Genomic DNA, 56,552 nt, shown 5'->3' with positions numbered 1-56,552 from the left:
CTACGCCGACGACGTCGACGAGATCGGCGGTGCGGCGCTCGTGACGATCATCGGTGCCTCGACGCTGCTGCTCGGGCTGCTGACCATCGCCATCGCTTCGGGCCTGTCGCGGGGCGACCCCGTGTTCAGGGTGGCGGCGACGGTGATCTTCGGCATCACGCTGGCGCTGGGGCTGCTGGCGATCGCAACCGGCTCGGGGGTCTCGGTGTCGACGATCGTCGAGGTGGTGCTGGTGGCCGGGGCGATCGCGGCCCTGTACGTGGGGCCGGCCGCGCGCTACTTCAGGGCGCTGCGCACTGACCTGAGTGCCGACGCACGTAGCGCACGTGCACGAAGCGCACGATCTCGATGGCGCCCACGGTCAGCGCCGAGATCAGGATGACCAGCAGCGCGGTCGTGAGCGACGGGTCGACCAGCTCGAGAAAGTTCGTCACGAGCGGTATCGAGTACACCAGCACGAGGCCGATCATCATCGCGCCGATGATCACCGTCTTGATGCCGTCGATGGGCCGCGAGAGCACGATCAGAATCCACAGGCCCACGATGGCCAGGATGAGCGTCGACCCGGTGCGCAGTTCGGCCTCGCCGATGCCGGCGTCGAGCGAGAGCCGCGTGTAGAGCGCCAGGGCCAGCGCGATCACGATGCCGGCCGGGATGGCGAAGCTCAGGCTGCGGCGCAGGAAGCCGGGAATGTACCGCCGGGTGTTGGGCATGAGCGCCAGGAAGAACGACGGAATTCCGATGGTCAGCCCGTCGACCACCGAGAGCTGGCGCGGCAGGAAGGGAAACTGCAGTAGCAGCGCGCCGAAGATGACCGCGAGGCCGGTGGCGTAGGCCGTCTTGGTGAGAAAGAGCATCGACACGCGCTCGACGTTCGCGATCACCTGTCGCCCCTCGGCGACCACGCCGGGCAGACGCGAGAACCTGCCGTCGAGCAGGATGATGCGGGCCACCGCCTTGGTCGCGGCCGACCCCGAGTCCATGGCGATGCCGATGTCGGCCTCTTTGATGGCGAGCGCATCGTTCACGCCGTCACCGGTCATCGCGACCGTGCGGCCCGCCTGCTGCAGGGCGACGACGATGTTCTTCTTCTGCGCCGGGGTCACGCGGCCGAAGACCACATGCTCGGCCAGAACCGCGGCCAGGGCATCCGGGTCGTCAGGCAGCTCGCGGGCGTCGAAGCCGTCGACGACCTCGAGGCCCACCTCGCGGGCGATCGCCGCGACGGTGTGCGGGTTGTCTCCCGAGATGATGCGCACGTCGACGCCCTGGCTGGCGAAGTACTCGAGGGTCTCGCGCGCGTCGGGCCGAACGCTCTCGCGAAAGGTCAGCAGGGCGACCGGCTCCACCGCGCCGGGCAGCCGTTCGTCGTCGATGTCGCCGGCGGTGAGCTCGGCTGGAGTGTGCGCCAGCACGAGCGTGCGCCGGCCCGAGCCGGCCAGCTCGGCCGAGCGCCGGCGCAGCTCCTCGTGGGCATCGCCGTGATCGCCGCCGGAACTGTCTGCGCCACCTCGACCGGGGCCGGCTGCATCGCCCGCAGCGCCCGCCGGGAACACCATCTCCGGCCCGCCCAGCACCCACGTGCCCGCGGCCGCGCCCCGGCTCGCGTCGCCGAAGCTGACCGCGCTCCACTTGCGCGCCGACGAGAACGGGATGCGCCCGTCGGGCTCGATCGGCTGCTGCACCGGGTAGGGCACCATGAGGCAGCGCGCGGTGGCGTTCGCGTCGGGTTCGGCCCCGTACCAGGCCAGCACCTGCTGCCACCCCGGTGCGGCATCCGCGGTCAGTGACTCGGGCTGCATCGCATGAACGCCGTCGGCTGTGCGAAGTGGTTCGACCGCGTGCATGCGGTCGGCTGTGCGAAGTGGTTCGACCGCATGCATGCGGTCGAACACGATGTCGCCCTCGGTCAGCGTGCCCGTCTTGTCGAGGCAGATGATGTCGATGCGGGCAAGACCTTCGACCGCGGCCAGCTCCTGCACCAGCACCTTCTGTGTCGACAGCTTCACGGCTCCGACCGCGAAGGCGATGCTCGTCATCAGCACCAGCCCCAGCGGAATCATCGCCACGACCGAGGCGATCGTCGACACCGCGCCATTTCGCCAGCTGCCCGACTCGATGGCCTCGGGCCAGCCGCCGAGCGCGACCATCTGCGCGTTCAGCACCAGCAGGGCCACCGGCCCGATGATCCACGCGATCCACTTCAGCACGCGGTTGATGGATGATCGCAGCTCACTGGCCACGAGCGAGAACTTCTTGGCGTCGCTCGAGAGCCGGTTCGCGTACGAGTTCGCGCCCACGTGCGAGACCACCGCGGTGCCCTCGCCGCCCACGACGATCGAGCCAGAGAGCACCTGGTCGCCCTCGGCCTTGTCGACGGCATCCGACTCGCCCGTCAGCATCGACTCGTCGAGCTGCAGGCGCGATGACGTCGACACCACGGCATCGGCAGACATCTGGTCGCCGGCGCGCAGCACCACGAGGTCGTCGAGCACGAGATTCGCGACCGGGATGTTCGCCTCGTCGCCGTCACGCACCACCCGGGCGAGCGGGGCGTGCATCAGCGCGAGGCGGTCGAGCGACCGCTTGGCCCTGAACTCCTGCACCGACCCGATGACGGTGTTGGCGATCGCGCTGAAGCCGAACAGGGCGTCCTGCCAGCGGCCCAGAAACAGCAGCACCAGAAAGCAGACCAGAATGATGCCGTTGAACAGGGTGAAGAGGTTGGCGCGGATGATGCTCCACGCGCTGCGGCTCGATGCCGCGACGAACGCGTTGTCGTCGCCCCGGGCGACACGGTCGGCGACCTCGGCGGCGGTCAGGCCCGGGCTCTGCTGCGTCTGGGTCGGCGTCGACGTCATCTCATCCCCTCACGCTCGCGCTCAGGTCACGGGCGCTCAGGTCAAAGGTAGCGCTTCGGCCACTCCGGCTGCCTCATTCGTGGTGCGGAGTCCTACCTGGCGCAGCTCGAGTTGTGCGACCACCAGGGCGGCGAGGTCTTGCAGGTTCTCGACCTCGGCCGCGGTCACCTCGCCGGGCTCGAAATCCATCACGCAGAGCGTGCCGATCAGGTCGCCGTTGCCGCGCTTCAGCGGCACACCGGCGTAGAAGCGGATGCCCAGCTGCCCGGTGATCAGAATGTTGTCGGATGTTCGGGAATCGAGCATGCCGTCTTCGATGATCACGGGGTCGGGGCCGCTCAGTTCGGCCAGCGCGGCGTCGAACTCGCGGGCCACCCGCCGCGAGTCTTCACCGTAGTGCGACTTGAACCACATGCGGTCGTGGTCGACGATGCTCACGATCGAGATGGGCGCTGTGAACAGTCGCGCGGCCATGGCGGTGACACGGTCGAGCGCCTCGTCGGGCAGGGTGTCGAGCATGGCGCTGTGCTGCGAGAAGGTGGCGCGTTCCTCGCCGGGCGCGAACAGCGGCTCCATGGCCTCGTCTTTGTGCCGGCCGCTCTCGGCGATGACCACCTGTTTGAGCGCGGCCACGAGTTCGTGCCTGACCGGCCGGGCATCCGGATCGCGCGCGGTCATCGCGGCGAGCAGTTGCTGCCAGTACTCGGGCAGGTCGTCGGGAATCACCGGATCGCGCGACAGGCGGGCGAGCGCCGACTCGACGACGCGGCCCGGAAACTCGAGGTGCCGGGTGAAGCATTCGAGCAGCACCAGCCCGAGCGAGTAGACGTCGCTGGGGGGCCCGATCGGCTGGCCCGAGGCCTGCTCGGGGCTGAGGTAGCCCGCCGTGCCCGAGGTGGTGCCGTCGACGGTGAGGCGTTCCATGTCGTCGGCGATGGCGATGCCGAAGTCGGTCAGCTTCGCTCGAGCACGGGGCGACCCGTCGCCGTAGTCGACCAGCAGGATGTTCGAGGGCTTGATGTCGCGGTGGATCACGCCGTGGGCGTGGATGTAGTCGAGCGCCTCGGCGAGGTCGTAGCCGATCTCGGCGATGTGCCGCGGGGTGAGCGTAGTGTGCACGAGCCGCTCGTGCAGGTCGCTGCCATTGACGAGCGTCATGACGATGTAGCGGTTCGAGCGGCCGTACTCGTCGACGTCGATGCCGGCGTCGTGGATCTGCACCAGAGCGTGGTGGTCGAGGCCGGCGAGCACCATCAGCTCGCTCTCCTGGCGCCCCGACGATTCGCCGCTGGCGTGAAAGAGTTTCACGGCGACGTCGCGCCCGAGCGTCTCGTCGCGGGCGAGGAAGACGGTGGCGAGTCCGCCCGCGCCGATGGGCGACTGCAACCGGTACCGAGCACCGAGCAGTCGTTCTGACGACCCGGCGGGGGGTGATGCGGCCACGCAGTGCCTTTCGGTTCATTCCATGGCGAGCCCAGTGAAGAGACTTCTTTCAAGAAGTGACTCCAGAATACGGGATGCACGCGCTGTGGCCCGTGCGCCACACGACCCGATTGACGAACCGGCTCGGGGTGTGCAACGGCCGGGTCGAGGGTCTGGGAGTCGGCGATGCGACGCCGGATGCGCCGCAGGATGCGCCGCAGGATGCGCCGCAGGATGCGCCGCAGGATGCACCGGCACGCTGCACGCCGGCCGTCGTCGCGCGCCGCCCCGGCGAGAAACCTCGATGCCGTATCCTGCGCTCGTGAGTGTTCCCGCTTCGTCTGTTCCGCCCCCTGGTCTGCAGCGTCGGCTCGGCCTCGGCGACGCCGTCTTCATCGGCCTCGGTTCGATGATCGGCGCCGGCATCTTCGCCGCCTTCAGCCCGGCCGCGCGCGCCGCCGGCAATGGACTGCTCATCGGCCTGGTCGTCGCCGCGATCGTCGCCTTCTGCAACGCGACCTCGTCGGCCCAGCTGGCCGCGACCTACCCCGACTCGGGCGGAACCTACGTGTACGGCCGACGCCAGCTCGGCGAGTGGTGGGGATTCTTCGCCGGCTGGAGTTTCGTCATCGGCAAGACGGCGAGCTGTGCGGCCATGGCCCTGACCTTCGCCGCCTATGCCGCACCCGCCGGCTGGGAGAAACCGGTCGGCGTGCTCGCCGTGCTCGCGCTGGCGGCGGTCAACTATCGCGGCGTGACCCGCACGGCGACGCTCACCCGTGTCATCGTGGTCGTCGTTCTGCTGGCACTCGCCGTGGCCGTGGCCGCAGGGTTCAGCACGGGGCTGCCCGCCCTCGGCGACGGTGCTGCGGGCAGCCCGGGAGCGGCGGATGTATCGGGCGGGCTCGCTGGGGCGCTCGTCGCACACGGTTGGTACGGCATCCTGCAGTCGGGCGGCCTGCTGTTCTTCGCGTTCGCCGGCTACGCCCGCATCGCGACCATGGGAGAGGAGGTGCGCGACCCCGGCCGCACGATTCCGCGCGCCATCACGCTCGCCCTCGCGATCGTCGTCGTCGTGTACGCCGTGGTGGCCGTCGTCGTTCTGGGCACGCTCGGGCCCGAGGGCGTCGCCGACTCGGTCGCTCCGCTGTCGAGCACCGCGACGGCGAGCGGCTGGCTGTGGGCTGTTCCCGTGGTGCGGGTGGGTGCGGCCGCCGCGTCGCTGGGAGCGCTGCTCGCCCTGATCGCGGGTATCGGGCGAACCACGCTGGCGATGGCGCGCGAGGGTGATCTGCCGCGCTGGCTCGCCGCCGTGCATCCGCGGTTCGGCGTACCGCACCGCGCCGAGGTCGTGCTCGCCGTCGTCGTGGCCGTGCTGGTGCTCACCGTCGACCTGCGGGGCGCGATCGCCTTCTCGTCGTTCGGGGTGCTGCTCTACTACGTGGTGGCCAATCTGTCTGCGTTCAGCCAGGGCCCGGGCCAGCGGCGCTACCCCCGCGTGCTCGCGGTGGTCGGGGTCGTCGGATGCCTCGTGCTGGTGGTCACCCTGCCCGTCACCGGCATCGTGGTCGGCGTCGGCGTAGCACTCATCGGATGGTTTCTGCGACTCGCGCTGAAGCGGCGCCGGGTCAGGCAATAGAGTGCAGCTATGAGTTCGCGCCAGACCCCTTCGAAGAACAGCCAGCACCACAAGAACGCCCAGGGCGGCGGTTCGACCCAGCACACCGCCATCGAAGACGCACACCGCGGCGGCTGGGGCGCGTTCGCCGGTCTCATCACCTTCGTGCTCATCGCGTTTCCGCTCTCGGCGACGATCGCGTTCGCGACCAACCCGCAGACGCAGAAACTGTTCGGGTCGCACCTGGCCGATGCCAGCCAGTTTGGCTACCGGGCGTTCTGGTGGATCCTCTCGCTGATGCTGCTCGCCCTGCCGTTCCTGGTGGGCTACGGGTTCACACACCTCACCAGCCGGGGCATCAAAATCGTGGGCGGCATCATCGTGCTCTTCGTGATCGTCGTCGTCATTCTGGGCCAGCTCTTCGTCTACTGAGCCCGTCGGGCGGAGCGTACGCCTGACGCCTCCGTTTGTCACCCTCCTCGCCGAGCATCGACCTCAGGTCTAGCCTCAAACAGCCAACAAGGTTTCGGCTCGAGGAGGAGTGCAACGTGTCGACTGTCAGTGGAGCACCGGCCAGCAGCAGCGGAGCGGTGAAGAGCCTGGTTCCGGCCAGGATGGATCGGCTGCCGTGGACGAGGTTCCACTGGTCTATCGTCGTGGGTCTCGGGTTCTCCTGGATCCTCGACGGCCTCGAGATCCAGATCGTGGCCTCGGCCGGTTACCAGTCGTCGCTCGGCATGTCGGCGGCCGAGGTCGGCGCGGCCGGCACGGTCTATCTGGTCGGCCAGATCGTCGGCGCGCTGTTCTTCGGCCGGCTCTCCGACAAGCTGGGCCGCAAGAAGCTCTTCATCCTGACGCTCGCGATCTACCTCATCGCGAGCGCCATCGCCGGTCTCTCGCCGGCCATCTGGTTCTTCTACATCTTCCGGTTCTTCGCCGGCATGGGCATCGGCGGCGAGTACGCGGCCATCAACTCGGCCATCGACGAACTGATTCCGTCGAAGTACCGCGGCCGCGTCGACATCGCCATCAACGGCACCTACTGGGCGGGTGCCGCGCTCGGCTCGTTCGCCAACCTCTTTCTGCTGAACCCCGACATCTTCGCCGAGAACATCGGCTGGCGCATCGGCTTCTTCATCGGCCCGGTGCTGGGCCTCGGCGTCATCTTCCTGCGCCGGCACATCCCCGAAAGCCCGCGCTGGCTGATGACGCACGGTCGCGAGAAGGAGGCCGAGGAGACGGTCGACGACATCGAGGCGCGGGTGCAGCGCGAGGGCGGCGAGCTGACGCCGGTCGACGACGACAAGGCGATCACGGTCACGGCGACCGAGAGCATCCCGTTCCGCCAGATCGCGCACGTGCTGCTCAGGCAGTACCCGAAGCGCACACTGGTCGGCGCGACCATGATGATCACGCAGTCGTTCCTCTACAACGCGATCTTCTTCACCTACGCCCTGGTGCTGCAGAACTTCTACGGCACCAGCCCCAGTTCGACGCAGTACTTCTTCTTTCCGTTCGCCATCGGCAACCTGCTCGGCCCGCTGGTGCTCGGGCACCTGTTCGACGTCTGGGGTCGTCGCAAGATGATCTTCCTGACCTACGGCATCGCGGGGGCGGTACTCGCGGTCTCGGCCGTGCTCTTCCACGCCGGCACGCTAAACGCGGCCACCCAGACCCTCTTCTGGTGCGTCTCGTTCTTCTTCGCCTCGGCCGGTGCCTCCAGTGCCTACCTCACCGTCAGCGAGATCTTCCCGCTCGAGCTGCGCAGCCAGGCCATCTCGTACTTCTTCGCCCTCGGCCAGCTCGCCGGTGCCGGCGCGCCGCTGCTCTACGGCGTGCTGATCGGCGACGGCTCCGATCGTGGCCCGCTCACCGTCGGCTACTTCATCGGTGCCGGCGTGATGATTCTCGGTGGGGTGATCGCGTTCATCTTCGGGGTGGATGCCGAACGCAAGTCGCTCGAGACCGTGACCCAGCCCCTCTCCCTCGTCACCGCAGACAAACGCTGATCGTGCTCTCGCCAGAGCCGACGCCTGCGCACTCTGTCGGTGGTCGCGCCTCGGCCTCTAAGCTGTGACGCGAGCGACTGCGCGTCGCTCAGGGTGCGACAGGGGAGGGCACGTGCTGGAGGGAAGAACCGCGGTCGTAACGGGCGCGAGCAAGGGTATCGGGCTCGCGATCGTGCAGGCCCTGGTCGAAGCGGGAGCGCATGTCGTCGCGGGAGCACGATCGAGTTCGGCAGCGATCGACGAGCTGGTGGCGGCCGGCTCGGTCACGTTCGTTCCTGTCGACCTCTCGCAGGTGGATGCGCCTGCGGCCCTGGTGGCCGCAGCCGGCGGGCGCGTCGACATCCTCGTCAACAACGTCGGCGCCGCCACGACGAGGCTCGAGGGGTTTCTGAGCGTCACAGACGACCAATGGCTCCAGTCGATCAACCTGAACCTGATGGCGACGGTTCGCACCACCCGCGCCGTGCTGCCGTTGATGATCGGGGCCCGTTCCGGCGCGATCGTGAACATCGCGTCGGTCAACTCCACGCTGCCCGACCCCGCCGTCATCGACTACAGCGCAGCCAAGGGGGCACAGCTCAATTTCGCCAAGTCGCTGTCGAAGGAGGTGGGGCAGTACGGCATCCGGGTCAACAGCGTCAGCCCCGGCCCGGTGGAGACCGACCTGTGGCTGGGAGTCGGCGGCGTCGCCGCGACCATCTCGGCCGCCAGCGGCCAGGATGCTGCCGCTGTCGTCAGCTCGGCGGTTGCCGACTCGGCGACCCGCCGGTTCACGCATCCGGCGGAGGTGGCCGACGTCGTTCTGTTCCTGGCCGACGGCCGCGCGGCCAACATCACGGGAGCGAACATCACCATTGACGGCGGCCTGATCTCCACCCTCTGACCGAGACGGGGGCGCCCCCGGAACCGGCCGCCCCCCCCCGCCGCTGAAATCGATATGAGGGTTCGGAACAGTCTGTGACCCCGACACTGTTCCGAATCCGTACGTCGATCGGGTAGCTCAGTCGGAGGTCGCGCCCGCGTCGAGCAGCGTCTGCAGGGCATCCAGAGCCGGCACCAGGCCGGCGACGAGCTTGCGGGCCGCCTCGGCGAGGGGCAGCCAGCGGGCATCGGCGATCTCGGGAAACTCCTGCTGGCGCCCCGACCGCGGGGGCCATTCGGTGCTGAACGTGTTGCTCGACGCGAAGGCGAGTGTGGCGGCCCCCGCCGGAGCGCCGGGGGAGTCGGCGCGCGCGACGAACACCCGCACCACCTTGCCCGAGCGCTGCCGAAAGTCGCCGAGCAGCGCGTAGTCGAGGGGTGGGGCATCCACGCCGATCTCCTCACGGAACTCGCGGCGGGCCGCGACCAGCGCGTCTTCGTCGCCCTCGAGCAGCCCCTTCGGCACCGACCAGGCCCGGTCATCCTTCTTCGCCCAGAACGGCCCGCCCATACGCGCGATGAACACCTCGAGCTCGGCCGGCTCGCCCCGGTAGAGCAGGATGCCCGCGCTGACGATGGGCATCAGACCACGCCCGGCGAACTCATGCCCACGGCACTAGAGGTTGATCATGTGGCCGGTGAGACCGTGGAAGGCGTCTTGCATCGACTCGCTGAGGCTCGGGTGCGTGTGCACGTTGCGGGCGAGTTCGAAGGCCGTCAGATCCCACTTCTGCGCCAGGGTCAGCTCGGGCAGCAGCTCGGAGACGTCGTGGCCGATGAGGTGGCCGCCGAGCAGCTCGCCGTGGGTGGCGTCGGCGACGAGCTTCACGAAGCCGCTGGTCTCGCCGAGCGCGTGCGCCTTGGCGTTCGCCATCATCGGGAACGTCGCGACCTTCACGTCGTACCCCTCGTCGCGCGCCTGCTGCTCGGTGAGGCCGAAGCTGGCGACCTGGGGCTGGCAGAACGTGGCGCGCGGCATCATGCGGTAGTCGCCCAGCGCGAGGGTCTCCGCGCCGCCGATCGTCTCGGCCGCGACGATGCCCTGCGCTTCGGCCACGTGGGCGAGCTGCAGCTTAGCGGTGACGTCGCCGATGGCGTAGAGGCCCTCGACGTTGGTGCGCATGTAGTCGTCGACGGCGATCGCGCCGCGCTCGGTCAGGGCGACGCCGGTGTTCTCGAGCCCGAAGCCCTCGACATTGGCGCCGAACCCGATCGACATCAGCACCTTGTCGGCCTCGAGCTGGCCGGCTGCACCCGACTTGTCGGTGTAGCTGACGGTGACCGAGGTGCCGTTGTCGACGACGCTCTCGACCTTGGTCGAGGTGAGAATCGGCACGCCGAGCTTCTTGAACTGCTTCTCGACCTCTTTCGAGACGTCAGCGTCTTCGTTGGGCAGGGCGCGCGGCAGGAATTCGATGATGGTGACCTCGACGCCGTAGTTGGCCATGACGTAGGCGAACTCGATACCGATGGCGCCGGCGCCGACGATGGCGAGCGACGAGGGCAGCTCGCGTTCGAGAATGAGGCTCTCGTAGGTCACCACGTTCTCGCTGAGAGTGGTGCCGGGCAGCAGCCGAACGGTCGAGCCGGTGGCGATGATGGCGTTGTCGAAGGTGAGCCGTTCGGTCTCGCCCGTGTTCAGCGCGACGTCGAGGGTGTGGGCGTCGGCGAACGTGCCGCGGCCGTCGTACTCGGTCACCTTGTTCTTCTTCATCAGGAAGTGCACGCCCTTGGCGCGCCCGTCGGCCACCTTGCGGCTGCGGTCGTAGGCGATGCCGTAGTCGAAGCTCACATCGCCCGAGATGCCGAAGGTGTCGGCCTCGGAGTAGAAGATGTGGGCGATCTCGGCGTTGCGCAGCAGGGTCTTCGCCGGCACGCATCCCACGTTCAGGCACACACCGCCCCAGTACTTCTGTTCGACGACGGCGACGCTCAGCCCGAGCTGGGCGGCGCGCACGGCCGCGACGTAGCCGCCCGGCCCCGCTCCCAGAATGACGACGTTGTAGTGTGCTGCCACGGCTGATCCTCCCGGTCGGTAGACGAACCTCTCCATTCTTCTCCTGTTTCGGGGGGCGAAGCGCCTGCTGGGCAGACGGGCGGTGGTTCGTTAGGCTGGGTCGAAACCCACGGTGACAGGAGCGTATTGGTCGTCGTACTCGCGTTCATCGCCAACATTCTCGTGGCGATCGCCAAATCGGTCGCCGCCGCCATCACGGGCTCCGCCTCGCTGGTCGCCGAGGCGGCACACTCGTGGGCAGACGCCGGCAACGAGGTCTTTCTGCTGGTCGCCGACAAGCGTTCGGTGCGCGCGAGCGATGACGAGCATCCGCTCGGGTACGGCCGCGAGGCCTACGTGTGGTCGTTGCTGGCGGCGGTCGGCGTGTTCACGGTGGGCGCGGTCGTCTCGGTGATGCACGGTGTGCAGGAGCTGTTCGACCCCGAGCCGGCGTCAGATTTCGGCATCGCCTACGCGGTGCTCGGTGTGTCGGCGCTGCTCGAGGGGGCGTCGCTGCTGCAGTCGGTCATCCAGGCTCGGCGCACCGCCGCGAAGTACGAACGCGACGCGGTCGACTACGTGGTGAACGGCTCTGACGCGACGCTGCGCGGTGTCGTCGCCGAAGACTCGGCGGCGCTCGCCGGCCTCGCCATCGCCTTTCTCGGCATTCTGCTGCACCAGGTCACCGGCAACCCGGCGTACGACTCGATCGGCTCGATTCTGATCGGGCTGCTGCTGGCGGGCGTGGCCATCATTCTCATCAACCAGAACCGCCGCTATCTCGTCGGGCTGAATCCGCCCGAGAAGTTCAGGGTGAGCGCCGGCCGGCGGCTGCTCGCGTCGCCGGGCATCGTGCGGGTGACGTACCTGCACCTCGAGTTCGTCGGCCCGGGCCGGCTCTTTCTGGTCGCGGCCGTCGACCTGGCGGGCAACGACGCCGAAGAGCTGGTCGCCGAGCGCATCAGGAACATCGAGCGCGAGATCGAGAAAGACGAACTCATCCAGCAGGCGGTGCTGACCCTCTCGGTCGCCGACGAGCCGTCGCTGGCGTTCTGACTACTGCGGAATGACGACCCCGTCGCCCCCACGAGCGTTGTAGATCAGCGCGTTCGACGCTCCGTACGCGGCGAACACCGCCAGGGCATCCTCGCGGCCCACGCCCTGCGTCACCGAGATGCCGCGGCTCTCGAACTGTTCGGCCCAGTCAGCGCGCATCGGGCCCTCATCGAACCCCGTGAGCTGCTCGAGCTCGGGCCCCGACCCCGCCACGACCAGGTGACGGATGCCCGACCACAGGGTCGACCCGTAACACATCACGCACGGCCGCCAGTTCACCACCAGCTCGAGCTGCCGATCGCGGTCGGCGCCCAGATCCCACCCGCCGAGCTCGGCCTGGGCGAGGCTCAGCGCCATGAACTCGGCGTGCGCGGCGGCGAGCCCTGTGGAGAGCACGACATTGACGCCCACCGAGACCAGCTCGCCGGTCTGCCGGTCGGCGACCAGCGCGGCGAACGGGCCGCCGTTGCCCTCGACGTGATTGCGTGCAGCCAGCGTGTTGACCAGCGCCATGCGCTGCTCGACCGTGTCGAGCCGGGTCGGCAGGCCGGGCAGCTCGTCGACGAGCCAGGCGGGAAGGGTCAGCGAAACGGCGGTCTTCATAGGGCACCCGGCTTTCTGGTTCGTGCCAGCCTAGGCGGCCGTCGTGGCGAGAATGTCGATGACGAACACGATGTCGTCGGTGCCGCTGATTCCGGCGGTCGAGTTGCCGGCTGAACCGTAACCCTGGTCGGGCGGAATCACGACGATGACCTGCGACCCGACGGCGTACCCGACGAGCGCGGCAGAGAAGCCCTTGATGACCTGGCTGGTGCTGAACGTGGCCGGCCCGCTGCCCCAGCTCTGGTCGAAGACCTTGCCCGTCGACCAGATGACGCCCTGGTACTGCACGGTCACGGTGTCGCCGTCGGCGACGGTCGCCCCGTCGCCCTGTTTCAGAACCGCGATCTGCAGCGTCGCCGGTGCCGGCGTGCTGGGAATGGTGACGGTGGGCGTGCCGTCGTCGGCGAGCGTCACGGTGGGGAACCCGGCCGGCGCCGGCTGATCGGCGCCGGTGGCCTTCAGCGGCATGTTCGGGTCGAGCGTCGCCGACGGGGTCGGGGTCGGCGTCGGCGTCGCGGCGGCGACGGCCTTCACGTCGATGACGAACACCACGGTGTCGGTGGCGGCGACACCGAGGGTCGAGTTGCCGTCGGTGCCCCACGCGTCGGCCGGCGGCACGACAGCCACGATGCGCGACCCCACGGTCGCGCAGTCGACGGCCTTCACGATGCCGGGCAGAAACTGCGAGTCGTCGACCGTGATCGACTGGGCGCCGACCTCCGCGTCGGTGGTGGTGAACAGCTGCTGGCCCGAGGTGCCGTTGTAGAGGGTGAAGTCGACCGTCGCGACAGATCCGTCGGTGACCTGGTCGCCGGTTCCGTCGATGAGCACCGTGCGCTCGGTGGTGGTCGCCGTCATCGGGGCCGTGAAGGTGGTCACGGGCAGGGTGTCGAGATCACCGGTGACCGAGACCGCGGCCGAATTCGTTCCGGGGGCAGTCAGCGTGCATCCCGAGGCCGCGGGCGACGCAGCGGGGCTCGCTGACGAACTGCAGCCGACGAGCGTGAGCGCGACGGCGGCTGCCGCGGCGAGAAGGGCGATCTTGCGCATGAAACCTCGATATGTCAGAACGGGTCGACGGTGCATCAGCCCCCGCCAGTCTGGCCGGTGAGGCTATGAGCAACCTGTTGAGGGGCTGGGAGCGGGCTGCCCGAGCGAGTCGACGGCAGCCATCGAGCAGGCGACATGCCTCGGGCGCGGTGGCCGAGTCGGCCGGCCGGCGGCGGCCGCAGTCGTCGGTTCGGCGCGTCAGGGGCTGATCTGCGCCGTTGCGATGATCAGGATGCTCACCAGCGCCACCGCCGCGATGGTCAGCATCAGCGCGGCGAGCACGCCCAGCCTCGCCCGTCCCCGGCGCGTCAGCAGCTGGGTGACCACCATCGCCACGTAGAGCAGCAGCACCACGGCCAGCGCCACCGCCGCCAGGCCGTGAGGCGCGAGCGGCAGCAGGAAGAACAGCACGATCGCCGAGATCAGGGCGAACAGGCCGCCCATCACGAGCCAGATGCGCCCGGTCGAGGTGGTCAGCGCGGGCTGGTTGGTGACCTTGGTCGGGTCGGGTTCTTCGTCAGGCACGGCGGCTCCTCGTCGCCCCCACCCTACGCGGATGGAGGGCAGGGTGAAAGGCGGGTGAAGGCGGGATCAAGGCGCGGCTGGGTCTCACCGCACCGGGCCGCCGACACGGCGCGCGAGACCTCACCCCGGGCGTAGAGCCCAGGCTCAGACCGAGGTCTGCCCCGCGGCCGCCCCGGCGCCCGGCTTCAGCTGTGCCAGGTTCGACGCCGCCACGTCGACCACCGAGGTGAACAGTGCCGCATCGAGCGCGCCCTCGTCGCCGACGGCCGCCTCACCCGTCAGCCTGGTCACGACGTTGCCCCGCTGCACGTCGGCGGCGAAGTACGATGCGCCGGCGGCGTCGCCGGTGCCGGTCTCTGCCCAGCCGGCGCTGTTGAGCGAGACCGAGTCGAGGGGGAGGGGCGCCACCGTGGCACTCCACGACGCGGTGGCGTACGACGAGCATCCGTCGATCAGGGTGCGCATCGACGAGATGTAGGCCGACGCCTCGGCGCTGCTGGCGAACACCCGCGTTGACTGGCTGATCGAGGAGTTGTCGCCGATGCTCACGAACTGGTCGTTCAGTTCGACCGGCTGCGACTGCTGCGACCCGGTTTCGAGGTTCGTCACGGGGTAGAGCGAGTAGGCGAACTCGCAGGGCAGCGACGACGGCTGCGGCGAGTCGTTCTGCCACGAATCCTGCAGCTGACTCTGGGCGTCGCCGACTACGGTGCTCTCGGTCTGCGGTGCGGCCCAGGTGCCGAACCGGTCGCCCTGCGAAGGCGTGAGCAGAACGGCGGAGGCGTCGGCCGCCGAGAACTGCGGCGTGGCCGCACGCCCGAGCGCCTGACCGAACGTATTGGCGCCGGCGATCGTGACGATGACTCCGATCGCGGTCAACGCGAGGAAGCCGATGCTGCCGAGGGCGATCCACAGCGCGGTGAGCGGGCGCCGCGGCGGGGGAGTCGGCTGGTCGTAGGTCATCTCGAAAGGCTCTCGTTCGTTCGTGCAGTGCAGTGCAATCCTAAGCACCGGCACCGACAAGACCGCCGGCCGCCCCGGTGGTGCTGGGGCGGCCGGCGGCCGGATGGAGCGGGTGCGACCGATCGGCCGCGGGCTGTTACGCCTGGCCGTGGCTGGCGCGCGAGCGGCGCGACAGCGAGTCGATGATGACCGCGAGCAGCAGAACCGCGCCGGTGATCATGTAGCGGATCGACGAGTCGAGGTTCAGCAGGGTGAGGCCCGACGAGATCGACTGGATGACCAGAATACCGAGCAGTGCCGAGTAGGCGCTGCCGCGACCGCCGAAGAGGCTCGTACCACCGATGACGGCGGCGGCGATGGCGTTCAGGTTGGTGTCGCCACCACCCGACGACAGGCTGGCACTGGTGAGGCGGGCCGACGCGAGCAGACCACCGAGGGCGGCGAAGCTCGAGCACAGGATGAACACGGTGATGTAGATGCGGTTGACCTTGATACCGGCACGACGTGCCGCCTCGACCGATCCACCGACCGCGAAGACCGAGCGGCCCCAGCGGGTACGGGTGAGAAAGAAGTTCATGATGATGACGAGCAGCACGAACAACAGGAACGAGGCACCGAGGCCGCGGTCGGTCGCCAGATAGGCGACGGCGAGCAGCAGCACGACGAGCAAGGCGATGGCCTTGATCAGCGTGACCGACAACGCGCCGGTCGAGAGCCCTGCCTTGCGGCGGCGGCGTGCGCGCATGACGTCGGAGAAGAACAGCGCACCGGCCGCGATCACGGCGAGGGCGTAGGCGGCCCACGGCGGAAGGAACGACGAGGTCGCGAACTGCACGATCCACGAGTCGTACGGCAGGTTGATCGAGCCGTTCGGGCCGAGGATCTTCAGCTGCAGGCCGAGGAAGGCGAGCAGACCAGCCAGGGTGATCACGAAGCTCGGCACGCCGAACCGGGTGAACAGCAGGCCGTAGAGGTAGCCGATGGCGGCACCGACCAGCAGGGCGACAATGATCGCGAGGGCGACCGGCCACTTGAGCTGGGTGAGGCCGACGCCGAGGATGGCCGCGGCCAGACCGCTCACCGAACCGACTGACAGGTCGATCTGGCCGAGCAGCAGCACCAGCACGATGCCGATCGAGATGGTGCCGACGGCGGCGCACTGCAGGGTGAGGTTCACCAGGTTGTTGGCCGAGAGGAAGTTCGGGTTCAGCACCTGGAAGATGATGCAGATGACGATCAGGCCGATGACCACGGGCAGCGAGCCCAGGTCGCCGCCGCGCACGCGCTGGCGGAAGGCGAGAACGGCGCCGCGCACACCCTCGGTGCGAACGAGGCGCTCGTCTTGCAGGTCGGCGGCGCGCTCTGCAGGTGTTTCGACTGAAGTGTTGGTCATGATCAGCGGTTCTCCTCTGTAGCGTCGTCGATACCAGTGGCGTTGTTCGGCAGGGGCTCGGCGACGGCGCCGGCGCTCGGGGCGGCGACGGCCTCGGCTGCGCTGCTCGATGCACCGGTTGCCTCTGCGTTGGCGGCGGCCGACTCGACGGCGTGCGCGCTGGCGCGGCGGGTCACCACGTTGTCGGTGGCGCCGGTGATGGCAGAGATGATCTCCTCGTAGCTGACGTCAGCCACGTGGAAGTCACCGTTGTTGCGCCCGAGGCGCAGCACGGCGACGCGGTCGGCGACGGCCTGCACATCGGCCATGTTGTGGCTGATGAGCAGCACGCCGAGGCCGCGCTCGCGCAGGCGCTCGACGAGGTTCAGCACCTCGGCCGTCTGGGCGACGCCCAGGGCGGCGGTGGGCTCGTCGAGAATGACGACGCTCGGCTCGCCGATCAGTGAACGAGCAATGGCCACGGTCTGGCGCTGGCCGCCCGAGAGCGAGGCGACGGCGATGCGTACCGAGGGGATCTTGGCAGAGAGCTGGCGCAGCAGGCTCCACGAGCGCTGCTCCATCTCTTCTTCGTCGAGTGAGACGCCGTGCACGATCTCGCGGCCGAGGAAGAGGTTCGACACCACATCGAGGTTGTCGCACAGGGCGAGGTCTTGGAAGACGGTGGCGATACCGAGGGCACGTGAGGCGGTCGGAGTCGGGATGTTCACGATCTGGCCGTCGAACTTGATGGTGCCGGAGTCTTGGGGGTGAACGCCGGCCAGGATCTTGACGAGGGTCGACTTGCCCGCGCCGTTGTCGCCGACGATGGCGACGACCTCACCGGGGTAGATGTCTAGGTCGATGTCGGTCAGTGCGCGTACAGCACCGAAGCCCTTCGAGACGCCCCTGAGCGAGAGAACAGGCTCGCGAGTGGCGCTGCTGGGTTCGGCGACGGCGGATTCCATCGTCACGGTTACTCCTTTGTGTAGCGTTCGGTTGTTCGTTCGCCCGCCAGCAGCGGGTGAAGCCATGAAAATTGTGCGCTGGGCTCAAAGTAAACCCGGCCGGGGCGTGTGTACACACCCCGGCCGGGTTTCACTCGGTTACTTACTTGATGCCGGCGGTAGCGCAGGCGGCTGCGTAGTCCGGCGTGCAGATCTGCGCGGCGGTGTAGAAGCCATCGGCCACGACGGTGCTCTCGATGTTGTCGACCGTGACGGCGACCGGAACGAGCAGGAACGACGGGATGGCCGCTCCACCAGCAGTGTTGGTGGTGCTGGTGCCGTTGACCGACTCACCCTTGGCGAGCGAGACGGCGAGGGTCGCAGCCTGCTCGGCTTCGGGCTTGAGGGCCTTGTAGACGGTCATGTACTGGTCACCCGAGAGGATGCGCTGGATGCCGGCAAGCTCGGCGTCCTGGCCCGTGACGGGAGGCAGGGGGCTGACGTTCGCACCCTTGAGGGCTGCGATGGCGCCACCGGCAGTGCCGTCGTTGGCGGCGTACAGACCGGTGATCTGGTTGCCGAACTGGGTGATCTGGCCGGCGACCCAGGTCTGGGCCTGAGCCGGGTCCCACCCGGGTGTGTCGTACTCGGCGAGGACCTTGTAGCCCGACGTGTCGATGACCGAGTGCGCGCCCTTCTTGAACAGGGTGGCATTGTTGTCAGTCGGCGAACCGTTGACCATCAGGATGCCCGCACCGGCGGCGACGCCGTCTTTCTTGAGCTTGTCGACCAGGGCCTGGCCCTGCAGTTCGCCGACCTTCTCGTTGTCGAACGAGATGTAGGCCGAGGAGTCGGGGCTGTCGATGAGGCGGTCGTACGAGATGACCGGGATGTTCTTCGCCTTCGCCTCGCCGACGATGGCTGCTGCGGCCTCGCCGTCGAAGGGGTCGAGAACCAGAACGTTGACGCCCTGCGTCAGCATCGACTCAGCCTGCTGCTGCTGCTTCGCTGCGTCGCCGTCGGCGTTCGCGTAGAGAACCGTGCAGTCGGGGCAGAGCGCCGTGACCTTGGCCTCGAAGTAGGGCTTGTCAGCGCTCTCGTAGCGAGCGGTGACGGAGTCGGGAAGCAGCAAGCCGATCTTGGCACTTGATGCGGTTGCCGTCGCGTTCGACGAACCGTTCGATGATCCGTTCGAACATGCTGTGAGCGAGCCGGCTGCGAGCAGGAGCGCGGCCGTGGCAATGACCGCTCTCGTGGTGGCGATCTTCATTGAGAAACCTCCGTAATCGTGCCGCCCTCTTTGGCGGCTGGAGTGAGCTTGGCACCTTTCGATGTTGTCGTCAAGTCTTGAAGTCAAGGAATAGATAACAACTCAATCACTTCTGTCTTCGGGCAGGATGTTGACGCTATCGACCGCGTAGACGGCCGCCCCGAGCGTTGCCGCGCGGGCCCCCAGCTGGCCCTGCACGATTTCGGGCATCAGATCGGGGCCGACGATGATCGAGCGCTCGACCGCGTGACGCAGCGGACCGAGCAGCAGCTCGCCTGCCCGCGACAGCTCGCCGCCGACCACGATGCGTTCCGGGTCGAGCAGGTTGCACAGGTTCGCGGCGGCCACCCCGATGTGCCGGCCCGCGTCGGCGAGGGCGCGCATCGACGTCGGTTCGCCCGACATGGCGCGCAGCACCACGTCGTTGAGCTTGATGGTGCCGAGCTGCTCGCGCAGGTCATCCAGCAGCGCCGGGCCGCCCGCGATGGCCTCGAGGCAGCCGCGGTTGCCGCAGCGGCACAGGGGCCCGTTCTCGAGGATGGTCGTGTGCCCGAACTCGCCGGCGACGCCGTTGTGGCCGCGGAAGATGGCGCCGTTGAGAATCAGCCCGGCCCCGATGCCGTCGCCGATGTCGAGGGTCACCGAGTTGCTCTTGCCGCGGGCGGCACCGAGTCGGAACTCGGCGAGGGCCGACAGGTTCGCGGCGTTGTCGACGAAGACGGGCCGCTTCAGCCGGCGCTGCATCACCTCGGCGACGGCCACCCCGTCCCATCCGCGCATGATGCCGTTGCGCGCGGTGGTGCCGGTCTCGCGGTCGAGCGGCGCAGGCACCGCGATGCCCACCGCGAGAACGTCGGGCATGCTGGCGTCGACTGAGTCGAGCATGTCGGCCAGCAGCAGGGTGGTCTTGTCAAGCTCATTGTCGGCGCGGTGGTCTTTGGCCAAGGGCATGTGGTGCTCGGCCACCACCGTGTGGGCCGCGTCGGCCAGCGCGATGCGCATGTGCCGGGTCGAGAAGTGCACTCCCACGAACAGGCCGAGGGTGTGCGCGAGCGTGACGTGCTGCGCCCGCCGGCCGCTGCGGGTGATGGTCGCGGTGTGCAGCAGCCCGGTGCCGACACCCTCTTTGACGATGTTCGAGACAGTGGCGGGAGACAGGCCCGTGGCCCCGGCGAGTTCGACCTGCGTGAGGCCGCCGTGCTTCTTGATCGCATCGACGATTCGTGCCCGGTTGGCTTCACGAAGTGAAGTCTGAGAGCCGGGAGTGCGTCGTTGGTCTTCCACCAGAACAACATACAGCCCGTGTCAATGGGTCAGATTCGAGCAAAAGTTACCAGATTGTCACTCAGGCGCCGCAGACGATAATGAAGCCATGATCTCTCCCCAGCTCGCCCGCGCCCTCCGGCTCGCCGGATTGCGGTGGCACCCGACGGCGGGCGACATGTTCCTGATCGACCGCTCCGGCTTCGAAGGCGACGTCTTCTCGCTCAGCGACATGACCATCGAGGCGCACGAATTCGAGACCGGAACCGTGCTCGGTTTCAACGGCACGACCGAGTGGGCACTCGACTCTGTCGCCCTCGATGACGCGCTCTGGCTGCCGGCCGAACACCAGCTGCGGGCCCTGCTCGGGCAGACCTTCGTGTCGCTGCGGCGCACCGGCGACGAGTACGAGGTCGAGACCGTTCTGGCTGGTGAGAGCTCGGTCTTCAGGGCGGTCGACCCGGCCGACGCCTACGCCGGTGCGCTGCTGGTGCTCATCGGCGCATCGAGCGACGACCTCGACGTGCCCAGCGGGCTGTAACCCCCGTGAACCGCGCCCAGAAGGCCTGGTTCTGGATGCTCGACTACGCCTACACCGTCTCTGACGAGCTGCTCGCGCTGGTGTCGCGCCCCGACCCCGGTCGGTACCTCGAGGTGTCGGACGGGCATCCGGCGGACGGGCATACGGCTGCCGGGCATCCGTCGACCGGGCGTCCGGTGCTGCTGCTGCCGGGCGTGTTCGAGACGTGGCGGGTGCTGCGGCACGTCGGCGACGAGCTGCACCGGCTCGGGCATCCGGTGCATGTCGTACCAGACCTCGGCCGCACCACGGGCAGCATCGACTCGGTCGCGCGGGAGGTCGACGCCTACCTCGACCGTCACGACCTGCGTCAGGTGATCGTGGTGGCGCACAGCAAGGGCGGGCTGGTCGCGAAGTACCTCATGCTGCGCCTCGACCGCTCGAACCGCGTCGACGGGCTCGTCGCGATCAACGCTCCGTTCTCGGGGTCGCAGTGGGGCCGGTACCTGCCGGTGCAGAGCGTGCGCGCCCTCGGGCCCGACGACCTCACGGTTCGCTTCGTCGGTTCGCCGGCCGAGGTCGACGCCCGCATCGTCTCGGTGTACTCGAGCTTCGACCAGAACGTGCGGGCGGGTTCGCGGCTGGCCGGTGCGCGCAACGTGCGGGTCTCGGTGGCGGGGCACTCGCGCATCCTCGGATCGGCGAAGCTGCTGGCGGTGCTGCCCGAGGCGATCAGCTGGGTGCCGGCCCGGGGGTGGGAGGTGCCCTGGTGGCCGGAGCTGCCTGGTGATTCGCCGGCACCTGGGCAGAGTTCCGCGCCTCGAAGCGAGCCCGCGTCTAGAAGCGAGCCCGCGCCTCGAATCGAGCCCGCGCCTCGAACCGAGCCCGCGCCTCGAACCGAGCCCGCGCCTCGAGGGCCAGCACCGCGCTGAGCTCGGTCGAGAGGGCCGTCGGCCCCGACGCGAACGTGCGCCAGTCATCGGCGGCGAGCCCGCTCGGCGCGAAGGTCGACCACAGGTCGTCGGTGCTGCTGACGAAGAACCCCTCGAGGTGGGCCCGCTGGCCCAGCAGGCTCGGCGTCGCTCGCGCGGCCGCCGACCCGAGCAGCGCCTGCAGGTGCTGGTAGAAGATGCCTTTGAACAGCCCGACGTCGCCGCCGCCACGCTGGGAGTGGTCGACATTCTCGCTGGCGAACACACCTGTCGGCGCCAGCCTGTCGATCGTGGCCGTCGCCGTGCGCACGGCGTCGTCGAGGTGCCGGGCGTCGCCGGTGCGGTCGAACGCGCCGAGTTTCGCGCCCACGTAAAGGCCCTGGTTGTAGCTGAACAGCCAGTCGTCGTCGCGGCCGCCGTCGCCGGTGCGGTTGATGCCGTCGACGATCAGCCCCGTGGCCGGGTCGAGCAGGCGCTCGTCGAGAAAGGCCAGCGACGAGCGGGCGAAGGCGAGGTGCGCGGGCGAACCGGTGCGCTCGAACAAGCGGGCGCTGACGAGCGCGAAACAGCCGTTCGTGGGAGCATTCTTGTAGCTCGGCTGGCTCGTGCGCCAGGCGATCGACGCCCCGAGTTCGGTGCTGAAGCCGTGTTCGACAATGTGGCTGAACAGCGCCTCGGCGTCGCGGAGATATCGTCGTTCGCCACTGGCGTCGAACAGGCGCAGGGCGGCCAGCGCCAGCCAGCCCATGTCGTCGAAGTAGTCATTGAACAGCGAGCCGCGGTTGCGCCGACGGATGCCCGCGTAGGTCTGTTCGGCGAGTGAGCGCCACTGCGGCCATCCGCTGCGCTCGAACGCGTCGACCCGCGCTTCGACCGCGTGCGCCAGCCACCAGTAGTCGAAGGCGGCGAGGGTGCGCAGGCGCAGCGGCGAGCTCGACCGCAGGCTGCCGGGGCGTAGGCCGCCGAAGTGCCGGGTGAGGCTGCGCTGCGCGAAGTCGGCGCGGTCGCCCGCGGTCGCCGCGTTCACTCGGTGAGCGCCGGGGCGATGAATTTCGTCCAGGCCCAGACCGAGACGCTCACCGCTGCGAAGGCGACAGCCACGAGCAGCGCCTCCGCGAGCTCGATGCCTCGACCGGCGTGCTCGAACGACGGCGCCACGACCGCCGCAAGAACGGTGAACGAGACGAGTGCCAGAGCGAACCACACCAGCCTGGAGCGTTCGAAAACTGCCCTACCCGCTAGCCCGCCGAACGGCAGCACGATGACCGCTGCCGCGCCGAACGAGCCCAGCACGAACGTGGTGAGCGTCTCGTTCGCGAACGTGGCGAAGCCGTTCGACGAGACGGTGGTGGCCGCATCGAGCGGGGTGGCTCCGAACAGCCCCGCCAGGGCCAGCCACGCGATGGCCCCCGCGGCGAGCAGCGCGAGCGGCTGAGCGAGGGCGAGCCGGCTCCGCTCGGCGCGCGATACGGTGCCGACGCCGGTGAGGCCGAGCACAAGACCGAACAGCAGGGCGGGTTGCAGGTCGAACAGGCGCGAGACGAGGGCAAGGGCGGCGGCGATGAGCAGGTAGCGGGGTGCGAAGACGAGAGCGGTGGTCAGACCCAGCCAGCGCCGGGCGATGAGGCTCGGCACCAGCACCCCGACCACATTCACCGCCGCGAAGGCGAGGCTGAGGGCGCCGAACAGTCGCAGGTAGGCGGGTTGGCTGGCGATGGGGCCCGAGAGCATGCCGATCCCGGCCGCCACGAGCACCGCGGCCGCGGCGACCAAGAGCGGATGCACACGCAGCTCCGGCGCCGACTCGAACTCATTGCGCGCGCGGTTGCGCCCGAGCAGCGAAGCCCGGGCGCCGCCCGTGGCCGCCGCGTTCCCCTGCGTGGTGTGCCGGGTGCCGCCTGACCTGGCGGGCGAGGTGGCGCCCGCGGTGGCGGCGAGGATCGGCCCGGCGGTGGCGGCGAGGGTCGGCCCCGCGGTGGCGGCGAGGATCGGCCCCGCGGTGGCGGCCGACATGGCCGAGGTGGCGGCCGAACCGGTGACCGGGTCGTCACGGCGTGCCGGTTCGGTGGGGGCGCGGCGGGTCGAGGCGGCTGGGTGTGCCCGCCCGCGTACCGAGGCGCGGCGGGCGTAGACCGCCGCGAGCAGGCGGCCCGGAGCCGCGATCAGGAGCATCGCTGCCAGCGCGACCGCCAGGGCCAGCAGCCAGGTCGCGGCGGGCGATCCGCCCCACACGGGCTGCAGAGCCGAGGTGAAACGGGTGGCCTCGGCCCACGTGTTCGCGGCCGCGGGCGCCCCGGCCTGGGCGCCGCCGTCTCCCGGCGCGCTGCCCGATCCGTTCGGGGAGCCCGCGTCGCCGGGCACGCCCGAACCTGCACCACCGCCCGAACCTGCGCCGCCCGAACCGCTGCCAGCCGAGCCACCACCGGCCGAGCCACCGCCGCCGCCGGCCGATCCGCCCGCGCCGCCGGCCGCCCCCGTGCCGCCTGCACCCGAACCGGCCCCCGACGAGCCGCCTGCAGCCCCACCGGTCGACGGTGTCGCCGCGCCCGTCTCGCCGCCCGCACCGGCCGGCGGTGCTGGCGTGCCGGTGGCCGCCGAGAAGACCACAGGGAACGACGCGCTCTCGTCGCTCACATTGCCGGCGGCATCCTGCTGGATTGCTGAGAGCTGCGCGCGGCCCGCCGCCACGGTGCCGGCGGCGCACGTCCACCGGCTGTTCTGCACGGTCGCCGTGCAGGCCGCGTACGAGCCGGCGAACACCGTCACCAGGGCGCCGCTCTCGCCGGTTCCGGTGATGGCGGCACCGGCGACGGCCACGGTCGACCCTGCGGCGGGCGAGCGGATGACCGGCGGCACGGGCGGGTCGGAGTCGATCACCAGCGAGAGCGTTGGGCTCTGCGGGCTGACACCGTTGCTCCAGCCGGTGGCCTGTGTCGCCGTCACCGCGATGGTGCCGCTCGGAATGTCTGCCCCGAGGTTGCACCCCCAGCCACCCTGGCCGTCGGCGACCGCCAGGCATGAGTAACTGCCGCCCGAGGCGGTGACGGTGGCGCCGGGGTAGGCCGTGCCACGAACCGTTCCGTAGCCGGTGGCGAGTCCGTTCGCCGAACCCGACGACAGGGTGGGTGCGGTGAGCACGTCGACCGTCACCGATGCGCTCTGGCTGGGCTGACCGCCGACCAGCTGCACGACGGTGAGCACGACGTTCGGGCCGCTGACGACAGCCGAGCTCGAGCAGCTGAACGAGCCGTCGCTGCCGGCGGTGACGGTGCAGAGCGGGTCAGACAGGGTGCTTGACGAGACCTGGATGCCGCTGCCCGGCTCGGCAGAGCCGCTCACCGTCACCGTGTCGCCGAGCAGCTCGCCCGCCGATGGTTCGGAGATCGACGGCGCCGCGGCGGGCGTGGTGGTCGGCGGGGTGGTCGACACCGGGGGAGCAGGAGCGGGGTCGGCCGGAAGCGACGGAGTCGCGGTCGGGCTGGGCGTGGCGGTGGGGTCTGCGTGGGCGGACTGCGCCGGAGAGACGAGCAGCACCACCGCGAGCGGCAGTGCCAGGGCGAGCGCGGCGACCGCGAGCATCCGGAATCGCGAAACTCTGACCGCCGAACTCGCCGGCGTGTCGCGGGTGGCGCTCGGCTTCACAACAAACACGTTCTTCCATTTAGCAAGCAAAAGTGAGTGATGTCAAAGCACCATGCGGTTGTATGCACACAGGCGTAACACACATTTTCGTAGACAAATGTCGGCGCCCGGGTCATAATCGCTCAACTGGGTCAATTGACCCACTTCGACTCACCGCCCGCCTGAACTCTCGACGAAGGAGAGACCCGTGACCCGACTGCCCGTCGCCGAGCGTCGCGAGCTGCTGCTCGACGCCGCGCTGCGGGTCGTGGCCGAGCAGGGCATCTCGGGGGCGACCACGCGCGCCATCGTGGCCGAGGCGGGGGTGTCGCTCGCGAGCTTCCACTACGCATTCAGCAGCCGCGACGAGCTCATCGCCGAACTCGTCAACTCTGTCGTCGCGAGCGAACAGACCGCGCTCGAACGACTGCAGCTGCGCGGCGCCTCGATGCGCGACACCGTGCGCGAGGGTCTGCTGCACTACTTCGACGTTCTGCAGAAGAACCCTCTCAGAGAGAAGGCCATGTTCGAACTCACCCAATACGCGATGCGGTCGCCCGAACTGCAACCGCTGGCCCGTGTTCAGTACGAGCGCTACTACGCCCTCGCCGAGCAGGCGCTCGAGGTGGCCGCCGAGTCGACCGGACTGCGCTGGAGCCGCCCGGTCGACGAGATCGCCACCATTCTGGTGGTGCTGACCGACGGGCTGACGATCGGCTGGCTGGTGAACCGCGACGACGACGCCGCGCTGGCGATCATCGACTTCGCGGCCGACTCGCTCGGTGCCCTGGCGGTGGCGGCGTGAGCGGCCCCGGCGCCGGCCGCGGCCTCGGCGCCGTCGGCCTGGTCGGCGTGTTCACCGAACCCACCCGCCGCGTCGGCGGGGGATGGGTCGCCCTGTTCGCAGCGGCCTGGTTCGGCATCTGGATGGCGCAGCTCACCCCGGTACAGCTGCTTCTGCCCCTGCAGGTCGAGAACCGCGTCGACACGGGCAACTGGATCGACAGCGTGGTGGCGTTCGGCGTCATCTCGGGCGTCGCCGGTGTGGCCGCCCTCGTCACGTTTCCGCTGACGGGCGCCATGTCAGACCGCACTACGTCGCGGTTCGGCCGCCGCCGGCCGTGGATCGCCGCGGGCACCCTGGTCTTCGCCGCGTCGCTCGTGCTGCTGGGGCTGCAGACGTCGCTGGTGGGCGTGGGCATCTTCTGGACCCTGGCCATCATCGGCTTCTGCATCCTCACCGCGTCGCTGACCGCCACCATCTCCGACCAGGTGCCGGTCGGTCAGCGCGGGTACGTCTCGGGCTGGCTCTCGGCGCCGCAGGCGGTGGGCATCATCGTCGGCCTGGTGCTGGTCACCACGCTCTTCACCGGCCTGTTCGTCGGCTACCTCGCGGTGGCGATTCTGCTCGTGGTTCTGGTCGCCCCGTTCTGCATCTGGATGCCCGACGCCGTTCTGCCGCGCGCCGACCGTGCCCGCGTCACGGCAAGGGCCTTCGTCGACGGCTTCTGGATCAGCCCCCGCCAGTACCCCGACTTCGGCTTCACGCTGCTCAGCAGAGTGCTTGTCAACATCGGCAACGCGCTCGGCACCGCTCTGCTGCTCTATTTTCTGATGTTCGGTCTCAACGACCCCGACGCGCAAGACGACCTGATCGTGCTGGTGCTCATCTACATGGTGTTCGTCATCATCGCCTCCCTCGGCGCGGGCGCCCTGTCTGACCGGCTCGGCCGCCGCCGCATCTTCGTGTTCGTCTCGTCGGCGCTGCAGGCGGTGGCCGCCCTGCTGCTGGCCTTCGTGCCGGCCCTGCCTGTGGCCATGGTGGCGGGCGCACTGCTCGGCCTGGGGTACGGCTGCTTCCTCTCGGTCGACCAGGCCCTCGCGACCCAGGTGCTGCCCGACCCGGCGACCCGTGGCAAAGACCTCGGCATCATGAACATCGCCACCGCCGTGCCGCAGGCCATCGCTCCGCTCCTGGGCGCCGGCGTCGTGGCCCTGTTCAGCGGCTTCGAGGCGCTGTTCATTCTGTCGGCCCTGTTCGCCGCCGCGGGTGCGCTCGCGGTGGCCCGAGTGAGATCGGTGCGTTGATGCCCACCCCGAAACCGAAGACCGCGCCCGCTCCGTTCGTGCTCGAACGCAGCTCGGCCGAGCCGTGGCTGAACCCGGCACAGTACTGGGGCGATCTCACCCGGGCCACCGCCGCGGTCGACACGCCGCTGGCCGCGCTCAGCCTGCAGGCCCTCGCCCACAACGCCTTCTCGATGCTCGACCGCGCCAACGGCAAGCCCATCCGCGTGGCCAGCAAGTCGGTGCGGGTGCGTGCGGTTCTGGATGCCGTGCTCGCCCTGCCCGGATACGCCGGGGTGCTCGGCTACACGCTTCCCGAGGCGCTTTGGCTCGCCGAGACGATCGACGACGTGGTGGTGGGGTATCCGTCTGCCGATCGCGCGGCGATCGCCCGCCTGGCGGCCGACGAGAAGCTCGCGTCGCGCGTGACGCTGATGATCGATTCGGTCGAGCAGCTCGACCTGATCGACTCGGTCGTGGCGCCCGGCGCCCGGGCGGTCATCCGAGTCTGCCTCGAACTCGACACGTCGTACGTCACCCGTGCGCTCGGGCACATCGGCGTGTGGCGTTCGCCCGTCTTCACCGTCGACCAGGCGCGAGTGCTGGCGCAGGTCGTCGCGTCGCGGCCCGGCTTCACCCTGGTGGGCCTGATGGGCTACGAGGCTCAGATCGCCGGCGTCGGCAACCGGCCGAGGGGCAACCCGGCGCGCGCCCGGGTGCTCGACTGGATGCAGCACCAGTCGATCGCCGAACTCGCCGACCGACGGGGTGCCGTCGTGCAGGCGGTTCGCGACGTGGCCGACCTCGAGTTCGTCAACGGCGGCGGAACGGGTTCGCTCGAGAGCACCTCGGCCGACTCGTCGGTCACCGAGATCGCGGCCGGCAGCGGCCTGTTCGGCGGGCACCTGTTCGACACCTACTCGCGCTTCCGGCCCGCGCCCGCCGCCGCGTTCGCCCTCTCGGTGGTGCGCAAGCCCACCCCGGCGATGGCGACGCTGCTCGGCGGCGGCTGGGTCGCGTCGGGGCCCGCGCAGGCCGATCGACTGCCCGAGATCGTGTGGCCGCAGGGCCTCACGATGCAGGCGCGCGAGATGGCGGGCGAGGTGCAGACTCCGCTCTCCGGGGCGGCGGCGGCCGCGCTGCACCCCGGCGACCGGGTGTGGCTGCGGCACACGAAGTCGGGCGAGCTCTCTGAACACGTGAACGAGCTGCACCTCGTCGACAATGACGCGGTCGCGGCGGTGCTGCCGACCTACCGCGGCGAGGGAAAGGCGTTTCTGTGACGGTCACCGGCGGCGTCTGGCGCAACTGGGGGCGCACCGAGGCCGTCAAGCCGGTGCGTGTCGAGCAGCCGGCGAGCATCGCTGCTGTTCAGCGCGCCGTCGTCGGGGCCGAGAAGGCCGGACTGCGCATCAAGGCAGTCGGCGCGGGGCACAGTTTCAGCGGCATCGCGGTGGCGGAGGGAGTGCACCTCGACCTGTATGCCCTGAGAGGCATACGATCTGTCGACACGGCGCGCCTGCGGGTGACGCTCGGTGGCGGCACGTTCCTGCACGAGCTTCCGGGGCTGCTGAAGCCGTTCGGGCTGGCGATGCAGAACCTCGGCGACATCGACCGGCAGACGATCAGCGGAGCGATCTCCACCGGAACGCACGGCACCGGCCGACGCTTCGGCGGCATCTCCACCCAGGTGGTGGGCGCGCTGCTCGTGGTCGGCGACGGCTCACTGCTGACCGTGAGCGAGACCGAGAACGCCGAGCTGCTGCCCGCCGTCGCTCTCGGCCTCGGGGCGCTGGGCATCCTGGTCGAGGTCACCCTGCAGTGCGTGCCCGCGTTCGTGCTGCACGCGGTCGAGGCCGCCGAGCCGCTCGACGCGGTGCTCGGGGCGGTCGAGGCCCGAGCCGACGCCGTCGACCACTTCGAGTTCTACTGGTTTCCGCACACGAGAACGGCGCTCACGAAGACGAACAGCCGGATGCCCGGGCACACCCCGCGCCGCCCGCTCACGCCGTGGCGCCGGTTCGTCGACGACGACCTCGTGTCGAACCAGCTCTTCAGGGTGACCTGCGCGGCCGGAACGATGGTGCCGTCGATCATTCCGCACATCAACAAGGCGGCCGAGAAGCTCACCGGCACCCGCGAGTTCAGCGACCATTCGGCCCGTGTGTTCGCCACGCGCCGCACGGTGCGGTTCGTCGAGATGGAGTACGCGGTGCCGGCCCGAGACGTGCCCACGGTGCTGCGCGAGATCGACGAGCTGATCGAGAGCCGCGGCTGGCGCATCTCGTTTCCGATCGAGGTGCGCTTCGCCGCGGCCGACGGTCTCTGGCTGTCGACCGCGTCGGGGCGCCAGACGGGATACATTGCAGTGCACCGTTACTACCGAGACGACCCGGCAGAATACTTTCGGGCGGTCGAGGAGATCATGATGGCACACGGCGGCAGGCCGCACTGGGGCAAGATGAACACGCGCGACGCCGAGTCGCTGCGGCCGGTGTACGAGCACTTCGACGAGTTCGTGGCGGTTCGCGACCGGCTCGACCCCGACCGGCGGTTCGCGAACGCCTACCTCGATCGGGTGCTCGGCCGGTGAGCGGCCGCACTGCACCGTTCGGGTGCCACCGATGAGCGCCCGAGACCAGGCCATGACCGAGGCGGAGGCGTTCGCCTCCGTCATCCCGCGCGGCTTCGTGGTGGGCGCCGCCACCGCGGCCTTCCAGGTCGAGGGCGGCGTGCACGACGGCGGCCGCGAGCTCTCGGTGTGGGACGAGTTCAGCCACCAGCCCGGCCGCGTGCTCGGCGGCGCGAACGCCGACGTCGCCGCCGACCACTTCCACCGCGTGCGCGAAGACGTCGCCCTGATGGCCGACCTCGGCATCGACTCCTACCGCTTCTCGTTCGGCTGGCCGCGGCTGCAGCCGGGCGGCACGGGCGGTCTCAACCGAGAGGGCATCGCGTTCTACGACCGCCTGCTCGACGAGCTGCTGGCGGCAGGCATCAGCCCGATGGCCACCCTGTTCCACTGGGACACGCCCGTCGAACTGCGCGGCAGCTGGCTGAACCGCGACACCGCCGGCCGCTTCGGCGACTACGCGTATGCCGTCGGAGAGGTGTTCGGCGACCGCGTCGACCGCTGGGTCACCATCAACGAACCAGCGACAGTGATGCTCAACGGCTATGCCCTGGGCATCCACGCCCCCGGCACGACCCTGCTCTTCGACGCCGTTCCGGCCGGTCATCACCAGTTGCTCGGTCACGGGCTCGCGGTACAGGCGTTGCGCGCGGCGTCGGTGCGCGGCGAGATCGGCGTGACCAATGTGCACTCGCCGGTGTCGGCGGCGACCAGCACCGATGACGACGAGCTCTTCGCCGACGTCTTCGACATCGTGCACAACCGCATGTTCGAAGACGCCGTTCTCCTGGGCAGCTACCCGGTCGTGCCCGAACCCTTCGCCCGGGCTCTGCGCCCGCTGGTCGAGGCCGACCCGAACGATCTGGCGATCATGCACCAGCCGCTCGACTTCTACGGTCTGAACTACTACTTTCCGACGCGCATCGCCGCGGGTGCCGGGTCGACGGCCTCGCCCGATGGCGAGGCGGCCGCCCTCAGTTCGCTGCCGTTCCATCTCGCCGAGTGGCCCGAGTTTCCGCGCACCGGATTCGGCTGGCCGAACGCCCCCGAATTCCTCGGGGTGGCGCTGGCCGAACTCGCCGATCGCTACGGCGACGCGCTGCCGCCGGTGTACATCACCGAGGGCGGGGTGAGCCTGCCCGACGAGCTGGTTCGGGATGTCGACACCGGCGTCACCCGCATCGCCGACTCTGCACGCATCGACTTCCTCGCCCAGCACCTCGCCGCCGCCCTCGACGCCACCGCACCCGGCGCCCCGGCGGCGGCCGTCGATCTTCGCGGCTACTACGTGTGGTCGCTGCTCGACAACTTCGAGTGGGCGGCGGGCTACAGCCAGCGGTTCGGCCTCGTGCACGTGAACTTCGCGACCCTCGACCGCACGCCGAAGGAGTCGTTCGGCTGGCTGCGACGGGTGCTGGAAGCCCGTTCGTAGGCAGTGGCTGGGAGCTTGCCCCAACACTCCTGTGTGAGGGTGTCTCACTCGTTATAGTGGTCGCATGGGCTGGCTAATCGCACTGATCATCGTTGTCGTTCTCGTCGTCATCATCGGCATCTACCTGTGGGCGACGTACAACTCGCTCGTCACTCTGAACGTACGCGTCGACGAGGCGTGGAGCGACATCACGGTGCAGCTGAAGCGACGGGCCGACCTGCTGCCCAACCTCATCGAGACGGTGAAGGGCTATGCGGCGCACGAGAAGGGTGTGTTCGAGGCGGTCACGAAGGCCAGGGCAGAGACTCTCAGCGCCCAGGGCCCCGCCGAGGCATCCGTCGCCGAGAACCACATGCAGACCGCCCTGAAGAGCATCTTCGCCGTGGCCGAGGCCTACCCCCAGCTGCAGGCGTCGCAGAACTTCCTGCAGCTGCAGGCCGAGCTGGTCGACACCGAAGACAAGATCCAGGCCTCGCGCCGGTTCTACAACGGCGGTGTGCGTGAGCTCAACACCAAGATCAAGGTGTTCCCCAACAACATCTTCGCCAAGCGCCTCGGCTTCACCGCGCGCGACTTCTTCGAGGTGGCCGACCTGGCCGCCATCGCAGAACCGCCGCGCGTGCAGTTCTAGTGCCGCCGCTTTCGCGCAGGTTCCAAATTCTCGCTGACCCGAAGCCGGCATGTACAAAGCTATAGCTGCAAACAAGCGCAACACCGTCATCATCCTGGTGCTGTTCGTCATCATCATCGGCGCCCTCGGCTGGTTGGCCGGGTACCTCTACAGGAGCACCAGTCTGACGGTGGTCATCCTGGTGTTCGCCATCGGGTTCGCGATCTTCCAGTACTTCTTCTCTGCTTCGCAGGCCGTGATGCAGAGCGGCGCGATCGAGATTCAGAAGTCAGACAACCCGAGGCTCTGGCGCGTCGTCGAGAACCTCGCCATCACCACGGGGCAGCCGATGCCCAAGGTGTACATCATCAACGATCCGGCGCCGAACGCGTTCGCCACCGGCCGTGACCCGAAGCACTCGGTGGTGGCGGTGACAACGGGGCTGCTCGACATCATGACCGACTCCGAGCTCGAAGGGGTGATGGCCCACGAGATGGGCCACGTGCAGAACTACGACATCCGCGTCTCGCTGATCGTCTACGGGCTGGTGGTCGCGGTCGGCCTCATCGCCGACATGTTCTTTCGCATGGCGTTCTTCGGCCGCAACAACAACGGCAACAACCCCGTGGTGCTCGTGCTGGGACTGGTCGCCGCCGTCATCGCACCGATCATCGCCACCGTCGTGCAGCTCGCCGTGTCGCGGCAGCGCGAATACCTCGCCGATGCGACCAGCGCCATGACCACGCGGCATCCGGATGCCCTGGCCTCCGCCCTGGCCAAACTCGAGGCCTACGGCAAGCCCATGCAGAAGCAGACCACGAGCATGGCGCACATGTGGATCGCCGACCCGCTGCGACCCGGACTCGTGAACCGCCTCTTCGCGACGCACCCCCCGATTCCCGACCGCATCGCGCGGCTGGAGAAGATGGGCGGCAGCTTTTGAGCCTAGGGCTCGCCCTTCGGGCGACGCCGTACGAAGCTCGGCGGCGGTACGTCGCAGGGCCGCGTCAGGAGGCGGCGAGGGCGGCCGCGAGAGGCTCGGCGAAGGTGCCGCGGGGGGCCACGACGACGTCGGTGAGGTTCTGCCAGGCGGCGGTCTGGCGCAGCACGACGGCGAGGCGCTCGGCCGCATCGGTCGGCGGGTCGGGCTCGGCCCACGCGGCCTTAACGCGCAGCACGCCGGCCTGCCGGTCGTTCTTGAGATCGACCCGGCCCACGATGCGGTCGTCGATCAGCACCGGCAGCACGTAGTAGCCGTACACCCGTTTCGGCTGCGGCGTGTAGATCTCGATGCGGTAGTGGAAGTCGAAGAGACGCTCGGCGCGATCCCGCTGCCACACCATCGGATCGAAGGGCGAGAGCACCGCCGTAGCCTCGATGCGACGGGGCTGGCGAGCGTCTCGGTGCAGCCACGCGGGCCGGTTCCAGCCCGCGACCGTCACCGGCAGCAGCTCGCCCGACGATTCGAGGTCGCGGATGGCCGGCAGGGCATCCACCCCCTTCAGCCTGAAGTAGTCGGCGATGTCGGCGGCGGTGCCGATGCCGTGCGCCCGGGCCGAGATCGACACGAGCTCGCGCACCGCATCGGCGCGTTCGACCACCCGGTCGCGAACCTCGGGTGCCAGAACCTGCTCGGGCAGAGCGTAGATGCGCTCGAAGCGTGTGCGGCCCGCGGCCACCACGTCGCCCCAGCGGAACAGGGTCTCGAGGCCGATCTTCACGTCTGACCAGCCCCACCACGACCCGGTGCCCCTGTTCGACTCATGCTCGACGGCGCTGGCGGCGAGCGGGCCCTTCTCGGCCAGTTCGGCGAGCAGCCAGGTGATCATCTGCGGGTTTGCGTTCGCCCAGGAGTCGTCGCTCGCCAGGCTGCGAGCGCGAAAGTCGTTCATGCGCCAGCGCAGCAGAGGCAGCGTATCGACCGGGATGAAGGAGGCCTCGTGAGCCCAGTATTCGATCATGCGCTTGCCGTAGGTGAGCCGGTCGAGGTCGGCCTTCGGGTACGGCCCGAGGCGTGAGAAGGCGGGCATGTAGTGGCTGCGCTCGAACACGTTCACCGAGTCGATCTGCAGCAGGCCGAGGCGGCCCACGAGGCCGGTCAGCTGGCGCAGGCCCGGTGCCGGCCGTACCCCGCCCGAGCCGAACCCCTGTGCACCGAGCGCGATGCGCCGCGCGAGGGCGGGCGAAACCGAAGAGACCACCATCGAAGCGTAGCGGCCGCGACCGACACCAGGCCGACGCGGCGACCCCGGGCCTGTGCAGCCGTCTGTCTAGACTGTTGCCATGCCAGATTCAGCCACGCCGCCGGCCGCAGCAGCCGAGCCGCGCGACCGCTCGAGTTTCTTCGCACGCCGGCGCGCTGCCGTGCTGCGCGCCCAGGCCGCGCAGGCGCAGGCGCAGGCCGAGGCGCTCGAGCGGGTGGCCGACCGCGCCGAGGCCGCGCCCGAGTCGGGCCAGCTCGTTCCGCCGGCGATGCAGGTCGCGGGCGCCTGGGCCTGGCGCATCGTTGTCATCCTCGCGGCTCTGGCCGCCCTGCTGTGGGTGGTCTCGCAGTTCAGCCTCGTGGTCATCCCGCTGCTCGTCGCGGTCGTGCTCTCGGCGCTGCTGGTGCCCTACAAGAACTTCCTGCTGCGCCACCACTGGCCGCGCTGGATGGCCATCGTCGTGCCGCTGCTCACCGTGTTCGTCATCATCGGTGCCCTCGGACTGCTCGTGACGACCCAGATCTCGTCGGGCTACGACGACCTCAAGGCGCAGAGCACCGCCTCGTACAACGCGTTCATCGAGTTTCTGAAGACCGGGCCACTGCACCTCACCGACGACCAGATCAACAGCTACATCGGTCAGGCGTGGACGGCCATTCAGAACGACAGCGCGGCACTGTTCAAGGGCGCCCTCAGCCTCGGCACCACCGTGGGTCACGTGCTTACCGGCGTGCTGCTCGTGCTGTTCTCGACCCTGTTCATCCTGATCGACGGCAAGGGCATCTGGGGGTGGATCGTGCGCGTCTTTCCGAAGCGTGCCCGTGCGGCCGTCGACGGCGCCGGCCTCTCGGGGTGGAACACGCTGCAGAGCTTCATCAAGGTGCAGATCCTGGTGGCCTTCGTCGACGCGGTGGGCATCGGGCTCGGTGCGTTCATTCTGCAGGTGCCGCTGGCCATCCCGATCGCCGTGCTGGTCTTTCTCGGCTCGTTCATCCCCGTCGTCGGTGCGGTGCTGACCGGTGCCCTGGCCGTGTTTGTCGCACTCGTCTACAACGGCTGGGTGGTCGCGCTCATCATGCTCGGGGTGGTGCTGCTCGTGCAGCAGATCGAGGGTCACGTGCTGCAGCCACTCGTCATGGGAACGGCCGTGCGCGTGCATCCGCTCGCCGTGGTTCTCGCCGTGGCTGGGGGCAGTATTATCGCAGGTATCCCGGGCGCGTTCTTCGCTGTGCCGATCGTCGCGGTTCTGAACGTCATGATCACGTACGTCGCAAGTGGCGCCTGGCACAACAGACCTGACCCGAAAGAACCCGTGCCCAATGCCTGAAACGCCCGTACAGACCGTCTCTGCCGTTCCTGCACTGGCCGACATCGAGTCTGCACGGCAGGTCGTGGCTGCGGCCGCGCAGGTCACCCCCATGGAGTCGTCTCGGTTTCTCGCCGAGGTGCTCGGTTCAGAGGTGCTGCTGAAGCTCGAGAACCTGCAGCGCACGGGCTCGTACAAGATCCGCGGCGCCTACTACCGCATGTCGCGGCTGAGCCCCGAGGAGAAGGCCCGCGGGGTCGTCGCGGCCTCGGCCGGCAACCACGCGCAGGGTGTCGCCTTCGCCGCCCGTGAGCTCGGGATCAAGGCGACCATCTTCATGCCGCTCGGGGTGGCGCTGCCGAAGCTGCAGGCCACGCGCGACTACGGGGCGGATGTTCTGCTGCGCGGGCACACGGTCGAAGAGCCGCTGCGTGCCGCCGCCGAGTACGCCGCCACGAGCGGGGCCGTGCTGATTCCGCCCTTCGACCACCCCGACGTCATCGTGGGGCAGGGCACCCTGGGGCTCGAGATCTTCGACCAGGCGCCCGAGCTCGAGACCGTGATCGTGCCCATCGGCGGCGGCGGGCTCATCTCGGGCGTGGCGAGCGCGGTGAAGCAGCGCGCGGCAGTCGAGGGGCGGTCGGTGCGCATCATCGGCGTGCAGGCGGCGAACGCGGCCGCCTACCCGCCCTCGCTGGCGGCCGGCGCGGCCACCGAGATCCGCACGTCGGCGACGATCGCCGACGGCATCGCCGTAGCGAAACCCGGCATGCTGAACTTCGAGATCATCCGCGAGCTGGTCGACGAGATCGTGACGGTGAGCGAGGCCGACATCGCCCGCGCCATCCTCGTGCTGCTCGAGCGGGCCAAGCTCGTGGTGGAGCCGGCGGGCGCGGTCGGTGTCGCAGCCATTCTGGCCGGGCAGGTCGCCGGCACGGGTCGCACCGTTGTCGTGCTCTCGGGTGGCAACATCGACCCGCTGCTCATGCAGCGCGTCATCAGCCACGGCCTGGCGGCCTCCGACCGGTACCTGAAGCTCAAGATCATGCTGCCCGACCGCCCGGGGCAGCTCGCGCGCACGGCCGAGATCGTGGCCGAGGCCAACGCGAACGTCATCGAGGTGCTGCACACGCGCCACGGCGGCGGCATGCAGCTCAGCGAGGTCGAGCTCGAGCTCAGCGTCGAGACCCGTGGGCCCGAGCACCGGGCCGAGGTGGTGGCGAAGCTGCGCGACGCCGGCTACGACGCCCGCCTGGTTCTCGACTGACCCCGTCGCTGGTTGAGTAGCGCGCAGCGCGTATCGAAACCGACCATGGATGGTTTCAGGCTCAACCGGCGGCGTCGCAGAGCGGCGCGCGTGCAGAAACCTGCCGTGGGAGATCTTGGCACCCGCAACCGGCGGCAGCGACGTCAGCCCGTGTAGTTCTCGACGGCGGTGATCTTCACGGTGATGGCGCGGCCGTTCGGCGCCTCGTAGGTGGTCGTGTCGCCCACCGCGAGGCCGAGGATGGCCGTGCCCAACGGGCTCTTCTCCGAGTACACATCGAGGTCGCTCTGGCCCGCGATCTCGCGGCTGCCCAGCAGGAAGACGGTCTCGTCGCCCGCGATGTCGGCCGTGATGACGGTGCCCGGAACCACGACGCCGTTGCTCTCGGGCGCCTCGCTGACCTGCGCGGTCTTCAGCAGGTTCGTCAGAAAGCGGATGCGCGCCTCCTGCTTGCCCTGCTCGTCTTTGGCGGCGTGGTAGCCGCTGTTCTCCTTGAGGTCGCCCTCTTCGCGAGCCGACTGGATCTTGTCGGTGATCTCCTGCCGCCCGATCGTCGTGGCGTATTCGAGTTCGTTCACGAGACGGTCGTACGCGGCCTGCGTCAGCCAGCTGACTTCTACTTCGTCTGCCATGAAGGTCCTCACGTTCTTTCAGCTCGAGGTGAGCCAGCAGCTGTCGAGCACGCCCGTGACCGCTGGTTCTGTGGTCAATACAGTAGTGGTGATCTGCTGGGTGCGCTGAGCCGACGCAGGTACGTCGATCACTTTGAACCCGACCACCGCGTGCGCTTCGTTCTGAGCCTCGACCGCGCACGACACAGTTCTACCACTGGCCACCGACACGTTCAGCGTCACGTCGACCCGGGTATCGCTGACGACCGTGTACGCCTTATCCTGTGCATCCACTGTGGATGCCGTACCGTCGAACCCCGCCCAGATGACCCACGACCCGATCACGAGCACCACGGCCGCACCGAACCCCAGCGCGAGCAGGCGGTTGCGACGGCCCGACTTCGGCGTGCGCCCGTAGCGCTCGGCCCGAACGTTCGCGGCGGGCGCGGCGCTCGAGGCCGGCGCCAGCGGTGCGGTCGAGGCAGCGAACACACCGTCTTCGCTCAGCTCGTCTTCGTTCACGCGTTCGAATCTCTCTGGTCGAAACGATTAGTCTGGGTCAGTGCAGAAAATCCCCGCACAACCCAGTCACTAGGGTAGTTCGCTTACCTGAGGAGTTGAGACACCTGGCTTTACGTCTCATGGCCGTACACGCGCATCCCGACGACGAGTCGAGCAAGGGCGCCGCCACGTACGCCTACTACGTGCACCGTGGCGTCGACGTCATGGTGGTCAGCTGCACCAGTGGTGAACGCGGCAGCATTCTGAACGAGAACCTCGAGGCCAGGGCGTGGGCCGAACGTGACATCGCCGGGTTGCGCCGGGTCGAGATGGCCGCCGCGCAGGCGGCCGTGGGGTTCGAGCACCGCTGGCTGGGGTACGCCGATTCGGGGCTGCCCGACGAGGGTGACCCGCTGCCGGCCAACGCGTTCGCGAGCATCCCGACCCACCTCAGCGTTCGCCCGCTGGTCGCTCTCATCCGCGAGGCGAAGCCGCACGTTCTGCTGACATACGACGAGAACGGCGGCTACCCGCACCCCGACCACATCAGGTGCCACGACGTGTCGGTGCTCGCCTACGAGCTGGCGGCCGACGAGTCGTACGCGCCCGAGCTCGGGGCCCCGTGGCAGGTGCAGAAGCTCTACTACGACCGCATCTTCAGCTACCAGCGCATGCAGTCGATCTACTCGCTGCTCGTCGAGACCGACCCCGAGAGCCCGCTCATCACCTCGTTCACCGAGATGAAGAGGTGGATGACCGAGGCGCCGTTCCTCGCGACGACGCAGATTCCTGCGGGGGAGTTCTTCGAGGCCCGCGACCAGGCCCTGCTGGCGCATGCCTCGCAGGTCTCGCCCGACAGTTCGTTCTTCTTCTGGCCCAACGAGTTGCAGCGCAAGGCGTGGCCGTTCGAGGACTACCAGCTGGTCGACTCGAAGCTGCCGGCCGTCGAGCGCGGCGACGCCCTCGAGTCTGACTTCTTCGAGGGCATCCGTGACGAGGCCGACCAGGCCGTCGAGGTGCCCGCCCCGTGATGACGCACCTCGCCGTCACGGCCATGCTCTGGCTGGCCGACGACTCGACCCCGACGCCCACCGTCGACCCCACCTACAACCCCGACACCGTCACCCCCGGCATCATCGGCTTCATCATCACCCTCGGGGTCGCCCTCGGTGCGGTGGTGCTGATCATCGACATGGTGCGGCGCATCCGGCGCATCAACCTGCGCCAGCAGGCCAAAGAGAAGGTCGACGCCGAGGTGGCCGCGGCCGCCGCAGCAGCGGCACGACCGGGCGGCAAGGGCCGCGGCCGTGGCGTCGGCGGTGGTGGCGGCGGTTCAGCGACCCACGTCATCGAGCCGAAACCCGACGACGGCCCGCCGAGCAGGTGACGCCGGTGGCCCCGGGAACCCCGGGAACCCCGGGAACCCAGGGAACCCAGGGAACCCAGGGAACCCCGGGAACCCCGGGAACCCAGGGAAGCCTGGCAATCCCGCCTAGGCGTTGAAGGGCGGGTTCACCGCGAGCAGCATGATGCCCGTCCAGTGGCAGGCGAACGCGACCAGCGTGAGTGCGTGAAAGATCTCGTGAAAGCCGAACACGCCCGGCACCGGGTTCGGGCGCTTGATGCCGTACACGACCGCCCCGATGGTGTAACTGAGGCCACCCACCAGAACGAGCGTCATCGTGACCGCGTTGGCATCGAAGATGTCGACGATGAAGAGCAGTGCAGCGAACCCCATCAGCACGTACAGGGGTGTGTAGAGCCAGCGTGGCGCGTCGATCCAGAAGACACGAAAACCGATGCCCAGAACGGCGGCGATCCAGATCAGAATCAGCAGCAGCGTACCCTTCGCCGGCGGCAGCGCGAGCACAGCGATGGGCGTGTAGGTACCGGCAATCAGTAGAAAGATGTTCGCGTGGTCGATGCGCTTGAGCACCCGCTTCGTCTTGGGCTGCCAGTTGAAACGGTGGTAGAGCGCCGAGTTGCCGAACAGCAGCAGCGACGTCAGAGCGAACACCGCGCAGCTCCACTTGGCGGCCGGCCCCTCGGCGATGCTCACCAGAACGATGCCCGCGGCGATCGCCAGGGGGAAGGTCACGGCGTGAATCCAGCCGCGCCAGGTGGGCTTCACGTCGAGTGGGGGTATGCCCTCGCTGGCCTCGAGCAGGGGCAGGGCATCCGGATGTTCGGGCATTGCCTCAGCCTATGGCCGCCACCGGGTCGCCCGCTGTGAGTTCGGCGCTGCTGGGGTAGCGTAGCTTCGTGGCAAACAGGCAGGGCTCACCGGCACGGGGGTTGCTTTACGGGCTCTACCAGAAGCGACTGCGCCGCGAGCTCGACCAGGGCACGATGCCGCACCACGTGGCCATGATCATCGACGGCAACCGTCGCTGGGCGAAGCAGAACTTTCTCGCCACGGCCGCCCACGGGCACCGGGCGGGCGCCGCCAAGGTCGCCGAATTTCTGGAATGGTGCGACGACCTCAAGATCCAGGTCGCGACCCTCTACCTGTTGTCTACCGACAACCTCAAGAGCCGCAGTTCTGACGAACTGGTCGAACTGATCGAGATCATCGCGCAGCTCGCCGAAGAGCTCTCGACCTACCGCGACTGGCGCATCAAGCACGTGGGCAGCAACGAGGGCCTGCCGGTGCGCCTCGTCGACGCCCTCGCCGAGGCAGAGGCCCGCACGGCCGGCAACACCGGCCTGCACGTGAACCTCGCCGTGGGCTACGGCGGTCGCACCGAGATAGCGGATGCCGTACTGAGCATCATCCGCACCCACCAGGATGCCGGGCACTCGCTCGACGACCTCGCCGCCAACCTCGACGAAGACCTGATCAGCGCCCACCTCTACACGGGCGGCCAGCCCGACCCCGACCTCGTCATCCGCACCTCGGGCGAGCAGCGGCTGAGCGACTTCATGCTGTGGCAGAGCGCCCACAGCGAGTTCTACTTCATGGAGGCGCTGGGGCCCGACATTCGCCAGGTCGACTTTCTGCGCGCGCTGCGCGACTATTCGCGGCGCCATCGCCGGTTCGGCAGCTAGGCTGTTTCACCTCGACAGCTGTTTCTCGACAGAAAGGGTGTTGCTCATGAAAGGCAAGCTTCTCGTGATCGCCGGGTTCGGCGCGGGCTACCTGGCCGGCTCGGCCGCCGGTCGCAAGCGTTACGAACAGATTAAGGCCAAGGCGAGCGCGGTCGTCAACGACCCGAAGGTGCAGAAGACGGTCAAAGACGCCGGCGCGTTCATCGCCGAGAAGGCGCCCGAGGTGGTCGGTTCGGTGCAGAACGCCGTTGCCGACGTTGCGAAGAAGGCTCCCGACAAGGTCAAAGACGCGGCGTCGAAGGTGCGTGAAGGCGCCGAAGACGGCTACAAGAAAGCCACGTCGTAACACGAAGTTAATCTGGGTCGACGCGTGTCGTTACCAAACTCGCAGCTGAGCGTCGTAGCTTGGTGGCATCAGGTATGGCACCTGATCGAAGCGGCCACATAAGTACGTTTCGATACCAACCAGGGTCTTGAAAGAGGCTCAGGGGCCGCTTCGCCGGAAAGAGATCCGGCGCCGCGTGCGCGGGCCGGGGTTGGAGTACTTGTGCCCGATCAGAAAACTCAAAAGTCCGTCAGCACCAGCGTCAACCAGGCCGAGCGTACCTACGTGTTAGATACCTCGGTCTTGTTGTCTGACCCGAAGGCGATCTTCCGGTTCGCCGAGCATCCCGTGGTCTTGCCGGTGGTGGTCATCTCTGAGCTCGAAGCAAAACGCAACGACCCGGAGATCGGATACTTCGCACGACAGGCGCTCCGAAACCTCGACGAATTGCGCGTGCTGCACGAGAGACTCGACTTTCCGATCTCGGTCGGTGAGGCCGGCGGCAGCCTGCGCGTCGAACTGAACCACTCGAACATGTCGGTGCTGCCCTCGGGTCTTCAGCTGAACGACAACGACTCGCGCATTCTGGCGGTCGCCCTCAACCTGTCGAACGACGGGCTCGACGTGACGGTGGTGTCGAAAGACCTTCCGCTTCGGGTGAAGGCCGCCTCGATCGGTCTGGCAGCCGAGGAGTACCGGGCCGAGCTGGCGGTGGACTCCGGATGGACGGGGCTCGACGATATCACCCTGAGTGCCTCTGACATGTCGAAGCTCTACGAGCACGAGCGCCTCGAGACGCCGCTCGTCGAGAAGATGCCGATCAACACCGGGCTGGTCATCCACTCCGAGAGAGGATCTGCTCTCGGCCGCGTCACCGGCAAGCACAGCTTCCAGCTCGTGCGGGGCGACCGCGACGTGTTCGGGCTGCACGGGCGCTCTGCCGAGCAGCGCGTGGCGATCGACATGCTGCTCGACCAGGAGGTCGGCATCATCTCGCTGGGGGGTCGAGCCGGTACGGGGAAGTCCGCTCTGGCCCTGTGTGCCGGGCTCGAAGCTGTGCTCGAGAAGCAGCAGCACCGCAAGATCATGGTGTTCCGGCCGCTCTACGCAGTTGGTGGCCAGGAACTCGGCTTCCTGCCGGGCGACGCGAGCGAGAAGATGAACCCGTGGGCGCAGGCGGTGTTCGACACGCTGGGTTCGCTGGTGTCGCAGAACGTGCTCGACGAGGTCGTCGAGCGGGGCATCCTCGAGGTGTTGCCCCTGACGCACATCCGGGGCCGTTCGCTGCACGACGCCTTCGTGATCGTCGATGAGGCGCAGTCGCTCGAGCGCAATGTGCTGCTCACGGTGCTCTCGCGCATCGGGCAGAACTCGCGGGTGGTACTGACGCACGACGTCGCCCAGCGCGACAACCTGCGGGTCGGCCGCCACGACGGGGTCGCCTCGGTCATCGAGACGCTGAAGGGGCACCCGCTGTTCGGGCACATCACCCTGACCCGCTCGGAGCGCTCGGCGATCGCCGCCCTCGTCACCGAGATGCTGGAGTCGAACGAACTGGCCTGACCGGCGAACGCGCCCGGTGAACGGGCCTGTGAACGGGCCGGTGTGATCGGAGGATCGGCTGGTGTGATCGGCGTACCCGATCACACCAGCACCGCCAGCCAGAACCCGGCGAGCAGAAACGGTCCGAGCGCGAGACTCTGACGGCCGTGGAGCAGCGCCACGAACGCGGCCGGCACGAGCAGCAGCAGTGTCGCGATCGCGGCGACCAGCTGCGGCGGAGGCGAGTTCGACGCCGGCACCAGCTGCAGGGTGCCGGCGAGGAGCCCCACGAGCTTGACGTCGCCCATGCCGACGCCACCCATGGTCCACACGCCGAATGCGGCGGCAAGCACGCCGCAGCAGACCAGCACCGGCGACGCGCCCGTGGTCGACGGCGCGGCAAGCGACGTCAGCTCGGCGGCCAGGGCGAAGGAGACGTAGCCGACGAGTAGCAGAGCGTTCGGCAGACGCCGTTCGCGCAGGTCGGCGGCGGCCAGCGGAATCGTGATCGCGGCGATGGTGAGCAGGGGGATGAGCCAGAAGAGCATGGCGCGACCCTAGATCGACAGGCGACCGGCGCCCGTGGGTTATCCACAGGCGCCGTTCGATCGGCCGTCAGCGTGCCGGCCGTCTGGCTGGCCCACCGTTGGGGCCGGCCGTCTGGCTGGCCCCACCCCGTGAGCTACCTGGCCTGCGGCGGTCGCGTCATCGAGAGCACGTCGAGGGCGGTGTCGAGCTGTTCGAGGGTGACCTCGCCGCGTTCGACAAAGCCGAGGTCGATGACCGCCTCGCGCACAGTGATGCCCTTCGCCACCGAGTGCTTGGCGATCTTCGCCGCCGCCTCGTAGCCGATGATGCGATTCAGCGGCGTCACGATCGAAGGCGACGACTCGGCCAGCGCGAGCGCCCGGGCGAGGTTCGCCTGAAGGCCGTCGACCGTCTTGTCGGCGAGCAGCACCGACGAACTCGACAGCAGCCGGATCGATTCGAGCAGCGCGGTGCCCATCACGGGAATCGCGACATTCAGCTCGAAGGCGCCCGACGCGCCCGACCAGGCGATGGTGGCGTCGTTTCCGATGACGCGCGAGCACACCTGCAGCACAGCCTCTGGGATGACCGGGTTGACCTTGCCGGGCATGATCGACGATCCCGGCTGCAGGTCGGGGATGTGCAGCTCGCCGAGGCCGGTGTTGGGGCCGGAGCCCATCCAGCGCAGGTCGTTGCAGATCTTGGTGAGGCTCACGGCGAGCACACGCAGCGCACCAGAGGCTTCGACGAGCGAATCACGTGCGCCCTGGGCCTCGAAGTGGTCGCGGGCCTCGGTGATCGGCAGCTCGGTCTCTTCGGCGAGCAGGCTGATGACCAGTTGTGGAAAGCCGGCGGGGGTGTTGATTCCGGTGCCGACGGCGGTGCCGCCGAGCGGCACCTCGGCGACGTGCTTCAGCGTGCCTTCGACCCGCTCGATGCCGAGCCTGATCTGTGCTGCGTAACCGCCGAACTCCTGTCCGAGGGTGACCGGCGTGGCATCCATCAGGTGGGTACGGCCCGACTTCACCGCCGTCTTCCACAGCTCGGCCTTCGCCTCGAGGGACTCGGCGAGGTGGGTGAGCGAGGGGATGAGGTCGTGGATGAGCGCCCCGGTCACCGCGACGTGCACCGAGGTGGGAAAGACGTCGTTCGACGACTGCGAGGCGTTCACGTGGTCATTCGGGTGCACCTTCGAACCGAGGCGCGTCGACGCCAGTGAGGCGAGCACCTCGTTCATGTTCATGTTGGTCGAGGTGCCGCTGCCGGTCTGGTAGATGTCGATGGGAAACTGCTCGTAGTACCCGCCGCCGATCACGTCGTCGGCGGCCGACGCGATGGCTCCGGCGATCGACGGGTCGAGCACACCGAGCTGCTCGTTGGCCAGGGCCGCGGCCTTCTTGATGCGGGCGAGCGCCGTGATCTGGGCGGCCTCGAGCACGTCACCCGAGACGGGGAAGTTCTCGACCGCCCGCTGGGTCTGGGCACCGTAGAGCGCGCTGGCGGGAACCCGCACCTCGCCCATCGTGTCGTGCTCGATGCGGTACTCGATTTCGGGAACGTTCTCCACCACTTCGTGGCCTTTCTGGTTGTTTGACGTGATCACTGAACGGGGTTGGTCAGACCGACGGCCATGTCGGGCACGGCTCGCCCCTCTGACAGGCGATAGTTGGCGCCGACGATGCCGAGCCGGCCCTCGGCGATGGCCGTGGTGACGATCTCCGACTGCTGTAGCAGGTCTGCGACGGTGTCGCGCAGGTGGTAGCGGCCCACCTCGTAGGGGTCGAGGTCGCCCGGCTCGGTCACGCTGCCCGGGTTGCGCGCCTCGGTGACGTCGGCGACCTGCCGGATGGCCGGGATGATCTTCTCGACGAGGTGCGCGATGTGCGGCGGCAGTGGGGGAGTCTCAGGGTCTTGCGAGGCGATCGCGGCTGCCACGGCGCCGCACTCGTCGTGCCCGAGCACCACGATCAGCTGCACCCCGAGCACGCTCACGGCGTACTCGAGGCTGCCGAGCACCGACTCCGAGATCACCTGGCCGGCGTTGCGGATGACGAACAGGTCACCGAGACCCTGGTCGAAGATGATCTCGGCGGCGAGCCGCGAGTCGCTGCAGCCGAACAGCGCCGCGCGCGGAGCCTGGCCGGCCGCGATCTGGTGGCGCCGCTCGACGTCTTGCCGGGGGTGGCGCGGCTCGCCGCTGATGAATCGCTCGTTGCCGCGCACCATCTCGGCCCACACCGTCGCGGGCGTCTGAACAGCCTCCGGCTCCCTGACCACGTCTTCTCCGAACTCTTCGACCAGGCTCACTGCGTCGCCGCCGCCGTCGCGGGCTGTGCCTGGAGGTTGGTGGTGATGGCCGACGCGAGCTGCCGGAACTCGTCGACCGTGCCGGTGCCCAGCAGAACATAGGTGGTCGCGCCCGACTGGGCGGTGAGCGCATAGCTGGCGTTGCCGACGTCGGTGGCCGTCTGCCGATTGTCGTACACCGTCCACTGGATGCCGTCGATGACCACGGTGTCGATGGCAGCGGTGTTGTGCACCTGCTCGGCGACCCAGTCGTCGACTCCACCCGACCCGGTGTCGACGGCCTGCTCGAGCCCGATGTACGCGCCCGACGGCGTGGTGAAACCGATGTACCAATAGGGGATGGCGTCGGTGCCGGTTCCGCTGCTGCGGATCTCGGCCGCGTTCGAACTCCAGGTGTCGGGCAGTGCCGGCGAGGCGACCGGTACGGGGAAGGCGGCCTGAGCGTCTGCCGCCACCTGGGCGTAGTCGACCGTCTGCAGGTGCGACGTGTTGTCGCGCGGAACCAGCAGCACGATCACCAGAACGACACCGATGCAGACGATGAGCGAGAGCCAGAGGTTGTTGATGGTCTTGTTCGCGCGGTACTTGCGCGACTGCTCGGCCTTGCGGGCCGCGGTCTCGTCGGGCGTCTCGGGCCGGCCGAGTTCGGCGACGACGCGGGGTGGCTTCTGCCGCCCCGGAACTGTGCCGTTGGTGCTCACCTGGTCTCTACTCCGCACCCTGCCGCACGCCTGTGGCACCGGCCGACGCGCCGCTGCCCGCAGCGCGTGCGGCGTCGAGCCGGGTCTTGGCGCCGATCAGCCACTCCTCGCAGCGCGCCGCGAGGGCCTCGCCGCGCTCCCACAGCCCCAGTGACTGCTCGAGCGTCGCCGCACCGCGCTCGAGCTCGTTGACGACCCGAACGAGTTCGTCGCGGGCCTCTTCGTAGCTGAGCGAGCCGATTTCGGGCTCGGTTGGTGACGAGGGCATGATGCATCCATCCTATCGATCGTGCAGGTCGGGTAGTTCGCCTTCGGAGCGAGCGCCCAGCGCCCCGCTCGCGAGGGTGATGACGAGTTCTGCGCCCGACGGGGCATCCGCGGGGCTGCGCACGATGTGCCGCCCGCCCCCGCCTTGCTGAACGATGGCGTAGCCGCGGTCGAGCGTGCTCTGCGGCGAGAGCGCCCGCAGCCGGGCGCCGAGCTCGCTGGTCGTGGTGCCGGCCCGTTCGAGCACGCGGTGCATGAGCTCGACGCCGCGTGAGACGTAGCGGGTCAGGTCTTCGGCGCGCAGATCGACGATCCAGCCGGCATTGGCGAGCGCGGGGCGAGACCGCACCTGTTCGATGCGGTCGATCTCCGAGCGCACGTACGCCGTCACGCGCAGGCTGAGCCGGGCGCGCGCCTGCTCGACCTTGTTGAGCTCTTCTGACACGTCGGGTACCACCCGCTTCGCCGCGTCGGTGGGGGTGGATGCCCGCAGATCGGCCACCTCGTCGAGCAGCGGCCGGTCGGCCTCGTGCCCGATGGCGCTCACGAGGGGGGTGCGGCACGCGGCTGCGGCTCGCAGCACCTGCTCGTCGCTGAAGCCGAGCAGGTTCTGGAAGTCGCCGCCGCCGCGCGCGATGATGATGACGTCGACCTCAGGGTCGTCGTCGAGTTGGGTCAGTGCCGAGACCACCTCGCGGGGCACCCGGTCGCCCTGCACCGCAGCGTGCACGACGCGGAACGCCACCGACGGCCAGCGCAGCTGCGCATTGCGCAGCACGTCTTTCTCGGCGTCGCTGTCTTTGCCGGTGATGAGCCCGATGCAGCGCGGAAGGAAGGGCAGCTGCTTCTTGCGCGACGCGTCGAACAGCCCCTCGGCGCCGAGCTGCTGGCGCAGCCGTTCGAGCCGCTCGAGCAGGTCGCCCAGCCCCACGTGACGCATCTCGAACACCTGCATGGTGAGTGTGCCGCCCTTGAGCCAGTAGTTCGGCTTCACCAGCGCGATCACCCGGTCGCCCTGCTTCAGGTCTGCGGGGATCTTCGCCTTCACCGACGACCAGATATTGAAGCCGACGGTCACATCTTCGGTGGTGTCTTTGAGTTTGCCGTACACATTGCCGCCGCTGACGCCCCACTGGGTGATCTCGCCCTCGACCCACGCGGTGCCGAGCCGGTCGATGTACGCCTTGATCTTGCCCGAGAAATGGGCGATCGGCCACGGGTTCTCGAAGGTGGGCGGGCCGTCGACCGAGGCCTGCACCCGGGCTCGTGCGTCGGCCTGGCTGGTCGCCTGCGCGCCGGCGCCCGTGCGCTGATCGGCCATGCCCGTACCTCCTGCACGTAGAATCGAGAGTGTGAGCGACACAACCATCAGCCTGCCCATGCCGAGGATGCCCGGCGTACGCAACAGGCTAAAGGATACCCCTGTCATGGGTGCCAAGCGGGTGCTGCTGGCGGCGCCCCGCGGCTACTGCGCGGGGGTCGACCGGGCCGTCGTCGCCGTCGAGAAGGCCCTCGAGCGTTACGGCGCCCCGGTATACGTGCGCAAGCAGATCGTGCACAACATCCACGTGGTGGCGACGCTCGAGCGAGCGGGGGCGATCTTCGTCGACGAGGTCGACGAAGTGCCACCGGGATCGCATGTCGTCTTCAGCGCCCACGGCGTCTCTCCCGCGGTGGTGCAGGGTGCGGCCGACCGCAACCTGCAGGCCATCGACGCCACCTGCCCGCTGGTCACGAAGGTGCACCGCGAAGCGGTGCGCTTCGCCCGCGACGACTTCGAGATTCTGCTGATCGGCCACGAGGGTCACGAAGAGGTCGAGGGCACGGCCGGTGAGGCCCCCGAGCACACCACCCTCGTGGGCAGCCCCGACGAAGCCGACACCATCGAGGTTCGCGACCCCGACAAGGTGGTCTGGCTCTCGCAGACCACCCTGAGCGTCGACGAGACCATGGAGACCGTTCGCCGCCTGCGCGCCCGCTTTCCCAACCTGCAAGACCCGCCGAGCGACGACATCTGCTACGCCACCCAGAACCGCCAGGTCGCCATCAAGAAGGTCGCCAAAGACAGCGACCTGGTGATCGTGGTCGGGTCGGCCAACTCGTCGAACTCCGTGCGCCTGGTCGAGGTCGCGCTCGAGTACGGGGCGAAGGCCGCCTACCGCGTCGACTATGCGCACGAGGTCAAGCAGGAGTGGCTCGACGGTGTCAACACGGTCGGCGTCACGTCTGGGGCATCCGTGCCCGAGGTGCTCGTGCAAGAGCTGCTCGACGACCTGGCCGGGGCCGGCTACGGCGAGATCGAGACCGTTCAGACGGCCGAGGAAGACCTGATCTTCTCGCTGCCCAAGGAGCTGCGCCAGAGCTCGACCGGCGCTCAGGATGCCCGTGCGTTGGGCGGCCGCCGCAGCTGACTTGTAGGCTTGTCGTGACTGAGAAGGGGAATCTCAATGACGTCAGACCTCACGGGCACAGCCCTCGAACTTCGGGGCCTCAGTAAGAGATTCGGTGACAAGCTCGCCGTCGACGATCTGAGCCTCAGCGTTCCGGTGGGGTCGTTCTACGGCCTCGTGGGCCCGAACGGTGCGGGCAAGACCACGACGCTGTCGATGGCGACCGGCCTGCTGCGACCGGATGCCGGGCAGTCGTTCATCCACGGCGTCGACATGTGGCAGCGCCCCCTCGAAGCCAAAGCCCTGGTGGGCAACCTGTCTGACGGGGTCAAGCTCTTCGACCGGCTCACCGGCGAACAGCTGGTGACCTACAACGGACTGCTCTTCGGTATGCAGCGCGACACGGTCGCCGAGCGGGTCGGTGACCTGCTGCGCCTGCTCGACCTCGAGAGTGCCGCGGGCACACCCGTCGTCGACTACTCGGCGGGCATGACCAAGAAGATCGCGCTGGCGTGCGCGCTGATCCACGCGCCCAAGCTGCTCGTGCTCGACGAGCCGTTCGAGTCGGTCGACCCGGTGTCGGCGGCGAACATCCGCGACATGCTCACCGACTACGTGCGGGGCGGCGGCACGGTCATCGTGTCGAGCCACGTGATGGATCTGGTGCAGCGCATGTGCGACCGCGTCGCCGTCGTCTCGGCGGGCCAAGTGCTCGCGGCGGGTACGGTCGACGAGGTGCGCGGCAGCTCGTCGCTCGAAGACCGGTTCGTCGAGCTCGTCGGCGGGCGTCACCACTCAGAGGGGCCCGAATGGTTGCGACACTCCTGAGGCTGCGCTTCCTCGTTCTCGCCAACACGCTGAAGCGCAGCAAGTGGCAGCTCGTCGCGGTGATCATCGGCGCGATCTATGGGCTGGGCATCCTGTTCTTCGCGATCGTCGGGCTGATCGCCCTCTCGTTCGGGCCGGTCTCGCTCGCGACCACGATCGTCACACTCGCCGGGTCGGCGCTGATCGCCGGCTGGATTCTCATTCCGCTCTTCGCCACCGGCATCGAGCAGACACTCGAGCCCGCCCGGCTGGTGCAGTTCCCGCTGCCGATGTCGAAGCTGCTGGTGGGGCTCACCGTGGCCGGTGTGCTCGGTGTGCCGGGCGCCATCACTACGATTGCGGCCCTGGGTACGGTCGCGACCTGGATCAGGTACCCGTTCGCCGCGGTGGCCACCGTCGTGTGCTCCCTGCTCGGCGTGCTCATCTGTGTGATCGGGTCGCGCATGGTGGCGGCGCTGAGCGTCTCGCTGTCGTCGAACCGCCGGTTCCGAGAGTTGTCGGGCATCCTGATCTTCATTCCGCTGATTCTGCTCGGCCCGATCATCGTCGGGGTCAGCCGCGGCATCAGTTCGTCGGCTGACGCGCTGCCGGCCGTCGCCCAGTCGCTCAGCTGGACCCCGCTCGGCGCCCCGTGGTCGGTGCCGGCAGACCTCGCGGTCGGTGACTACGGCGCGGCCGGCCTGAAGTTCGCCATCACGCTCATCACACTGGTGCTGCTCGCGTTCGTCTGGCGCCGCAGTCTCGCGACCGCCCTGGTCAGCCCGCCGGCCAACGCCGGCCGCAAGGTCGCCCGGGGCAAGGTCGGACTGTTCGGGGTGCTGCCCGCCACGCCCGCGGGCGCGGTCGCCGCGCGAGCGCTCACCTACTGGCGTCGTGACCCGCGCTACGCCCGACAGCTGATCGTGGTGCCGCTGATTCCGGTGCTGCTCTACTTCTACTCCTCAAGGATGGACTCGCTCGCGCTGCTCAACCTGACCGGGCCTCTCATTGCATTCGTTCTGTCGCTCGCCACGTACGCCGACATCTCGTACGACGGCACCGCCTTCGCCACCCACGTCGCGGTCGGCGTGCGCGGCCGAGACGACCGGCTCGGCCGGGCCATCGCCCTTGCGGTCATCGCGCTGCCCATCGTCGTCGTGCTCACCATCGCCTCTGTCGCGGTCTCGCAGTCGTGGGCCCTGCTGCCGGCACTCTTCGGGTTGGCGCTCGGGCCGATGCTCTCGGGAATCGGCCTGACCGCGGTCACCTCTGCGCGCATCATCATTCCGGTGCCCGCGGCCGGCGACAACCCGTTCAAGTCGCGGCCGGGGGCGGGGTTCACGACGGCGCTCAGCGGGTTCGCCACGTGGGGCATCCTGCTGCTGCTCGCGCTGCCCGAGATCGTGCTCGGGGTGCTGGCGATCATCCTGGGCTCGGCCCTGCTGGGCTGGCTGGCTCTGCTCGTCAGCGTGGTGCTCGGCGCGACGTTCGCCGTGGTGGGAATTCGCCGCGGCGGTGCGCTCTACGACCGGTCGGCGCCCGAGCTGCTGGCGCGGCTCAGGATGCTGCGCGGGGCCTGAGCCCCAAGGAAGCTACTGCGTGTTCGCCGTCGACATGACCTGCTGCAGAAAGGCGGGGTCGCTGAAGAACGCGAAGGCGATGACGCCCACCCACAGTGCGAACGTCACGATGCCGATCACGATGACGATCGGCGACGCCAGCTTTCGGCGCTGCAGCCGGCGCACCGACCACACGATGGCCACGAGCTGCAGGATGATCGAGACCACACCGACGACCGCGCCGGCTGTATCGGCACCGGCCGACGGCGTGATGGTGCCGTAGCCCTGGGCCGCGGCGGCCTGGTTCAGAATGCGGTTGAAGTCGAACAGCGTCGGAACCATGCTCGCCGACAGCAGCACTCCCACGAACAGCAGGAACGCGGTGATCGCGACATCGGCGATGTTCAGTGGTTTCGTGGCACCCGTGCCGGGATTCACCCCGCCGCCGTGCGGCGCGCCGTACTGCCCGGGCGGGGCGTAGGGCTGCGGGGGAGCGCTGTAGGGCGGGGGCGGTGTGCCGGTGCCGGTGCCCGAACCCGAGCCGTCTCCCGGCGCGGCCTGCCCGGCCGCAGGCGCCGGAACATCGGAGTCGTTCGCCGGCGGGGCGGGCGGCTGCCACGTCCAGCCCTCGGGAGCGAGCTCGCCGTATTTGGGCTTCGGTCTTTCGTCAACCATGGCAGCATTTCTTGTCGCGCGAGCGGGGAGGTCTGTGAGTGTGTTCGTGTCGCGGCAGGTGGCGAACCCTCCGCGGCCGTGAACCATGACAGGCTAACAGCATGCACGCCAGCGAATCTGAAGAACGGCCGTCGAAGGGCCGCCCCACAGTGCTCATCTACACGACCGACGTCGTCGCCGAGCGCATGGCCGGGCCGGGCATCCGGGCCATGCGGTTCGCCGAGGCGCTTGCGCCCGTCGCCGAGGTCAGGCTGGTGGCGCAGCACACCGCAGAGCTGCGTCGTGACGACTTCGTCATCGACACGGCGACCGGCGACGACCTGCTCGAGCACATTCGCTGGGCCGATGTGGTGATCGTGCAGTACCCGATCTTCTCGGTGATGCCCGAGGTGCTCGACACCGACACCATCTGGGTCGTCGACCTGTACGACCCGTTTCTGCTCGAGCAGCTGCAGCAGGGGCTGTACATCGAGTCGACCGACCAGGTCGCGTCGGCGCGGTGGACTGTCGACGGCGTCAACGAGATGCTGCTCAACGCCGACTTCATCATCTGCGCGTCAGAGAAGCAGCGCGACATGTGGATCGGGCAGCTGAGCTCGCTCGGCCGGCTGAACCCGCAGACCTACCGCGCCGATCCGTCGCTGCGCAACCTGATCGACGTCGTGCCGTTCGGCGTCGACGAGGCTGCTCCGGTGAAGACCCGGCCGGGCATCCGGGGCGTCGTCGACGGCATTTCAGAGACCGACCGGGTGCTGCTCTGGGGCGGCGGCATCTACGACTGGTTCGACCCGCTCACCCTCATCAGGGCGGTCGCCCAGGTGAGCGCGCGCCACGACGACCTGCGCCTGTTCTTTCTGGCGACGCAGAACGCCAACCCGCTGCACGGCACGATGAAGATGGCGACCGACGCCATCGCTCTCGCCGACGAGCTCGGCGTGCTCGGCCGGTCGGTGTTCTTCAACGAGACGTGGGTGCCGCACACCGAGCGGGCGAACTACTTTCTCGACGCCGACGTGGGTGTGAGCACCCACCTCGACCACCTCGAGACCGCCTTCAGCTTTCGCACCCGGCTGCTCGACTACCTGTGGGCAGGGCTTCCCATCATTAATTCGGCCGGAGACGCATTCGAGCGCGACATCGTCGACAGGCAGCTCGGCGCCGTCGTGGCGCCCGGCGACGTGGGCGAGCTCGCGGCGGCCATCGAGGCGCTGCTCTATGACGAGGCTGCGGCCGCGACCGCCCGGCGCAACGTCGAACAGTTTGCCCCGGCGCTCTACTGGTCGCACGCGACCCGCAACCTCGTTCGGTTCTGCACGAATGCGCAGCGCGCGGCCGATGCCGGGCTCGCGGCGCAGCGTCGAGTGGATGCGCGCAGCACAGCCGAGACGCAGGCCTCGCAGCTCGCGTCGGCGGAGCTGGCGCGGCAACGGGCTGTCGACGTGGCGGAGGCGGCACGCGCAGAGGCCGCACGCCTGGCCGCGACGGCCGATGAACTGCGGGCGCGTGTGGGCGACCTCGAGGCGAGCACGTCGTGGCGCGTCACTGCCCCGCTGCGGGCTGTGACCAGGCTGGTGAAACGCTAGCGGCGCCTGACCCGATTCAGGGCGAACCGCACCGGATGCTCGCGCAGCGCGGTGATGCGGGCCCTCAGCTGTTCGAGCTCGGCTTCAGCGGCATCGGCGCGCTGCCTCTGCTCGTCACGCTCCGCCGCGGCGCTGCCCGACTCGGCCGAAGCCTCGGCGAGTTCGCCGGCCACCCGTGCCGCGTCGGCGCGCAGCAGGTCGAGGTAGGCGTTGATCTCCTCCGGCGGAAAGACGCGCTGCCGGTCGAGGGGAGTCGACGGCTCGATGCTGGGAACCGCCATTCCCACGAACTGCAGGATGTTCGCGTCGGTGCCGGCGAGCATCCGTTCGAACTCGCCGCCGGGCAGGGTGGCGAGGCCGAGCTCACGCAGCGCACCCTCGACCATCTCGGTGGGGTACGGGAAGACGACAGGGTTCTCGGCGGTGATCGAGAACCCGCTGCTGACGAACATGTCGTCGACCTCGACCCGGTCGTAGAAGTGCAGATGCGTCTTGTCGAGGATTCCGGTCTGGGTGTAGCCGAACACGCCGCGCAGCAGGTCGAGGCGAACCGAGGTGTGCGTCATGTTCGGAATGGAGTACGCCACCAGCCCGCCCGGATTCAGCGTCGCGGTGAGCCGCCGCAGGGCCGCCCGGGGGTTCGGCAGGTGCTCGAGCAGGTCGGCGCACACGATCACGTCGAACATGCCGAGCTCGTCGAGCGACTCGGCCGACGTGACGTCGAAGACCAGCGCCGACGAGATCTTCGTCGCTGCCTCGGCGATGTCGGCGGCGTCGAGATCGACCCCGACCACCGTGCAGCTCTTCAGGCGCTCGAGGGCCTCGCCGAAGGTGCCGGTCGAACAGCCCACGTCGAGCACCCGCGAACCGGCGGGAACGTACGCGAACAGGTTCGACCAGCTGTCGTTCGACCCCTGCGGGTTGAAGCGGTGGTCGGAGTACGCCGAGAGCGCGCCCGAATCGGTGCCTGGCATGGTGTGCTCGCCTCGAACCCGGCGGCCGGCCCGTCGCCCCTACTTCTCTGAGTGGCCGGCAGAGCCGAGCTGCTCGGTCGCCTCGACCACCCGTGCTGCCATCGCCGTCTCGGCGATCTTGCCCCAGGCGCGCGGGTCGTAGATCTTCTTGCTGCCCACCTCGCCGTCGACCTTCAGAACGCCGTCGTAGTTGGTGAACATCGTGCCGGCGATCGAGCGAGTGAAGGCGTACTGGGTGTCGGTGTCGATGTTCATCTTGATGACACCGTTCGCAACCGCCTCAGAGATCTCGGCGTCACTCGACCCCGAACCGCCGTGGAAGACGAGATCGAACGGCTTGTGGTTGTCGCCGAGCTGGGCGGCGTACTTCGCGTACACGCCGTCTTGAATCTCCTTCAGCAGCTCGGGACGCAGCTTCACGTTGCCGGGCTTGTACACGCCGTGCACGTTGCCGAAGGTGAGTGCGGCCATGTACCGGCCGTTCTCGCCGAAACCGAGTGCTTCGACGGTCTTCAGTGCGTCATCCACCGTCGTGTAGAGGTGCTCGTTGATGTCGTGGCTCACGCCGTCTTCTTCGCCGCCGACGACGCCGATCTCGACCTCGAGAATGGCGTTGATGGCCTTCGTGCGCTTCAGCATGTCTTCGGCGATGGTGAGGTTCTCGTCGAGCGGCACAGCCGAGCCGTCCCACATGTGCGACTGGAAGATCGGCTCGCGACCGGCCTTGACCTCGGCCTCGGAGGCGGCGATCAGCGGCAGCACGAAGGTGTCGAGAGCGTTCTTCGGGCAGTGGTCGGTGTGCAGGGCGACGGTGATGGGGTAGTTCTTGGCGACCTCGTGCGCGAAGGCGGCGAATGCGAGCGCGCCGGTGGCCCGCGCGCTGCCGGTGGGCGAGACCGCGCGCTGGCCGGCGAAGTAGTCGGCGCCGCCCGTCGTGACCTGGATGATGCCGTCAGAGCCGGCATCCGACAGGCCCTGCAGAACCGCGTTCAGAGTCTGAGACGACGAGACGTTCACGGCCGGATAGGCGAACCCGCCCGCCTTGGCCTTGTCGAGCATTTCGGCATACTGATCGGGGGTTGCAATGGGCATGTCATCTCCTTTGGTGGGCGCGATGGCAGCGCGCCGGCCTGCGTACGAACCTGAGTCTAGCGAAAGCGCGTGAGCTGACCCGAGCGGTACGCTGGGAGCCATGACCGCTGACAGCACACCCCTCTACGAGCACCCCGACCGCAACCTCGCACTGGAGCTCGTGCGAGCCACCGAGGCGGCCGCCATCCGGGCGCAGCCGTTCATCGGCAAGGGCGACAAGAACGCCGCCGACGGGGCCGCAGTGGATGCCATGCGCGCGTTCCTCGGCACCGTCGACTTCGACGGGGTGATCGTCATCGGTGAGGGCGAGAAAGACAAGGCGCCGATGCTCTTCAACGGCGAGCACGTCGGCACCGGTCGTGGCCCGTCGTGCGACATCGCCGTCGACCCCATCGACGGCACTTCGCTCACCGCCGCCGGTCGGCAGAACGCCATCTCGATGCTGGCCGCCTCCGACCGTGGCACGATGCTCGATGCCTCGTCGGTGTTCTACATGAACAAGATCGTCACCGACGGCGACGGGTTCGGCGTGATCGACATCGACCGGCCGATCGGCGACAACATCCGGGCGTTCGCGAAGGCGAAGGGCAAGGCGGTCGGTGACATCCGCGTCGCCGTACTCGACCGGCCGCGCCACCAGCAGCTCATCGAAGACATCAGGGCGACGGGTGCCGGCACGCGGCTCATGCTCGACGGCGACGTGGCCGGCGGCATCAACGCCGCCCGGTACGGCACCCGCATCGACATGTGCGTCGGCATCGGCGGCAGCCCCGAGGGTGTGGCCACCGCCTGTGCCATCAAGGCGCTCGGCGGGTTCATCCAGACCAGGCTCGCCCCGAAAGACGACGACGAGCGCCAGAAGGGCATCGACGCGGGGCTCGACCTCGACAAGCTCTACGAGGCGAACGACCTGGTGTCGGGCGACAACACCTTCTTCGTGGCGACGGGCGTGACAGACGGCGGCCTGGTCGCCGGCGTCAAGCGCCTCGGCCCCATTCTGCGCACCGAGTCGATCGTGCTGCGGTCGCACTCGGGCACCATCCGCCGCATCGAGGCCGACCACCTCGCGGAGAAGTGGCTCTACCCCCCAACGCCGGTTGAGCCTGTCGAAACCAGCAGCCAAGACCGCCCCGCCCAACGCCGGTTGAGCCTGTCGAAACCAGCAGCCAAGACCGCCC

55 protein-coding genes (1 of these 55 running past the window's edge) are annotated in these 56,552 nt (G+C 68.7%); 28 read left to right on the top strand and 27 right to left on the bottom strand.

Going from position 1 to position 56,552, the window contains the following annotated elements; all coding sequences use genetic code 11:
• Positions 1-382 carry the 3' portion of a hypothetical protein gene (locus V3W46_RS13900; RefSeq protein ID WP_331783721.1) on the top strand. Its footprint begins 113 nt before the window's first position, so the window shows 382 of its 495 coding nt (coding positions 114-495); its start codon lies beyond the left edge, outside the window; it ends in the stop codon at positions 380-382.
• Here the strand turns inward: V3W46_RS13900 and V3W46_RS13895 are convergent.
• Both V3W46_RS13895 and V3W46_RS13890 read right to left on the bottom strand, forming a co-directional pair.
• Positions 282-2,861: an HAD-IC family P-type ATPase gene (locus V3W46_RS13895; protein WP_331783720.1), complete on the bottom strand. Its 2,580-nt coding sequence runs from the start codon at positions 2,859-2,861 to the stop codon at positions 282-284. The two genes, V3W46_RS13900 and V3W46_RS13895, sit on opposite strands and share 101 nt — an antisense overlap.
• A 36-nt stretch (positions 2,862-2,897) precedes the next feature.
• Entirely contained in the window at positions 2,898-4,304 is a 1,407-nt protein-coding gene (locus tag V3W46_RS13890; protein WP_331783719.1) for a protein kinase domain-containing protein, read from the bottom strand.
• Positions 4,305-4,378: 74 nt separating this feature from the next.
• On the opposite strand from V3W46_RS13890, the gene V3W46_RS13885 reads away from it, so the two are divergent.
• The 5 genes from V3W46_RS13885 to V3W46_RS13865 all read left to right on the top strand — a co-directional run bounded on the left by V3W46_RS13885 (position 4,379) and on the right by V3W46_RS13865 (position 8,793).
• Positions 4,379-4,609, top strand: coding sequence for a hypothetical protein (locus V3W46_RS13885; RefSeq protein ID WP_331783718.1), 231 nt, complete (start codon positions 4,379-4,381; stop codon positions 4,607-4,609).
• The gene (locus V3W46_RS13880; RefSeq protein WP_331783717.1) at positions 4,588-5,922 is read left to right on the top strand and encodes an APC family permease; all 1,335 of its coding nucleotides are present in this window, start codon (positions 4,588-4,590) and stop codon (positions 5,920-5,922) included. The genes V3W46_RS13885 and V3W46_RS13880 overlap by 22 nt, the downstream gene beginning before the upstream one ends.
• Before the next feature lie 9 nt (positions 5,923-5,931).
• The gene (locus V3W46_RS13875; protein WP_331783716.1) at positions 5,932-6,333 is read left to right on the top strand and encodes a hypothetical protein; all 402 of its coding nucleotides are present in this window, start codon (positions 5,932-5,934) and stop codon (positions 6,331-6,333) included.
• 116 nt (positions 6,334-6,449) lie between these two features.
• Complete coding sequence (locus tag V3W46_RS13870; RefSeq protein ID WP_443069992.1) at positions 6,450-7,910, top strand: MFS transporter; 1,461 nt, start codon at positions 6,450-6,452, stop codon at positions 7,908-7,910.
• Positions 7,911-8,022: 112 nt separating this feature from the next.
• On the top strand, positions 8,023-8,793 hold the full coding sequence (locus V3W46_RS13865; protein ID WP_331783715.1) for an SDR family NAD(P)-dependent oxidoreductase: 771 nt from the start codon (positions 8,023-8,025) through the stop codon (positions 8,791-8,793).
• Between the two features lie 117 nt (positions 8,794-8,910).
• Here V3W46_RS13865 and V3W46_RS13860 read toward each other — a convergent pair whose 3' ends face one another.
• Positions 8,911-9,414, bottom strand: a complete 504-nt coding sequence (locus tag V3W46_RS13860; RefSeq protein ID WP_331783714.1) for an NUDIX domain-containing protein — start codon at positions 9,412-9,414, stop codon at positions 8,911-8,913.
• 33 nt (positions 9,415-9,447) lie between these two features.
• Positions 9,448-10,884 (bottom strand): dihydrolipoyl dehydrogenase, encoded by a 1,437-nt coding sequence (gene lpdA, locus V3W46_RS13855; RefSeq protein WP_331783713.1) that lies wholly within the window; start codon positions 10,882-10,884, stop codon positions 9,448-9,450.
• A gap of 90 nt (positions 10,885-10,974) precedes the next feature.
• Here lpdA and V3W46_RS13850 point away from each other — a divergent pair, with 90 nt between their 5' ends.
• Complete coding sequence (locus tag V3W46_RS13850; RefSeq protein ID WP_331783712.1) at positions 10,975-11,883, top strand: cation diffusion facilitator family transporter; 909 nt, start codon at positions 10,975-10,977, stop codon at positions 11,881-11,883.
• On the opposite strand, the gene V3W46_RS13845 is transcribed toward V3W46_RS13850, so the two are convergent.
• From V3W46_RS13845 to V3W46_RS13810, 8 genes are all read right to left on the bottom strand, one after another.
• Positions 11,884-12,486, bottom strand: coding sequence for a nucleoside deaminase (locus V3W46_RS13845; protein ID WP_331783711.1), 603 nt, complete (start codon positions 12,484-12,486; stop codon positions 11,884-11,886). It abuts the gene before it with no gap.
• A gap of 30 nt (positions 12,487-12,516) precedes the next feature.
• Positions 12,517-13,536, bottom strand: coding sequence for an FKBP-type peptidyl-prolyl cis-trans isomerase (locus tag V3W46_RS13840; protein ID WP_331783710.1), 1,020 nt, complete (start codon positions 13,534-13,536; stop codon positions 12,517-12,519).
• Between the two features lie 198 nt (positions 13,537-13,734).
• Complete coding sequence (locus V3W46_RS13835) at positions 13,735-14,061, bottom strand: hypothetical protein (protein WP_331783709.1); 327 nt, start codon at positions 14,059-14,061, stop codon at positions 13,735-13,737.
• Positions 14,062-14,205: 144 nt separating this feature from the next.
• Positions 14,206-15,024, bottom strand: coding sequence for a hypothetical protein (locus V3W46_RS13830; protein ID WP_331783708.1), 819 nt, complete (start codon positions 15,022-15,024; stop codon positions 14,206-14,208).
• A gap of 136 nt (positions 15,025-15,160) precedes the next feature.
• The gene (locus tag V3W46_RS13825) at positions 15,161-16,417 is read right to left on the bottom strand and encodes a sugar ABC transporter permease (protein ID WP_331783707.1); all 1,257 of its coding nucleotides are present in this window, start codon (positions 16,415-16,417) and stop codon (positions 15,161-15,163) included.
• Positions 16,418-16,419: 2 nt separating this feature from the next.
• Complete coding sequence (locus V3W46_RS13820; RefSeq protein WP_331783731.1) at positions 16,420-17,361, bottom strand: ATP-binding cassette domain-containing protein; 942 nt, start codon at positions 17,359-17,361, stop codon at positions 16,420-16,422.
• Positions 17,362-17,503: 142 nt separating this feature from the next.
• Positions 17,504-18,610: a sugar ABC transporter substrate-binding protein gene (locus V3W46_RS13815; RefSeq protein WP_331783706.1), complete on the bottom strand. Its 1,107-nt coding sequence runs from the start codon at positions 18,608-18,610 to the stop codon at positions 17,504-17,506.
• 102 nt (positions 18,611-18,712) lie between these two features.
• Positions 18,713-19,894 carry an ROK family transcriptional regulator gene (locus V3W46_RS13810; RefSeq protein ID WP_331783705.1) on the bottom strand — a complete coding sequence of 394 codons (1,182 nt, stop codon included), beginning with the start codon at positions 19,892-19,894 and terminating at the stop codon, positions 18,713-18,715.
• 88 nt (positions 19,895-19,982) lie between these two features.
• Between V3W46_RS13810 and V3W46_RS13805 the strand changes: the two genes are divergently transcribed.
• A complete protein-coding gene (locus tag V3W46_RS13805; protein ID WP_331783704.1) occupies positions 19,983-20,414 on the top strand; it encodes a hypothetical protein in 432 nt (143 codons plus the stop codon).
• A 5-nt stretch (positions 20,415-20,419) separates the two neighbouring features.
• Positions 20,420-21,325 carry an alpha/beta fold hydrolase gene (locus tag V3W46_RS13800; protein ID WP_331783703.1) on the top strand — a complete coding sequence of 302 codons (906 nt, stop codon included), beginning with the start codon at positions 20,420-20,422 and terminating at the stop codon, positions 21,323-21,325.
• Here the strand turns inward: V3W46_RS13800 and V3W46_RS13795 are convergent.
• The gene (locus V3W46_RS13795) at positions 21,231-22,352 is read right to left on the bottom strand and encodes a glycoside hydrolase family 76 protein (RefSeq protein WP_331783702.1); all 1,122 of its coding nucleotides are present in this window, start codon (positions 22,350-22,352) and stop codon (positions 21,231-21,233) included. The genes V3W46_RS13800 and V3W46_RS13795 overlap by 95 nt on opposite strands.
• On the bottom strand, positions 22,349-24,976 hold the full coding sequence (locus V3W46_RS13790; protein ID WP_331783701.1) for a hypothetical protein: 2,628 nt from the start codon (positions 24,974-24,976) through the stop codon (positions 22,349-22,351). The genes V3W46_RS13795 and V3W46_RS13790 overlap by 4 nt, the downstream gene beginning before the upstream one ends.
• Positions 24,977-25,154: 178 nt before the next feature.
• On the opposite strand from V3W46_RS13790, the gene V3W46_RS13785 reads away from it, so the two are divergent.
• The 7 genes from V3W46_RS13785 (at position 25,155) to V3W46_RS13755 (ending at position 32,630) form a co-directional block, all read left to right on the top strand.
• Positions 25,155-25,751 (top strand): TetR/AcrR family transcriptional regulator, encoded by a 597-nt coding sequence (locus V3W46_RS13785; protein WP_331783700.1) that lies wholly within the window; start codon positions 25,155-25,157, stop codon positions 25,749-25,751.
• Positions 25,748-27,034 carry an MFS transporter gene (locus V3W46_RS13780; RefSeq protein ID WP_331783699.1) on the top strand — a complete coding sequence of 429 codons (1,287 nt, stop codon included), beginning with the start codon at positions 25,748-25,750 and terminating at the stop codon, positions 27,032-27,034. Before V3W46_RS13785 ends, V3W46_RS13780 begins: the two co-directional genes overlap by 4 nt.
• On the top strand, positions 27,034-28,296 hold the full coding sequence (locus V3W46_RS13775; RefSeq protein ID WP_331783698.1) for an alanine racemase: 1,263 nt from the start codon (positions 27,034-27,036) through the stop codon (positions 28,294-28,296). The genes V3W46_RS13780 and V3W46_RS13775 overlap by 1 nt, the downstream gene beginning before the upstream one ends.
• A complete protein-coding gene (locus V3W46_RS13770; protein ID WP_331783697.1) occupies positions 28,293-29,606 on the top strand; it encodes a D-arabinono-1,4-lactone oxidase in 1,314 nt (437 codons plus the stop codon). Before V3W46_RS13775 ends, V3W46_RS13770 begins: the two co-directional genes overlap by 4 nt.
• Before the next feature lie 31 nt (positions 29,607-29,637).
• Positions 29,638-31,077 (top strand): glycoside hydrolase family 1 protein, encoded by a 1,440-nt coding sequence (locus V3W46_RS13765; protein ID WP_331783696.1) that lies wholly within the window; start codon positions 29,638-29,640, stop codon positions 31,075-31,077.
• Positions 31,078-31,141: 64 nt separating this feature from the next.
• Entirely contained in the window at positions 31,142-31,708 is a 567-nt protein-coding gene (locus V3W46_RS13760; protein ID WP_331783695.1) for a LemA family protein, read from the top strand.
• Between the two features lie 49 nt (positions 31,709-31,757).
• The gene (locus V3W46_RS13755; protein ID WP_331783694.1) at positions 31,758-32,630 is read left to right on the top strand and encodes a M48 family metalloprotease; all 873 of its coding nucleotides are present in this window, start codon (positions 31,758-31,760) and stop codon (positions 32,628-32,630) included.
• A gap of 64 nt (positions 32,631-32,694) precedes the next feature.
• Here V3W46_RS13755 and V3W46_RS13750 read toward each other — a convergent pair whose 3' ends face one another.
• Positions 32,695-33,888: a winged helix-turn-helix domain-containing protein gene (locus tag V3W46_RS13750; protein WP_331783693.1), complete on the bottom strand. Its 1,194-nt coding sequence runs from the start codon at positions 33,886-33,888 to the stop codon at positions 32,695-32,697.
• 82 nt (positions 33,889-33,970) lie between these two features.
• Here V3W46_RS13750 and V3W46_RS13745 point away from each other — a divergent pair, with 82 nt between their 5' ends.
• Together V3W46_RS13745 and ilvA are read left to right on the top strand one after the other, a co-directional pair.
• Positions 33,971-35,218, top strand: coding sequence for an AI-2E family transporter (locus V3W46_RS13745; RefSeq protein ID WP_331783692.1), 1,248 nt, complete (start codon positions 33,971-33,973; stop codon positions 35,216-35,218).
• The gene (gene ilvA, locus V3W46_RS13740; RefSeq protein WP_331783691.1) at positions 35,211-36,464 is read left to right on the top strand and encodes a threonine ammonia-lyase; all 1,254 of its coding nucleotides are present in this window, start codon (positions 35,211-35,213) and stop codon (positions 36,462-36,464) included. The genes V3W46_RS13745 and ilvA overlap by 8 nt, the downstream gene beginning before the upstream one ends.
• Before the next feature lie 143 nt (positions 36,465-36,607).
• On the opposite strand, the gene greA is transcribed toward ilvA, so the two are convergent.
• On the bottom strand, positions 36,608-37,096 hold the full coding sequence (greA, locus tag V3W46_RS13735) for a transcription elongation factor GreA (protein WP_331783690.1): 489 nt from the start codon (positions 37,094-37,096) through the stop codon (positions 36,608-36,610).
• An 18-nt stretch (positions 37,097-37,114) separates the two neighbouring features.
• Positions 37,115-37,597, bottom strand: coding sequence for a DUF4307 domain-containing protein (locus tag V3W46_RS13730; protein WP_331783689.1), 483 nt, complete (start codon positions 37,595-37,597; stop codon positions 37,115-37,117).
• Between the two features lie 119 nt (positions 37,598-37,716).
• On the opposite strand from V3W46_RS13730, the gene mca reads away from it, so the two are divergent.
• Together mca and V3W46_RS13720 are read left to right on the top strand one after the other, a co-directional pair.
• Complete coding sequence (mca, locus tag V3W46_RS13725; RefSeq protein ID WP_331783688.1) at positions 37,717-38,607, top strand: mycothiol conjugate amidase Mca; 891 nt, start codon at positions 37,717-37,719, stop codon at positions 38,605-38,607.
• Entirely contained in the window at positions 38,604-38,963 is a 360-nt protein-coding gene (locus V3W46_RS13720; protein ID WP_331783687.1) for a hypothetical protein, read from the top strand. Before mca ends, V3W46_RS13720 begins: the two co-directional genes overlap by 4 nt.
• Positions 38,964-39,068: 105 nt before the next feature.
• Here the strand turns inward: V3W46_RS13720 and trhA are convergent, their stop codons facing one another.
• Positions 39,069-39,770 (bottom strand): PAQR family membrane homeostasis protein TrhA, encoded by a 702-nt coding sequence (trhA, locus tag V3W46_RS13715; RefSeq protein ID WP_331783686.1) that lies wholly within the window; start codon positions 39,768-39,770, stop codon positions 39,069-39,071.
• A gap of 68 nt (positions 39,771-39,838) precedes the next feature.
• Between trhA and V3W46_RS13710 the strand changes: the two genes are divergently transcribed.
• The 3 genes from V3W46_RS13710 (at position 39,839) to V3W46_RS13700 (ending at position 42,512) form a co-directional block, all read left to right on the top strand.
• The gene (locus V3W46_RS13710; protein ID WP_331783685.1) at positions 39,839-40,624 is read left to right on the top strand and encodes an isoprenyl transferase; all 786 of its coding nucleotides are present in this window, start codon (positions 39,839-39,841) and stop codon (positions 40,622-40,624) included.
• 46 nt (positions 40,625-40,670) lie between these two features.
• The gene (locus V3W46_RS13705; RefSeq protein WP_331783684.1) at positions 40,671-40,970 is read left to right on the top strand and encodes a hypothetical protein; all 300 of its coding nucleotides are present in this window, start codon (positions 40,671-40,673) and stop codon (positions 40,968-40,970) included.
• Positions 40,971-41,171: 201 nt separating this feature from the next.
• The gene (locus tag V3W46_RS13700; RefSeq protein ID WP_331783683.1) at positions 41,172-42,512 is read left to right on the top strand and encodes a PhoH family protein; all 1,341 of its coding nucleotides are present in this window, start codon (positions 41,172-41,174) and stop codon (positions 42,510-42,512) included.
• A gap of 80 nt (positions 42,513-42,592) precedes the next feature.
• On the opposite strand, the gene V3W46_RS13695 is transcribed toward V3W46_RS13700, so the two are convergent.
• The 6 genes from V3W46_RS13695 to xseA all read right to left on the bottom strand — a co-directional run bounded on the left by V3W46_RS13695 (position 42,593) and on the right by xseA (position 47,615).
• Positions 42,593-43,039: a prepilin peptidase gene (locus V3W46_RS13695; protein ID WP_331783682.1), complete on the bottom strand. Its 447-nt coding sequence runs from the start codon at positions 43,037-43,039 to the stop codon at positions 42,593-42,595.
• A 134-nt stretch (positions 43,040-43,173) separates the two neighbouring features.
• Positions 43,174-44,622, bottom strand: a complete 1,449-nt coding sequence (locus V3W46_RS13690) for a class II fumarate hydratase (protein ID WP_331783681.1) — start codon at positions 44,620-44,622, stop codon at positions 43,174-43,176.
• The gene (locus tag V3W46_RS13685; protein WP_331783730.1) at positions 44,619-45,245 is read right to left on the bottom strand and encodes a carbonic anhydrase; all 627 of its coding nucleotides are present in this window, start codon (positions 45,243-45,245) and stop codon (positions 44,619-44,621) included. The genes V3W46_RS13690 and V3W46_RS13685 overlap by 4 nt, the downstream gene beginning before the upstream one ends.
• A 77-nt stretch (positions 45,246-45,322) precedes the next feature.
• Complete coding sequence (locus V3W46_RS13680) at positions 45,323-46,027, bottom strand: DUF4245 family protein (RefSeq protein WP_331783680.1); 705 nt, start codon at positions 46,025-46,027, stop codon at positions 45,323-45,325.
• A 7-nt stretch (positions 46,028-46,034) separates the two neighbouring features.
• Positions 46,035-46,295 (bottom strand): exodeoxyribonuclease VII small subunit, encoded by a 261-nt coding sequence (locus V3W46_RS13675; protein ID WP_331783679.1) that lies wholly within the window; start codon positions 46,293-46,295, stop codon positions 46,035-46,037.
• A gap of 12 nt (positions 46,296-46,307) precedes the next feature.
• Positions 46,308-47,615, bottom strand: a complete 1,308-nt coding sequence (gene xseA / locus V3W46_RS13670) for an exodeoxyribonuclease VII large subunit (RefSeq protein WP_331783678.1) — start codon at positions 47,613-47,615, stop codon at positions 46,308-46,310.
• 58 nt (positions 47,616-47,673) lie between these two features.
• Between xseA and V3W46_RS13665 the strand changes: the two genes are divergently transcribed.
• The 3 genes from V3W46_RS13665 to V3W46_RS13655 are packed head-to-tail and all read left to right on the top strand — an operon-like array spanning position 47,674 to position 51,071.
• On the top strand, positions 47,674-48,705 hold the full coding sequence (locus V3W46_RS13665; RefSeq protein ID WP_331783729.1) for a 4-hydroxy-3-methylbut-2-enyl diphosphate reductase: 1,032 nt from the start codon (positions 47,674-47,676) through the stop codon (positions 48,703-48,705).
• A gap of 36 nt (positions 48,706-48,741) precedes the next feature.
• Positions 48,742-49,512: an ABC transporter ATP-binding protein gene (locus tag V3W46_RS13660; RefSeq protein ID WP_331783677.1), complete on the top strand. Its 771-nt coding sequence runs from the start codon at positions 48,742-48,744 to the stop codon at positions 49,510-49,512.
• Positions 49,494-51,071 carry a transporter gene (locus V3W46_RS13655; RefSeq protein WP_331783676.1) on the top strand — a complete coding sequence of 526 codons (1,578 nt, stop codon included), beginning with the start codon at positions 49,494-49,496 and terminating at the stop codon, positions 51,069-51,071. The genes V3W46_RS13660 and V3W46_RS13655 overlap by 19 nt, the downstream gene beginning before the upstream one ends.
• Before the next feature lie 12 nt (positions 51,072-51,083).
• On the opposite strand, the gene V3W46_RS13650 is transcribed toward V3W46_RS13655, so the two are convergent.
• Complete coding sequence (locus V3W46_RS13650) at positions 51,084-51,725, bottom strand: DUF6264 family protein (RefSeq protein WP_331783675.1); 642 nt, start codon at positions 51,723-51,725, stop codon at positions 51,084-51,086.
• A gap of 101 nt (positions 51,726-51,826) precedes the next feature.
• Here V3W46_RS13650 and V3W46_RS13645 point away from each other — a divergent pair, with 101 nt between their 5' ends.
• On the top strand, positions 51,827-53,308 hold the full coding sequence (locus tag V3W46_RS13645) for a glycosyltransferase (RefSeq protein WP_331783674.1): 1,482 nt from the start codon (positions 51,827-51,829) through the stop codon (positions 53,306-53,308).
• On the opposite strand, the gene V3W46_RS13640 is transcribed toward V3W46_RS13645, so the two are convergent.
• Positions 53,305-54,282: a class I SAM-dependent methyltransferase gene (locus V3W46_RS13640; protein ID WP_331783673.1), complete on the bottom strand. Its 978-nt coding sequence runs from the start codon at positions 54,280-54,282 to the stop codon at positions 53,305-53,307. The genes V3W46_RS13645 and V3W46_RS13640 overlap by 4 nt on opposite strands.
• Before the next feature lie 39 nt (positions 54,283-54,321).
• Complete coding sequence (gene fbaA, locus V3W46_RS13635) at positions 54,322-55,374, bottom strand: class II fructose-bisphosphate aldolase (protein ID WP_331783672.1); 1,053 nt, start codon at positions 55,372-55,374, stop codon at positions 54,322-54,324.
• A 100-nt stretch (positions 55,375-55,474) separates the two neighbouring features.
• Between fbaA and glpX the strand changes: the two genes are divergently transcribed.
• Positions 55,475-56,552 (top strand): class II fructose-bisphosphatase (gene glpX / locus V3W46_RS13630; protein ID WP_331783671.1); only part of this gene is annotated, 1,078 nt, incomplete at its 3' end.

It is taken from the genome of Subtercola sp. YIM 133946, from assembly GCF_036553535.1.
GTDB lineage: Bacteria > Actinomycetota > Actinomycetes > Actinomycetales > Microbacteriaceae > Subtercola.
This window is presented reverse-complemented; position numbering and strand designations above follow the sequence as displayed.

Bases quoted from the DNA above. Each gene is read 5' to 3' on its own strand.
- V3W46_RS13895 (WP_331783720.1), bottom strand. From the start codon at position 2,861: ATGACGTCGACGCCGACCCAGACGCAGCAGAGCCCGGGCCTGACCGCC.
- V3W46_RS13885 (WP_331783718.1), top strand. From the start codon at position 4,379: ATGCACGCGCTGTGGCCCGTGCGCCACACGACCCGATTGACGAACCGG.
- V3W46_RS13880 (WP_331783717.1), top strand. From the start codon at position 4,588: ATGCCGTATCCTGCGCTCGTGAGTGTTCCCGCTTCGTCTGTTCCGCCC.
- V3W46_RS13875 (WP_331783716.1), top strand. From the start codon at position 5,932: ATGAGTTCGCGCCAGACCCCTTCGAAGAACAGCCAGCACCACAAGAAC.
- V3W46_RS13860 (WP_331783714.1), bottom strand. From the start codon at position 9,414: ATGCCCATCGTCAGCGCGGGCATCCTGCTCTACCGGGGCGAGCCGGCC.
- lpdA (WP_331783713.1), bottom strand. From the start codon at position 10,884: ATGGAGAGGTTCGTCTACCGACCGGGAGGATCAGCCGTGGCAGCACAC.
- V3W46_RS13845 (WP_331783711.1), bottom strand. From the start codon at position 12,486: ATGAAGACCGCCGTTTCGCTGACCCTTCCCGCCTGGCTCGTCGACGAG.
- V3W46_RS13840 (WP_331783710.1), bottom strand. From the start codon at position 13,536: ATGCGCAAGATCGCCCTTCTCGCCGCGGCAGCCGCCGTCGCGCTCACG.
- V3W46_RS13830 (WP_331783708.1), bottom strand. From the start codon at position 15,024: ATGACCTACGACCAGCCGACTCCCCCGCCGCGGCGCCCGCTCACCGCG.
- V3W46_RS13825 (WP_331783707.1), bottom strand. From the start codon at position 16,417: ATGACCAACACTTCAGTCGAAACACCTGCAGAGCGCGCCGCCGACCTG.
- V3W46_RS13820 (WP_331783731.1), bottom strand. From the start codon at position 17,361: ATGGAATCCGCCGTCGCCGAACCCAGCAGCGCCACTCGCGAGCCTGTT.
- V3W46_RS13815 (WP_331783706.1), bottom strand. From the start codon at position 18,610: ATGAAGATCGCCACCACGAGAGCGGTCATTGCCACGGCCGCGCTCCTG.
- V3W46_RS13805 (WP_331783704.1), top strand. From the start codon at position 19,983: ATGATCTCTCCCCAGCTCGCCCGCGCCCTCCGGCTCGCCGGATTGCGG.
- V3W46_RS13775 (WP_331783698.1), top strand. From the start codon at position 27,034: ATGCCCACCCCGAAACCGAAGACCGCGCCCGCTCCGTTCGTGCTCGAA.
- V3W46_RS13765 (WP_331783696.1), top strand. From the start codon at position 29,638: ATGAGCGCCCGAGACCAGGCCATGACCGAGGCGGAGGCGTTCGCCTCC.
- V3W46_RS13760 (WP_331783695.1), top strand. From the start codon at position 31,142: ATGGGCTGGCTAATCGCACTGATCATCGTTGTCGTTCTCGTCGTCATC.
- V3W46_RS13755 (WP_331783694.1), top strand. From the start codon at position 31,758: ATGTACAAAGCTATAGCTGCAAACAAGCGCAACACCGTCATCATCCTG.
- V3W46_RS13745 (WP_331783692.1), top strand. From the start codon at position 33,971: ATGCCAGATTCAGCCACGCCGCCGGCCGCAGCAGCCGAGCCGCGCGAC.
- ilvA (WP_331783691.1), top strand. From the start codon at position 35,211: ATGCCTGAAACGCCCGTACAGACCGTCTCTGCCGTTCCTGCACTGGCC.
- greA (WP_331783690.1), bottom strand. From the start codon at position 37,096: ATGGCAGACGAAGTAGAAGTCAGCTGGCTGACGCAGGCCGCGTACGAC.
- mca (WP_331783688.1), top strand. From the start codon at position 37,717: ATGGCCGTACACGCGCATCCCGACGACGAGTCGAGCAAGGGCGCCGCC.
- trhA (WP_331783686.1), bottom strand. From the start codon at position 39,770: ATGCCCGAACATCCGGATGCCCTGCCCCTGCTCGAGGCCAGCGAGGGC.
- V3W46_RS13705 (WP_331783684.1), top strand. From the start codon at position 40,671: ATGAAAGGCAAGCTTCTCGTGATCGCCGGGTTCGGCGCGGGCTACCTG.
- V3W46_RS13695 (WP_331783682.1), bottom strand. From the start codon at position 43,039: ATGCTCTTCTGGCTCATCCCCCTGCTCACCATCGCCGCGATCACGATT.
- V3W46_RS13685 (WP_331783730.1), bottom strand. From the start codon at position 45,245: ATGGTGCGCGGCAACGAGCGATTCATCAGCGGCGAGCCGCGCCACCCC.
- V3W46_RS13675 (WP_331783679.1), bottom strand. From the start codon at position 46,295: ATGCCCTCGTCACCAACCGAGCCCGAAATCGGCTCGCTCAGCTACGAA.
- xseA (WP_331783678.1), bottom strand. From the start codon at position 47,615: ATGGCCGATCAGCGCACGGGCGCCGGCGCGCAGGCGACCAGCCAGGCC.
- V3W46_RS13665 (WP_331783729.1), top strand. From the start codon at position 47,674: ATGCCGAGGATGCCCGGCGTACGCAACAGGCTAAAGGATACCCCTGTC.
- V3W46_RS13660 (WP_331783677.1), top strand. From the start codon at position 48,742: ATGACGTCAGACCTCACGGGCACAGCCCTCGAACTTCGGGGCCTCAGT.
- V3W46_RS13655 (WP_331783676.1), top strand. From the start codon at position 49,494: ATGGTTGCGACACTCCTGAGGCTGCGCTTCCTCGTTCTCGCCAACACG.
- V3W46_RS13650 (WP_331783675.1), bottom strand. From the start codon at position 51,725: ATGGTTGACGAAAGACCGAAGCCCAAATACGGCGAGCTCGCTCCCGAG.
- V3W46_RS13645 (WP_331783674.1), top strand. From the start codon at position 51,827: ATGCACGCCAGCGAATCTGAAGAACGGCCGTCGAAGGGCCGCCCCACA.
- V3W46_RS13640 (WP_331783673.1), bottom strand. From the start codon at position 54,282: ATGCCAGGCACCGATTCGGGCGCGCTCTCGGCGTACTCCGACCACCGC.
- fbaA (WP_331783672.1), bottom strand. From the start codon at position 55,374: ATGCCCATTGCAACCCCCGATCAGTATGCCGAAATGCTCGACAAGGCC.